General features: G+C 73.0%; 40 protein-coding genes and 1 pseudogene (1 of these 41 running past the window's edge). 15 read left to right on the forward strand and 26 right to left on the reverse strand.

The window, feature by feature from the left end; all coding sequences use genetic code 11:
* Positions 1-322 carry the 5' portion of a YfbM family protein gene (locus ACIA8L_RS13900; RefSeq protein WP_395904065.1) on the reverse strand. Its footprint begins 194 nt before the window's first position, so 322 of the gene's 516 nt are visible here — the first part of the coding sequence; the start codon lies at positions 320-322; its stop codon lies off the left edge, out of view.
* Positions 323-414: 92 nt separating this feature from the next.
* On the opposite strand from ACIA8L_RS13900, the gene ACIA8L_RS13905 reads away from it, so the two are divergent.
* On the forward strand, positions 415-996 hold the full coding sequence (locus tag ACIA8L_RS13905) for a class I SAM-dependent methyltransferase (protein ID WP_395904067.1): 582 nt from the start codon (positions 415-417) through the stop codon (positions 994-996).
* On the opposite strand, the gene ACIA8L_RS13910 is transcribed toward ACIA8L_RS13905, so the two are convergent.
* The 4 genes and pseudogenes from ACIA8L_RS13910 to ACIA8L_RS13925 all read right to left on the reverse strand — a co-directional run bounded on the left by ACIA8L_RS13910 (position 971) and on the right by ACIA8L_RS13925 (position 3,139).
* Positions 971-2,254: a hypothetical protein gene (locus tag ACIA8L_RS13910; protein WP_395904069.1), complete on the reverse strand. Its 1,284-nt coding sequence runs from the start codon at positions 2,252-2,254 to the stop codon at positions 971-973. The two genes, ACIA8L_RS13905 and ACIA8L_RS13910, sit on opposite strands and share 26 nt — an antisense overlap.
* Positions 2,238-2,597: an RNA polymerase sigma factor gene (locus tag ACIA8L_RS13915; RefSeq protein ID WP_395904071.1), complete on the reverse strand. Its 360-nt coding sequence runs from the start codon at positions 2,595-2,597 to the stop codon at positions 2,238-2,240. Before ACIA8L_RS13915 ends, ACIA8L_RS13910 begins: the two co-directional genes overlap by 17 nt.
* Positions 2,593-2,751, reverse strand: a pseudogene (locus tag ACIA8L_RS13920) (sigma factor); the annotation flags it as partial. The gene ACIA8L_RS13915 and the pseudogene ACIA8L_RS13920, both read right to left, overlap by 5 nt.
* A gap of 37 nt (positions 2,752-2,788) precedes the next feature.
* Complete coding sequence (locus ACIA8L_RS13925) at positions 2,789-3,139, reverse strand: MmcQ/YjbR family DNA-binding protein (RefSeq protein WP_395904073.1); 351 nt, start codon at positions 3,137-3,139, stop codon at positions 2,789-2,791.
* Between the two features lie 57 nt (positions 3,140-3,196).
* Here ACIA8L_RS13925 and ACIA8L_RS13930 point away from each other — a divergent pair, with 57 nt between their 5' ends.
* Entirely contained in the window at positions 3,197-3,778 is a 582-nt protein-coding gene (locus ACIA8L_RS13930) for an HD domain-containing protein (RefSeq protein WP_395904075.1), read from the forward strand.
* Positions 3,779-3,843: 65 nt separating this feature from the next.
* Here the strand turns inward: ACIA8L_RS13930 and ACIA8L_RS13935 are convergent, their stop codons facing one another.
* Together ACIA8L_RS13935 and ACIA8L_RS13940 are read right to left on the reverse strand one after the other, a co-directional pair.
* On the reverse strand, positions 3,844-4,653 hold the full coding sequence (locus tag ACIA8L_RS13935) for a hypothetical protein (RefSeq protein WP_395904077.1): 810 nt from the start codon (positions 4,651-4,653) through the stop codon (positions 3,844-3,846).
* A gap of 55 nt (positions 4,654-4,708) precedes the next feature.
* Positions 4,709-5,020, reverse strand: coding sequence for a DUF4240 domain-containing protein (locus ACIA8L_RS13940; protein WP_395904079.1), 312 nt, complete (start codon positions 5,018-5,020; stop codon positions 4,709-4,711).
* A 31-nt stretch (positions 5,021-5,051) separates the two neighbouring features.
* On the opposite strand from ACIA8L_RS13940, the gene ACIA8L_RS13945 reads away from it, so the two are divergent.
* Positions 5,052-6,350: an enolase C-terminal domain-like protein gene (locus ACIA8L_RS13945; RefSeq protein ID WP_395904081.1), complete on the forward strand. Its 1,299-nt coding sequence runs from the start codon at positions 5,052-5,054 to the stop codon at positions 6,348-6,350.
* Positions 6,347-7,180, forward strand: coding sequence for an NAD-dependent epimerase/dehydratase family protein (locus tag ACIA8L_RS13950; RefSeq protein WP_395904083.1), 834 nt, complete (start codon positions 6,347-6,349; stop codon positions 7,178-7,180). The genes ACIA8L_RS13945 and ACIA8L_RS13950 overlap by 4 nt, the downstream gene beginning before the upstream one ends.
* Positions 7,181-7,223: 43 nt before the next feature.
* On the opposite strand, the gene ACIA8L_RS13955 is transcribed toward ACIA8L_RS13950, so the two are convergent.
* The gene (locus tag ACIA8L_RS13955) at positions 7,224-8,993 is read right to left on the reverse strand and encodes a ricin-type beta-trefoil lectin domain protein (RefSeq protein ID WP_395904085.1); all 1,770 of its coding nucleotides are present in this window, start codon (positions 8,991-8,993) and stop codon (positions 7,224-7,226) included.
* A gap of 201 nt (positions 8,994-9,194) precedes the next feature.
* On the opposite strand from ACIA8L_RS13955, the gene ACIA8L_RS13960 reads away from it, so the two are divergent.
* Entirely contained in the window at positions 9,195-10,412 is a 1,218-nt protein-coding gene (locus ACIA8L_RS13960; RefSeq protein ID WP_395904087.1) for an MFS transporter, read from the forward strand.
* Here the strand turns inward: ACIA8L_RS13960 and ACIA8L_RS13965 are convergent.
* Complete coding sequence (locus tag ACIA8L_RS13965; RefSeq protein WP_395904089.1) at positions 10,402-11,499, reverse strand: FAD-dependent oxidoreductase; 1,098 nt, start codon at positions 11,497-11,499, stop codon at positions 10,402-10,404. The genes ACIA8L_RS13960 and ACIA8L_RS13965 overlap by 11 nt on opposite strands.
* A gap of 177 nt (positions 11,500-11,676) precedes the next feature.
* Between ACIA8L_RS13965 and ACIA8L_RS13970 the strand changes: the two genes are divergently transcribed.
* Complete coding sequence (locus ACIA8L_RS13970) at positions 11,677-12,246, forward strand: TetR/AcrR family transcriptional regulator C-terminal domain-containing protein (RefSeq protein ID WP_395904091.1); 570 nt, start codon at positions 11,677-11,679, stop codon at positions 12,244-12,246.
* On the opposite strand, the gene ACIA8L_RS13975 is transcribed toward ACIA8L_RS13970, so the two are convergent.
* Positions 12,233-15,025, reverse strand: coding sequence for a BTAD domain-containing putative transcriptional regulator (locus ACIA8L_RS13975; RefSeq protein ID WP_395904093.1), 2,793 nt, complete (start codon positions 15,023-15,025; stop codon positions 12,233-12,235). The genes ACIA8L_RS13970 and ACIA8L_RS13975 overlap by 14 nt on opposite strands.
* 55 nt (positions 15,026-15,080) lie before the next feature.
* Positions 15,081-15,497: an MmcQ/YjbR family DNA-binding protein gene (locus ACIA8L_RS13980; protein WP_395904095.1), complete on the reverse strand. Its 417-nt coding sequence runs from the start codon at positions 15,495-15,497 to the stop codon at positions 15,081-15,083.
* Positions 15,498-15,550: 53 nt separating this feature from the next.
* On the opposite strand from ACIA8L_RS13980, the gene ACIA8L_RS13985 reads away from it, so the two are divergent.
* Genes ACIA8L_RS13985 through ACIA8L_RS13995 form a run of 3 tightly spaced genes read left to right on the forward strand, consistent with a single transcriptional unit; the run spans position 15,551 to position 18,108 of the window.
* Complete coding sequence (locus ACIA8L_RS13985; protein ID WP_395904223.1) at positions 15,551-16,336, forward strand: SAM-dependent methyltransferase; 786 nt, start codon at positions 15,551-15,553, stop codon at positions 16,334-16,336.
* 23 nt (positions 16,337-16,359) lie between these two features.
* On the forward strand, positions 16,360-17,319 hold the full coding sequence (locus ACIA8L_RS13990; RefSeq protein WP_395904097.1) for a DUF1152 domain-containing protein: 960 nt from the start codon (positions 16,360-16,362) through the stop codon (positions 17,317-17,319).
* Positions 17,320-17,352: 33 nt separating this feature from the next.
* Positions 17,353-18,108 (forward strand): esterase/lipase family protein, encoded by a 756-nt coding sequence (locus ACIA8L_RS13995; protein WP_395904099.1) that lies wholly within the window; start codon positions 17,353-17,355, stop codon positions 18,106-18,108.
* 105 nt (positions 18,109-18,213) lie between these two features.
* Here the strand turns inward: ACIA8L_RS13995 and ACIA8L_RS14000 are convergent, their stop codons facing one another.
* The 4 genes from ACIA8L_RS14000 to ACIA8L_RS14015 are packed head-to-tail and all read right to left on the reverse strand — an operon-like array spanning position 18,214 to position 22,059.
* Positions 18,214-19,029 carry an ABC transporter permease gene (locus tag ACIA8L_RS14000; RefSeq protein ID WP_395904101.1) on the reverse strand — a complete coding sequence of 272 codons (816 nt, stop codon included), beginning with the start codon at positions 19,027-19,029 and terminating at the stop codon, positions 18,214-18,216.
* A complete protein-coding gene (locus tag ACIA8L_RS14005; protein ID WP_395904103.1) occupies positions 19,026-19,931 on the reverse strand; it encodes an ABC transporter ATP-binding protein in 906 nt (301 codons plus the stop codon). The genes ACIA8L_RS14000 and ACIA8L_RS14005 overlap by 4 nt, the downstream gene beginning before the upstream one ends.
* On the reverse strand, positions 19,928-20,980 hold the full coding sequence (locus tag ACIA8L_RS14010; RefSeq protein WP_395904105.1) for a hypothetical protein: 1,053 nt from the start codon (positions 20,978-20,980) through the stop codon (positions 19,928-19,930). The genes ACIA8L_RS14005 and ACIA8L_RS14010 overlap by 4 nt, the downstream gene beginning before the upstream one ends.
* A 5-nt stretch (positions 20,981-20,985) precedes the next feature.
* Entirely contained in the window at positions 20,986-22,059 is a 1,074-nt protein-coding gene (locus tag ACIA8L_RS14015) for a sensor histidine kinase (protein ID WP_395904107.1), read from the reverse strand.
* 192 nt (positions 22,060-22,251) lie between these two features.
* Here ACIA8L_RS14015 and ACIA8L_RS14020 point away from each other — a divergent pair, with 192 nt between their 5' ends.
* Entirely contained in the window at positions 22,252-22,677 is a 426-nt protein-coding gene (locus ACIA8L_RS14020) for a PPOX class F420-dependent oxidoreductase (protein WP_395904109.1), read from the forward strand.
* 8 nt (positions 22,678-22,685) lie between these two features.
* Here the strand turns inward: ACIA8L_RS14020 and ACIA8L_RS14025 are convergent, their stop codons facing one another.
* The 9 genes from ACIA8L_RS14025 to ACIA8L_RS14065 all read right to left on the reverse strand — a co-directional run bounded on the left by ACIA8L_RS14025 (position 22,686) and on the right by ACIA8L_RS14065 (position 34,065).
* Positions 22,686-24,359, reverse strand: a complete 1,674-nt coding sequence (locus tag ACIA8L_RS14025; protein ID WP_395904225.1) for a CHAT domain-containing protein — start codon at positions 24,357-24,359, stop codon at positions 22,686-22,688.
* A 253-nt stretch (positions 24,360-24,612) separates the two neighbouring features.
* Positions 24,613-26,241: a hypothetical protein gene (locus tag ACIA8L_RS14030; protein ID WP_395904111.1), complete on the reverse strand. Its 1,629-nt coding sequence runs from the start codon at positions 26,239-26,241 to the stop codon at positions 24,613-24,615.
* A 14-nt stretch (positions 26,242-26,255) separates the two neighbouring features.
* Positions 26,256-27,788 carry a hypothetical protein gene (locus ACIA8L_RS14035; protein ID WP_395904113.1) on the reverse strand — a complete coding sequence of 511 codons (1,533 nt, stop codon included), beginning with the start codon at positions 27,786-27,788 and terminating at the stop codon, positions 26,256-26,258.
* Positions 27,789-27,813: 25 nt separating this feature from the next.
* Positions 27,814-28,212 (reverse strand): hypothetical protein, encoded by a 399-nt coding sequence (locus ACIA8L_RS14040; RefSeq protein WP_395904115.1) that lies wholly within the window; start codon positions 28,210-28,212, stop codon positions 27,814-27,816.
* On the reverse strand, positions 28,209-29,195 hold the full coding sequence (locus ACIA8L_RS14045) for a pentapeptide repeat-containing protein (RefSeq protein ID WP_395904117.1): 987 nt from the start codon (positions 29,193-29,195) through the stop codon (positions 28,209-28,211). The genes ACIA8L_RS14040 and ACIA8L_RS14045 overlap by 4 nt, the downstream gene beginning before the upstream one ends.
* A gap of 13 nt (positions 29,196-29,208) precedes the next feature.
* Positions 29,209-30,420, reverse strand: coding sequence for an NAD(P)/FAD-dependent oxidoreductase (locus ACIA8L_RS14050; RefSeq protein WP_395904119.1), 1,212 nt, complete (start codon positions 30,418-30,420; stop codon positions 29,209-29,211).
* Positions 30,417-31,775 carry an NAD(P)/FAD-dependent oxidoreductase gene (locus tag ACIA8L_RS14055; protein WP_395904121.1) on the reverse strand — a complete coding sequence of 453 codons (1,359 nt, stop codon included), beginning with the start codon at positions 31,773-31,775 and terminating at the stop codon, positions 30,417-30,419. Before ACIA8L_RS14055 ends, ACIA8L_RS14050 begins: the two co-directional genes overlap by 4 nt.
* Positions 31,772-33,175 carry an FGGY family carbohydrate kinase gene (locus tag ACIA8L_RS14060; RefSeq protein WP_395904122.1) on the reverse strand — a complete coding sequence of 468 codons (1,404 nt, stop codon included), beginning with the start codon at positions 33,173-33,175 and terminating at the stop codon, positions 31,772-31,774. The genes ACIA8L_RS14055 and ACIA8L_RS14060 overlap by 4 nt, the downstream gene beginning before the upstream one ends.
* Positions 33,172-34,065: a M48 family metalloprotease gene (locus ACIA8L_RS14065; RefSeq protein WP_395904124.1), complete on the reverse strand. Its 894-nt coding sequence runs from the start codon at positions 34,063-34,065 to the stop codon at positions 33,172-33,174. The genes ACIA8L_RS14060 and ACIA8L_RS14065 overlap by 4 nt, the downstream gene beginning before the upstream one ends.
* Positions 34,066-34,096: 31 nt before the next feature.
* Here ACIA8L_RS14065 and ACIA8L_RS14070 point away from each other — a divergent pair, with 31 nt between their 5' ends.
* Complete coding sequence (locus tag ACIA8L_RS14070; RefSeq protein ID WP_395904126.1) at positions 34,097-34,471, forward strand: BlaI/MecI/CopY family transcriptional regulator; 375 nt, start codon at positions 34,097-34,099, stop codon at positions 34,469-34,471.
* Positions 34,472-34,509: 38 nt separating this feature from the next.
* Positions 34,510-35,028 (forward strand): hypothetical protein, encoded by a 519-nt coding sequence (locus ACIA8L_RS14075; protein ID WP_395904128.1) that lies wholly within the window; start codon positions 34,510-34,512, stop codon positions 35,026-35,028.
* Here ACIA8L_RS14075 and ACIA8L_RS14080 read toward each other — a convergent pair.
* The gene (locus ACIA8L_RS14080; protein WP_395904129.1) at positions 35,025-35,492 is read right to left on the reverse strand and encodes a TolB family protein; all 468 of its coding nucleotides are present in this window, start codon (positions 35,490-35,492) and stop codon (positions 35,025-35,027) included. The genes ACIA8L_RS14075 and ACIA8L_RS14080 overlap by 4 nt on opposite strands.
* Before the next feature lie 164 nt (positions 35,493-35,656).
* Here ACIA8L_RS14080 and ACIA8L_RS14085 point away from each other — a divergent pair, with 164 nt between their 5' ends.
* Together ACIA8L_RS14085 and ACIA8L_RS14090 are read left to right on the forward strand one after the other, a co-directional pair.
* A complete protein-coding gene (locus ACIA8L_RS14085) occupies positions 35,657-37,261 on the forward strand; it encodes a diguanylate cyclase (RefSeq protein ID WP_395904131.1) in 1,605 nt (534 codons plus the stop codon).
* A 26-nt stretch (positions 37,262-37,287) separates the two neighbouring features.
* Positions 37,288-37,920 (forward strand): class I SAM-dependent methyltransferase, encoded by a 633-nt coding sequence (locus tag ACIA8L_RS14090; protein ID WP_395904133.1) that lies wholly within the window; start codon positions 37,288-37,290, stop codon positions 37,918-37,920.
* 23 nt (positions 37,921-37,943) lie between these two features.
* On the opposite strand, the gene ACIA8L_RS14095 is transcribed toward ACIA8L_RS14090, so the two are convergent.
* The gene (locus ACIA8L_RS14095) at positions 37,944-40,253 is read right to left on the reverse strand and encodes a putative bifunctional diguanylate cyclase/phosphodiesterase (RefSeq protein ID WP_395904135.1); all 2,310 of its coding nucleotides are present in this window, start codon (positions 40,251-40,253) and stop codon (positions 37,944-37,946) included.
* A 175-nt stretch (positions 40,254-40,428) separates the two neighbouring features.
* Here ACIA8L_RS14095 and ACIA8L_RS14100 point away from each other — a divergent pair, with 175 nt between their 5' ends.
* Positions 40,429-41,292: a septum formation family protein gene (locus ACIA8L_RS14100; RefSeq protein WP_395904137.1), complete on the forward strand. Its 864-nt coding sequence runs from the start codon at positions 40,429-40,431 to the stop codon at positions 41,290-41,292.
* Positions 41,293-41,383: the final 91 nt, after the last annotated feature.

Below are 41,383 nucleotides of genomic sequence, written 5' to 3' on the forward strand. Positions count from 1 at the left end.
CCAGGAACTCGGCGGCGAGCTGGACCCGTTCGACGGTCAGCAGCCGGGCCGGTCCGTAGCCCCAGTCCGCCTCCGTGAACTCCTCCTCGCCGTAGACGATGCCGACCGGGCAGCCGGCCCGCTCCAGCAGGAACCGCAGCACGTCCCACAGCCGATCGGTGCGGTGCAGCCGCTCCACGGCGAGCTTGCCGTCGGGGCTGTCGGGCGCCTCGAGCTCGGCGTCCTCGAGATCGTCGGAGTACTCCATGGCCCAGTCCGGGTCCTTCCGGGCCCGCTCGATCTCCAACGGCGCGAGGCGCAGGTAGTTGCCGTTCATGCTCATGGCACTCAACGCTAACGGGTGCCGTGAGCGACGGCGGTACCGCGCCCGCGAAAGACCCCGGCCGAGTGCGCGGGCCCCGTTACGCTGCCACCGTGACGAACGAGTGGGATGCCGCGGCCGACACGTTCGACGACGAGCCGGATCATGGGCTGCGCTCGCCCGCCGTCCGGGCCGCGTGGTCGGCGCTGCTGGTGTCGGTGCTGCCGGCGGCGCCGGTGACGGTCGCCGACCTCGGCTGTGGCACTGGCAGCCTGACCGTCCTCGCGGCCGGGCTTGGCCACCGGGCTGTCGGCCTGGACTCGTCGGCGGGGATGCTCGACCGGGCCCGGCGGAAGGCCGCGGCGCACGGGGTGGTGGTGCCGCTGGTGCGGGGGGACGTCGAACGGCCACCGTTCGCGGGCGGCTCGTTCGACGTGGTGCTGGTTCGTCATGTCCTGTGGGCGGTGCGGCGGCCGGCCGCGGCCGTCGCGCGCTGGATCGACCTGCTCCGGGGCCCGCACGGCCTGCTCGTGCTCGTCGAGGGACGCTGGTCGACCGGGGCCGGGCTGAGCGCGGCCGAGTGTGCCGCGCTCGTCCCGGACGGCCGGGTGCGCCGCCTCGACGATCCCGCGCTGTGGGGCGGACCGATCGGCGACGAGCGCTACCTGGTCACGTCGCGAACCGCCACACCTTGACGCCGGTCGTCCCGATGCAGGCCAGGTGCGTGCGGCTGGTGGCACAGCCGGTGACCGTGCCGACGGTCCCCAGGGGCACCGGGTCGCCGTCGAGGGGGTTGAGGCCGAACAGGTCCGGGTCCTGGCCGCCGCCCGGCTTCGGGGTGTTGTGCGGGTCGGCGGTGAACAGCAGGGCCGACTGGCCGGTGACCCACATGACCTTCCCGGCTTGGGCGGGCGCCGGCAGGAGTTCGCGGCCCGAAGCGTCGACGATCGCGCTGTGCTCTTCGACGACGCTGACCGGGAGCCGGGCGAGGACCCGGTCGCCGACGGTCTGCACGGCGCTGACTGTGCCGTCCAGCTGCCAGACCACCTGCCGGCGGCGGGGGTCGAGGCCGATGAGCCGCCGCTCGTCGCCGTTGCCCTCGATGAAGCAGACCAGGGCCGGGCCGCACGCGACCAGGCCGGAGAGGCCGCTGCCGACCTTGGTCCGGTACGTGTCCGTGGTGCCGGTCGTATCGGTCAGGCTGGTGGCGCGGATCCGGTCGAGCGTCGTGTGGTCGATCGCGTAGAAGGTGCCGTCGACCGCGGCCGCGCTGATGATGCCCTCGGTTCCGGGTTTGTCGGCGCCCGGACGGCGGGCCTTCTCGACGCCGGTGGCCAGGTCCCGCAGGACGGCCGTGCCGTCGGCGGTGACCTGCACGAACTGGTCCGTCGCCAGCGGCACGGGGCCGAGCGCGGCGCGGTTCGGGGCGGCGGGGTTCATGCCGTTGTCGTCGCGGCTCATCACCAGCACGTAGCCCGGGTGGTAGTAGACCGCGCCGTAGTCGGCGGACGTGGCCAGTTCGATCGGGCCCCAGGCGGTGGCCCCGGTGGGCAGGTCGATCGCGGCGACCGTGGTCCGGCCCCCTTCGCCTTGCCAGCACAGGAACGCCCGGTCGCCGATGGTCGTGGCCGTGCCCGACATCGGCGGCGCCGCGGTGCCGTAGCTGATGTGGGTCGGCACGGGGGTCAGGGGCTGGAACTTCGGCGGCGGGTCACTCTCGGCCGGGGTCGGCGGCGGGGTGGCCGGGTCGGCGGGCGGGCCACCGCGGGGCAGGCCGAAGCCGAGGGCGAGCACCACGGCGGCGACGGCGGCGAACACGGTGGCGGTGGCGAGGACCGTGTTGCGGCGTCGGCGGCGGTCGGCCCGGTGGCGGACGGCGGCCGGGGGCGCGGCGGGCAGCGTGTCGGCGTCGTCGCGGAGGGCGACGAAGAGGGACTCAAACTCCGCGGACATGGGTACCCCCGGCATCGGTCGCGGTGTCCAGGGTGAGCAGCGTGGCCAGGGCCGTGCGGCCGCGGGTCAGGCGGGTCTTGACGGTGTTGAGGTTGGCGCCCGTCTCGGCGGCGATGTCGGCCAGCGAGCGGTCCAGCAGGTGGTACAGCACGACGGCCTGGCGCTGCTCGAACGGCAGCCTCCGCAGCGCGGCGACCAGCAGGACCGTCTCCTCCGACGGGGGGCGGGACGGGCGGCACGGGCGGGGCGCCGGCGGCGGCCGCCCGGCGGACCAGCAGCCGGCGCCAGCGGTCCTTGACCAGGCGGCTGATGACGAGGCGCAGCCAGGCCTCGATGTCCTCATACGCGCTGACCCGGCGCCAGTGCTGCCACGCCCGGGTGTATGCCTCCTGGACCAGGTCCTGGGCCTCACCCGCATCGCCGGTGAGCCCGAAGGCATATCGCGTCAGCCGCGGCACCGTGCCGCGGTAGAACGCGTCGAACATCTCGGCCGTCATCACACCAGGAAACACGCACCGGGTCGGCGGGAAGTTTCTACCGTCGATGCGTTTCCAGATAGGGCGTCCACACCTTCTTCGGCACGGTCATGATCCAGGCGTCGACGACCAGCTCCTCCAGCTCCTCGACGGTCAGCGCGGCCAGCCACGCGCACACCCACTGGTAGCGCAGGTCCCCGGCCGGCGGCAGGAAGAACTTGTCCGGTTCAGCGTCCACGAGCGCGGCCCGGGCCTCTTTCGGGTACCCGAAACCCATGCTTGTCTCGTCTCTGGACAGCGCGACGAACACGATCGCCCCGACCCGCCACTTGATGCGGTCGCGCACGACCACCTCATAGGCGCGGGGCAGCGTCGACGCGATCGCGCGGATGTCCTCGACCCCGACCATGCCGTTTCACCTCCCGAGGGCGATCCGCGGTGCGGTACCGACGCGGAGTCTAGCGGTGTGCAGCCGGACACTCCCGCGGTCGCCGCCGCGCTGACCGTGGCGGACCGCTACTACACCCCAGCCCTGCGCAACCATGTCCGGCGGACGTGCGAGTGGGCCGCCATGTACAGCACCGCGCACGCCATCCCGTGCGACGCCGAACTGCTGAGCGTCGCCGCGCTGCTGCACGATATCGCCCTGACCGAGCCGTTCGACAGCCACACCATGGCGTTCGAGACGGCCGGCGGCGAGCTGGCCCGCGTCTTCGCCCTGGCCGCCGGCTGGCCACGGCCCCGGGCCGCCCGCGCCGCCGAGATCATCGTGCTGCACATGCGGGCCGACGTGGCCGCGGCCGCGGACCCGGAGGCCCACGTCCTGCAGGTGGCCACGGCCTGGGAGATCACCGGGCGGCGGCCGGAGGAGTTCCCGCCGGACACGCGGGCCGCGACCCTGCGCCGCTACCCCCGGCTGGACTTCCCCACGGATTTTCTGGGGTACTTCGAGCAACAGGCGACCCGCAAGCCCGCCTGCGCCGCCGCGGCGTCGATCCGCAACGACCTCGCCACCCGCATCGCCGCCAACCCCCTGGACGCGGCCTGACCCGCCACCGCGGCGCGCGGTGACGGGCCAGCGAAACCAAAGACAATCCCGCCGAAATCCAGGAACTACGCGAACTGGGCCAGCAGGGCCGCCGGGGCCGGCTGGGTCTCGCTCTGGGCCGGCTTGGTGATGGTGACCGGCTTGCCGAAGTCGGAGAACGTCTGCGTCGTGGTGGTGGCCGGGACCTGGCCCGCGGCCGGCATCTTGATGGTCAGGCCGGTCAGGTAGCCGTCCGCGCCGACCGTCGCCTCGAACGGCACCGCCTTCGCGGCGTCGCCCATCGACTGCAGCACCTGGGTGCTGAACGCCGGCAGGTTGCGCTTGGTCGCGTCGATCGTGCCCTTGTACGCGCCCGGGCCGGTCTTCTCGACGGTCGCCAGCGTGTCGGCGAAGCCCTTGATGCCCGTCGGGTCGTCGGGGCTGCCGAGCCCGAGCTTGCTCAGCGTCGTCTTCGTGCCGTCGATGTACATCCACTTCTTCGGGTCGACGCCCGGCAGCGGCAGCGCCATCTTCAGGTAGACGTCGGTGTTCACGACGATGACCTCGGCGTTGATGGTCTGGCCGGCCGCGGTGAGGGTCATCGTGCCGCTGGTCGCCTTCTGGGCCGGGTCGGCCTTGCCGGTGAGCTTGGAGCCGCCCGCGCCGGCCGTGTCGGTCGTGGCCGTGTAGGTGATGCTGACGCCGGCGTTCTTCGTGAACGCGGCGGTCAGTTCGGCCTTCGCGTCCGCGGTCGGCGAGGGTGCCGCCGCGGTGGTGGCCGACGTCGCGGCCCCGGGCGCCGCGGTGCCCTCGTCCTTCTTGTCGCCGCAGGCCGCGGTGACGGCCAGTGCGCCGCTCAGCACGACGGCGAGAAGCGCACTTCTGCTGGACTTCATGTCGTTCCTCCCGTGAGCGACCTCGTGTCGCCCCCGGCGAGGATAGACAGTCGGGTCAATCCGGGAACATCGCGGTCAGCCGGGGCAGATCCCTCGGCTCACCGCGGGGTGGCGCGGGCGGCCGCGCGTACGGCGCCATCGCCGTGTCGAACGCGTCGACGTCGCCGGTGACCTGTCGGTATGCGGTCCGCGGGGCGTAGAGCAGGGCCTCGCAGCCGAGCCAGCCCGCGCCGTCGGCCATCCGCCGCACCACCGGCAGGTCGGCCAGGGAGTCCGCGTCGTCGACGGCGGCCGAGAACGCGGCCCGGCCCTGCAGCACGAGGCCGGCCCGGAAGTCGCGGATGTGCCACCACCGCGCGTTCTCCACGCCCGGCAGTGTACGAGCTACAGTGCCGAGCGTGACTACTCCGCACGACCCCAATGCGCTGCTGGACGCCGACGGTGGGCTGCCCGAGGCGCGGCCGCCGTGGCCGGCGCGGGACAAACTGCGCATCACCGCGGTCCGGCCCATCGTCACGGCGCCCGAGGGGCTGCCGCTGGTCGTGGTGAAGGTCGAGACGAGCGAGCCGGGGTTGTACGGGCTGGGGTGCGCCACGTTCACGCAGCGTTACGCGGCGGTGGCGGCGGCGGTCGCCGAGCACGTCGGGCCCCTCGCGGTCGGGCGGCATCCGGCCGACATCGAGGACATCACGCGGACCGTGCACTTCTCGTCGTACTGGCGCAACGGACCCGTGCTCAACAACGCTCTCTCGGGCCTGGACCAGGCGCTGTGGGACATCGCCGGCAAGCGCGCCGGGCTGCCCGTCTACGAGCTGCTGGGCGGACGGGTGCGCGGGGGCGTCGAGGTGTACACGCACGCATCAGGCAGTACCACCGAAGCAGTGTTGCTCGAAGCTGAACGGCTCATCGCGCAGGGCTATCGGTGCATCCGGCTGCAGCGGGCCGAGCCCGGCCTCGGGAGCTACGGCGCGGCCGGGACGGGCGGGCACTACCCCGGATCGCCCAACCCGGACGGCTGGGACCCGGAGCGATACCTGCGCGGCTGCCCGTCGCTGTTCGCGGCCGCGCGGGAGCGGTTCGGCTTCGAGCTCAACCTCATGCATGACGTGCACAGCCGGCTCACGCCCAAGCAGGCGATCGTGCTCGCCCGGTCACTGGAGCCCTACGGGCTGTCGTTCCTCGAGGACGTCATCCCGCCCGAGCACTACGACCGGCTCCCCGAGGTGCGGGCGGCGTCACCGGTGCCCCTCGCCGTCGGTGAGCAGCTCGGCTCGGTGCCGGACGCGGCCCGGCTCATCCGCGACGGTGGCGTCGACCTGATCCGCCTGCACACGTCCGCGATCGGCGGCCTCACCCCGACCCGGAAGCTGGCCGCCCTGGCCGAGCTCTGCGGCGTGCGCACCGCGTTCCACTCCCCCGCCGACGTCTCGCCGGTCGGGGTCGCGGCCAACCTCGCCGTCGATGTGTCGAGCCCGGCGTTCGGGTTTCAGGAGTCGCACGAGTACAACGAGGCCACCCACGAGGTCTTCCCCGGCTGCCCGGACGTCGTCAGCGGCTACATGAACCCCTCCGACCGACCGGGGCTCGGCGTCGACCTGGACGAGCGCGAGGCCGCGAAGTACCCCCCGACCAAGTTCCTCTTCGACCGCTGGGCCGCCGTGGTCCGCCGCCCCGACGGCGCGCTGGAGGCACCGTGAGAGTCCTCGTCACGGGCGCGAGCGGCAACATCGGCCGCGCCGTGTCCGCCCGGCTGGCGGTGGAAAAAGCGTCAATTGCCGCGTTGGTACTGACTGAGGCCGACGCGGCAACCGACCGGTTCACGGTCGTGGGCGATGCCGGCGACCCGGACGTCGTGCGCCGAGCGATCGGCGACGGCGTCGACGCCGTCGTCCACCTGGCGGCGATCCCCGCCCCGACGCTGGGCACCCCGATCGACGTCTTCGCCGGCAACACCCGCGCGACGTTCAACGTCCTGGAGGAGTGCGCCCGGGCCGGCGTCCGCCGCGCGGTCATCGCCAGCAGCTACTCGATCCTGGGCCTGCGCTTCGCGCCGCGGGTGCTGCACCCGGCGTACTACCCCATCGACGAGCAGACGCCGTTCCAGATCGAGGACCCGTACTCACTGTCCAAACAGGCCGACGAGGCCACCGCCGCCATGATGCACCGCCGCTACGGCATGGACATCGTCGCGCTGCGGTTCCCCTACACGGCCGGCGCCGACCAGCTCGCCCGGACCGCCGAGGCGACCCGCCGGGACCCGGCCGCAATGGCCCCCGACTCGTGGTCATACCTGCACGTGGACGACGCCGCCGAGGCGGTGTGGCGCGCGCTGACCCGCCCGCTGACCGGCTTCCACCCGCTCCTGCTGGCCGCCCCGCTCACCCTGGCCGACCAGTCCACAATGGACCTCATCCGGGCCCACCACCCGTCGTGCGAGATCCGCGCCGACATCCCCGGCCGCCAGACCCCGATCAACACCGCCGCCATCGAACGCCTGCTCGGCTTCCAGGCCCGCTGGACACTGTGACGTTCGATGGCCGCCCGGGTCGGGGGCGGCCATCCACCGGACGTCAGGTGAGCGCGAACTTCTGCGCGGCCGAGCCGTTGCAGTCCCAGATCTGCAGTCGCGTGCCGTTGCCGGTCGCCCCGTTCGGGGAGTCCAGGCAGCGGCCCGACTGCGGGTTGCGCAGCGAGCCGTCGGCCTGCTGGACCCAGGCCTGGCCGCCGACGCCGTTGCAGTCCCAGAGTTCGACCTGCGTCCCGTTCGCGGTGCCGTTGCCGATGATGTCCAGGCAGCGGTTCAGCGTGCGGAGCGAGGTGTTCGTGTTGTGGTACCACCGCTGGTCCACCGCACCGGACTGGCAGTCCCAGAGTTGTACGGCGGTGCCGTTGCTGCCGGTGTCGTCGCCGCTCACGTCGACGCACCTGCCGCCCGGGCCGTTGATGGTGCCGCCGCCGTTGACGGCGAACTTCTGGGCCGCGGAGCCGTTGCAGTCCCAGATCTGCAGTCGCGTGCCGTTGCCGGTCGCCCCGTTCGGCGAGTCGAGGCAGCGGCCGGACTGCGGGTTGCGCAGCGAGCCGTCGGCCTGCTGGATGAACTGCTGGCCGCCGACGCCGTTGCAGTCCCACAGCTCGACCTGGGTGCCGTTGGCGGTGCCGTTGCCGTTGATGTCGAGGCAGCGGCCGAGCGTCGACAGCGAGCCGTTCGCGTTGTGCGTCCAGCGCTGGTCGACGGCGCCGGACTGGCAGTCCCAGAGTTGCACCGCGGTGCCGTTGCCGCCGGTGTCGTCGCCGCTCACGTCGACGCACTTGCCGCCCGGGCCGGTTATCGTCGCGCCGCCGGCCGGTGCGCTGCCGCCGCCGGTGATGAGGAACCGGTTGTTGGCGGTGTTCCAGTGCGTGGCCAGGTATGAGCCGGCCGGCGGGCTGGTGTTGAAGTAGTCGTCCTTGTTGCAGTCCAGGCGGTTGTCCTGCGCCTGGTCACCGCAGACGATGCGCATGACGGTGCCGGGACCGTCGTTGTAACACATGATGTCGTAGTCGTCCGTGCAGTGCCCGTACGCGGTGTGGTTCGGCGAGCTGCTCATCACCGCGCCCATCGCGTGCGTGAGCTCGTGCGCCGCCGGCCCGGAGCCCCAGCACCCGGAGTCGACCCGGCTGAAGCTGGCACCGGAGTTGTTGGCGTTGTCCTGCCCCGGCCGGTCATCGAGCGTCACGTACGCGACGCCGCACAACGCCGTCGCGTCGACGTACATGAGATATTTACGATCGGCCCGGTTGTACCCCTGTGCCTTGATCGCGTTCACCGAGTTGCCGAAGTCGCTCAGCGACCCGTTGTCGATGGCCACGTCGGTGACGGAGATGTTGCAGCCACCGTCGGTCACGAACCGGATGTGCCGGGAGCCCCCGGTCTGGGCCGCGCTGGCGCTGTAGATGTCGTCCACGCCTTGGGTCCAGGTCCGGATGGAGCCGAGATATTGGGTGTACCGGTCCGCGTTGCCCGATCCATGGACGTACAGGACCTGCACGCGGTTGCCGGACTGCCCGTCGCCGTCGCAGACCACGCTCAGGGGTGCGGCCGCGAGTGCACCGAGCGGTGCGACGGACTTGGCGACATCGGTCCCGGCGAATGACGCGTCGGGCCCGTGCGTGCAGGCCCCGGGGACGTTCTTGACCTCGAACAGGCCCTTGCAGCGCCCGGTGCCGACCTTGAACCCGTCGTACACGAGTCCACGCGCGCTGTCATTGGCCGGAATCGTCGGGTCCGGCGGCCCTTGGCGCTGCTGCTGGGCCCAGGCGGGCACGGTGCCGATGCCGACGACGAGCAGGGCCCCCGCCACGATGGCGAGCACCTTCCTCCGGGGCCTGAACTGGAATCGAAACATGAGCGTCTCCCGCTGGCGGACGGGTCAGGAAGGCCCAGTGTGTCCCAGCTCAAAGCCATCGAACAATGTCCAACAGTGAATTGTTTAACTTTGTTGACTGATCGCACCGCGGTAAATGGTGGGCGCCGACCGCCCGGCGTGTGATCGGCTCAGGGCGTGACCCGGGACTTCAACCTGCTCTGGATCGGGCAGTCCACCAGCGCCGTCGGCTCGGCGATGACGTCGGTCGCGCTGCCGCTGGTGGCCATCCTGACCCTGCACGCCGGCCCCGCCCTGGTCGCCCTGCTCACCGCGGCGACCTGGCTGCCGTGGCTGCTGATCGGGCTGCCGGCCGGGGTCTGGGTCGACCGCTGGCCGCGCCGCCGCACGCTGCTGATCGCCGATCTCGCCTCGGCCGCGGTGCTCACCGTCATCCCGGTCGCGGCCTGGACCGGCGTCCTCACGATGCCCATGCTGGTCGCGGCCGCCCTGCTCGCCGGGGCCGCCGGGGTCTTCACCAGCGTGGCGTTCAACGCGTTCCTGCCGCACCTCGTCGGCGCCGCCGACCTCATGGAAGGCAACGCGAAGCTGCAGACCAGCAGCTCCATCGCCCTGGTGGCCGGCCCGGGCGTGGGCGGCCTGCTGGCCCAGGCGGCCGGCCCGGTCAGCGGCATTCTCATCGACGCCGTCACGTTCCTGGTGTCCGCGGCCTGCCTGCTGCGCCTGCGGCCGGCGCCGGAGCCGCGCCCCGTCCCCGGCGACCGGCCCGGCATGCCCGGCCAGATCGCCGCCGGGCTCCGGTTCATCTGGCAGGGCCGCCTGCTGCAGGCGATGCTGGTCGTGGCCACCGTGACCAACTTCGCGATGCTGGGCCTCACCGCCCTGCGCGTCGTGTTTCTCGTGCGGGCCGAGGGGGTCGCACCCGGTACCGCCGGCATCGTCATCGGCGTGGGCAGTGTCGGCGCCATCCTCGGTGCCACCGTCGCCACGCGCGCGTCCCGGCGCTTCGGCAGCGCCCGCACCTATCTCCTCGCGAGCATCGCGACGGCCCCGTTCGTGCTGCTGCTGCCGCTCGGCGGCCCGGGCTGGCGCCTGGCCCTGTTCGCGGCCGGCTCCTTCGTGACGCTGGCCGGGGCGACCCTCGCCGGCGTGATGACGGTGACGTTCCGCGGCACCTTCGTCCCCGCCCACCTGCTCGGCCGGGTCACCGCCGCCTCCCGGATCTTCGTCTTCGGCAGCGTCCCGCTGGGCGCGGCCACCGCCGGCTTCCTGGCCTCGACCCTCGGCCTGCGCGCGGCGATGTGGACGCTCGCCGCCGTCTACGTGGCCGCCCCGCTGCCGCTCCTCGCCACGGAGGCCCGCACGCGACGCGACTTCCCGGCCCTCACCCCGTGAAGAACCGGATGATGTCGTCGGCCGCCGTCGGGGACAGCATCATCGCTTGTACTCGGGCCGACATCGCGGCGATCGGGTGGATCCTGGCGAACATGGCCTCCTCATAGGCCCGCAGCGCCGCATCGGGATCGGCGCGGTTCGCGACGATGGCCGCGGCGAGCTCGGCGCCGTCGAGCATGGCCTGGTTCGCGCCCTCGCCGACGGGTGGCATCAGGTGCGCGGCGTCGCCGATGAGGGTGACGCCGGCCCGGTGCTCCCAGCGGGTATCGGCCGGCATCGCCTCGATCCGCCGCACGACGGGCGCTCCGGCACCGGCCTCGAGGAGCGCGGTGAGCCGCGGGTCCCAGCCGTCGAACAGCTCCAGCAGCGCCCGCCGGCTGCGGTACGCCTCGATGTCGTGACCGTCCGCCGGCAGCGACACCCCGACCCGGACCCGCCCGCCGCCCTGCCGCTGCGCGGCCAGGATCCGCCTCGAACCGAGGCACCACAGGTTGCCCGGGCCGACCAGGTCGGCCAGCTCCGGGTGGCGGCGCTCGACGTCGTCGAGGGTGTACTCGGCCAGGATGCCGACCGGGGCCAGCGCCGCCGCCGTCAGCAGCGGCCGGACCACCGACCGCGCCCCGTCCGCGCCGATGAGCACGTCGCAGCCGACGCTGTAGCCGTTCTCGAACGCCAGCCCGAACCCGCCGCCGGCCCGCGGCGTCACGGCGACGATCCGCTGCCCCCACACGACCGTGCCACCGGGCAGCGAGTCGAGCAGCAGGTCGCGCAGCACGCTGCGGTCGATCTCGGGGCGCCCGGCGAACGACCCCGGCTCCGGCCGGTGATGCAGGAGGGTCCGCCCGGCCGGGTCGAGTATCCGCAGCTCCTCACCCTCCGGCCGGGCCTCGGACCGGAACTCGGCGGTGAGCCCGGCCGCCTCCAGGGCCCGCTGCCCGGACTCCGGATGCAGGTCGATCAGGCCGCCCTGCGAGCGCGCGGACCGCCCGTCCTCCCGCTCGTAGACGACCGCGCCGATCCCGTGCCGATGCAGGACCCGGGCCAGCGTCAACCCGCCGAGGCCACCCCCGGCGATCGCGACTCGCATCTTCGCCTCCGTTACCGTACACTGTATTTTGTGGATACGCCGTACGGTAGCGCACCGCTGCCCGTCTGGGAACGCCCTGAACCGCAGTCGCGCGCGGCACCGGTACCACTGAATCGGTCGAAAATCGCGGCCACGGCCATCCGGCTGGCCGATGCCGACGGCCTGGAGGCTTTGTCGGTGCGTAAGCTCGCCAAGGAGCTGGGCATCGCCCCGATGCGCCTCTACGACTACGTCACCAACCGCTCGGAGCTGCTCGACCTGATGGTCGACGCGGTGTACGCCCAGATCGCCGAGGCCGCGCTCGGCCCTGATTGGCGCGCGACGGTACTGTCCATCGCCCACCGCACCCGCGAAGCCGCCCTGGCCCACGAATGGTTCGCCGACCTCCTCGGCGCCCGACCGCACCTGGGCCCCAACGCCCTGGCGGTCGGTGAGGCCACCGCGGCCGCCCTCAGCCGCTCCCCCGCCATCGGCGGCATCGACGAGCTCCAGCGGGCCCTGGGCGCCCTCAACGCTTTCCTGGTCGGCGCCCTCCGCCGGGAGATCACCGAACGCCGCACCGCCCGCACGACCGGCACCGACGAGTCAGCGTGGCAGGCCGCCCTGGGCCCATATCTGACCCGCATGCTCGAAACGGGCCGCTACCCGACCATGGCCCGCCTCGTGCACGAAGGCGCCCACCTCAGCGCCGAGGACACGTTCCACCACAACCTGACCACGATCCTGGACGGCCTCAACCTCCGATGAGCACGAGCTTCGCGCGTATCGCCGCGGCGTCGGGGTGGCCCAGGCTCTCCAGGATGGACAGGGCCCGGTGCCAGGCGCGCCCGGCCTCGTCCGGGTCGCCGCTCGCGTGCAGGGTTTCGCCGAGCCGGCCCAGCAGATCGGCCTCGTTGTAGCGGTCGCCTAGATCCCGCCACACCGCGAGGCCCTGTTCGTAGCAGTGCACGGCTTCGGCGTAGTCGCCGGTGTGGTGGTGGGTGTAGCCCAGGCTGTCCCAGGTGTCGGCCTCGCCCTGCCGGTTGCCGAGCTCGACGTGCATCGGCAGGGCCGCCGTGCAGCACGCGAGCGCCGGCGGATACTCGCCCCGCTCGGCGTGCAGCCAGCCGACCATGCTGAGCGCGTCGGCCTCGCCCTTGCGGGAGCCGATGGCGCGAAACAGTGCGAGGGCCCGGCCGGCGTGGTCGAACGACTCGGTGAGCCGGCCCTGGCTGTCGAGCAGGATGCCCAGGTTGTGGTGCGTCTGGGCCTGGCCGCCGGGATCGCCGGCGCGGCCGAACAGCTCCAGCGCCCGCGTCAGGTGGGTGTGCGCCTCGGCGTAGCGACCCAGCCGCGTGTGCGCGCCGGCCAGCTGGCGAAGCGTCTGGGCCTGGGCGCCGGGATCGCCGAGGCGGCCGGCCGCGGCCAGCGCGGTCTGCTGCGCCTCGGCCCAGTCGTGCCAGTGCCCGCGCAGATCGAGGAAGGCGGACAGGCAGTAGGCCAGCCGCCAGGCGTGCTCGTCGAACCCGGTGCGGGCCGCGTGGCCGATCGCGGCCAGCAGCACCGGATGCTCGGCGGCGAACCAGGACAGCGCCTGCCGATCGTCCGGGAGCCGCTGCGGGCGGCTGCCGGGCCGGGCCGGGCCGAGCGAGATCGAGAGCCGGCGAAACAGCAGTCCCGAGGCCGCGTGCGCGGTGTGCAGGTAGTGGTCGAGGAGGCGATGCTGGGCCGCGCGCCGGTCGTCGTCCGGGTCGGCGGCGTGCGCCAGCTCGGCGGCGTACTCGCGCACGAGGTCGTGCAGGCTGTACCGGTCGGCGGCGGGTTCGGCGACGAGGTTGGCCCGGCTCAGCTCGGCCAGCAGGGCCCGGGTCCGGGCCACGGGCAGCCCGGCCAGCCCGGCCGCCGCCGAGACGGCGACATCAGGGCCGGGATGCAGGCCGAGGAGCCGGAACAGCCGCTGCGCCGGGGCGGTCAGCGCGCCGTACGAACAGGCGAACACGGCGCGTATGTCGCTGCGCGGGTCGTCGGTGCTCAGCACGTCGAGCCGGTCCTCCGCGGCGCGCAATTGCCGCACGAGCGCGGCCAGCGGCAGGTGCGGCCGGGTGGCGGCCCGGGCGGCGACAATGGCCAGGGCCAGCGGCAGCCGGGCACACCGGGCGATGATCTCGTCGACGGCCCGGGGTTCGCTCGCCACCCGCTCGGCGCCGAGCCGCCGGGCCAGCAGGTCCCGGGCCTCGTCGGGCGTCAACAGGTCGAGCGCGACCGGATGCGCACCGGCGGCGGCGAGCCCGGTGAGCGGGCCCCGGCCGGTGACCAGGACCAGGGTGCCGGGCCCGCCGGGCAGCACCGGCCGGACCTGGGCCGTGTCGCGGACGTTGTCGAGCAGCACGAGCATGCGCCGGCCGCTCATCTCGCCGCGCCACTGGGCGGCCTGGGCGTCGGGGTCGGGCGCGATCCGGGATGCGGCCACCCCGACGGCGGTGAGCAGCTGCCGCAGCACCTCCGCGGACGTCATGGGCGGACTGTCCGGGTCGAAGCCGCGCAGGTTCAGGTAGAGCTGCCCGTCGGGGAACCGGTCCGCGACCCGGTGCGCCCAGTACACGGCGAGGGTGGTCTTGCCGACGCCGGCCATGCCGGAGACCGCGGAGATCACCACCGCCGTCGTGTCCATCGCGGCCAGCAGCCCGTCGAGCTCGGCGAGCACACCGCTCCGGCCGGCGAACATCGGCAGCGCGGGCGGCAGTTGCGCCGGCACCGGCGGCGGCGTCACACCGAGGGCGGGATCCCGGCGGAGGATCGCGGTCTCCAGGTCCTGTATCGCCGGCCCGGGATCGAGGCCCAGCTCGTCGGCGAGGGCCGCCCGCAGGCGCCGCCCCACGGCCAGCGCGTCGCCCGGTCGGCCGCCGCGGTAGAGCGCGAGCATGAGCAGGGCGTGGAGTCGCTCGTCGAACGGATACTCGGCGGCGAGCCGGGCCAGCTCGGGCCGGGCGTCGTCGTGCTCCCCGACCGCCAACCGGCACTCCAGCAACAGGCGGGTGGCGTGCAGCCGCAGCTGCTCCAGCCGCTCGGCCTCCTCGCTCAGCCCCGGCCGCTCGGCGACGTCGGCGAGCGGCCGGCCGCGCCACAGCGCGAGCGCGTCACGCAGATACCCCGCCCGGCGACTCGGGTCGGCCTGAGCCTCGGCCAGGGCGACCAGACGCTGCGCGGCCTCCGCGTCGGTGATCTCGCCGCCGGTGGCCTCGCCGTCCGTGGCCTCGCCGCCGGTGACCGCACCGGTGCGGACGAGCAGGTAGCCGGGGGCGCGCGCGACGATCGCGTCCCGGTGGCCCAGCACCTGGCGCAGGTACGAGACGTGGCGCTGCAACGTGTTCAGTGCCGTCGACGGCGGTTGGTCACCCCACACCGCGTCGATGAGCCGGTCCGTGCTGACGACCTCCCCGGCCCGCAGCGCGAGCACCGCGAGCACGGTCCGCCGCCGCACCCCCGGCAGCGGCGCCGGCCGCCCGTCGACCACCACGTCGATCGGACCGAGCAGCCTCACCAGCATCGAGCCGCCCCCTCCCGCCGCGAGCGACCCGAGACTATCGGCTCCCAGAGCGTCTTCAGCGGCGGCCAGGCAGCGGGAGGCGGGCGGCCAGGAACTTGGGGGCCTGTTCGCGGTAGCTGTCGGTTACCAGTTCGGCGATTTCGGTCCAGTCGGTGTGGTCGCCGAGGACGGCCGCGGCCACGTTGTGGCCCCAGGGGGCGTGGAAGTACGGGTGGCCGCCGGCGGTCAGGCCTTGCAGGTCGTCGACGGGCACTCGGAACGTCAGCACCGTGGGCGGCTCGCCGTTGACGACGTGGTCGGAGTACACCGGGAAGCGCTTCGGATCCGGCACGTAAACGTGTGCGACCGTCTTCGTCCGCACCCGCCAGCGCAGGCCGTTCCAGGCCGGCTCCTCGTAGGCCTCGGGCAGTCGTCCACAGATCGGCCGGAGTCGCTCGAGCACCTCCGGCGGGACGTCGCCAGGACCGGACATATGGCGACACTACTCCCGGGCGTACATTGAGCGGCGTGGCGGATGCGCGGGAGATGGCGGGGCGGATCGATACGTCGGTGCCGCATCCGGCTCGGCGATACAACTACTGGCTCGGCGGCAAGGACAACTTCGCGGCTGACCGGGCGTCCGGGGATGCCGTGGTGCAGCTGTTTCCGTCGATCCGGACCGCGGCCATCGAGAATCGGCACTTCCTGCGGCGGGCGGTGACGTTGCTGGCCGGGGAGCTCGGGGTGCGGCAGTTCCTCGACATCGGGACGGGGCTGCCGACCGCCGACAACACGCACGAGGTCGCGCAGCGGCTGGCGCCCGCGTCGAGTGTCGTGTATGTCGACAACGATCCGCTGGTCATGGTGCACGCGCGGGCGTTGCTGACGGCCGCGCCCGGTGCCGGGCCGACGCACTACATCGAGGCCGACGTGCGCTCGCCGGAGCGGATCCTGCGGGAGGCGGCGACGGTCCTCGACTTCAGCCGGCCGATCGGGCTGATGCTGATCGCGGTCCTGCACTTCATCGCCGACGAGGAGGACCCGCACGGCATCGTGCGGCGGCTGGTGGAGGCGCTGCCGGCCGGCAGTTACCTGGTGTTGTCGCACTTCACCGGGGAGTTCCTGACGCCCGAGGCGGTGCAGGCGTTCCGGACCGGGGCGATCCCGGTCTACCTGCGCACGCACGCCGAGATCGCCGGGTTCTTCGACGGGCTCGAGGTGCTCGAGCCGGGCATCACGTCGATCTCGCACTGGCGCTCCGGGCCGGACCCGCAGCCGCGGCCGGACGAGTCGGAGACGGCCACCGACTGCGCGGTCGCGCGCATCCGATAGCCTCGCGAATGGAGGACCGAGCCATGGCCGACTCCCTCGCGATGCCACCATTGTTCGCCGCGCTGCGGCATTCCCGCCGTGTGCTCATCGCCGGTGCCGGTGGCGGATTTGACGTCTATGCGGGCCTGCCGTTGGCGTTCGCGTTGCGGGCGCGCGGCGTGGCGGTACACCTGGGCAATCTGTCGTTCACGGCTTTGCACCGGCTCGATCTCGATGCGTGGATCGATCCGGACGTGGCCGCGGTCGGACCGGAAACGAATGGGCCCGACGACTATTTCCCGGAGCGGACGCTGGCCCGCTGGCTGGCGAAGCACGACTGGGAAACAACCGTTTACGCGCTGCCGAAGGTCGGCGTGCAGCGGCTGCGGGAGGCCTACCAGACGCTGGTGGAACGGCTCGACCTCGACGCGATCGTGCTCGTCGACGGCGGCACCGACATCCTCATGCGCGGCGATGAGGCCGGCCTCGGCACGCCCGCCGAGGACATGACCAGCCTCGCCGCCGTCAATGGCATCGACATTGCGGTGAAGCTCGTGACCTGCCTCGGTTTCGGCATCGACGCATTCCACGGGGTCGTGCACACCCAGGTCCTGGAAAACCTGGCCGCCCTGGACCGCGACGGCGGTTACCTGGGCGCATTGTCGATTCCAAGCCGAAGCCAGGAGTCCCGGTTGTACTGCGAAGCCGTCGCCGACGCCCAGAACGCCACTCCGTCCTGGCCGAGCATCGTCAACGGCCAGATAGCCGCGGCGATGCGGGGCGAGTCCGGCGACGTGCGATTCACCGACCGCACCAATGGCAGCACCCTGTTCGTGAACCCGCTCATGGCCGTGTACTTCACCGTCGACCTCGGTGCGCTCGCCGCCCGCAACCTGTATCTCGACCGGATCGAGCACACGAAGACCATGCTCCAGGTCGAGCACGAGATCGCCGCGTTCCGCACCGGGATCACCCCGCGGGTCCCCCGGCCGTTCCCGCACTGAACCGGGCCCGGCCGGGCGAGGTACACATGGTGGATGAGTCCCCGCCGCCGCCTGATGTTCGCGGTCCTGGCCGCGATCGTCGTGCTGGTCGCGGCCGGCTTCGGCGTGCGCGCGCTCCTGCGGACCGACCCGGTGCGCATCCCCGACCAGAGCGACCCGGGTGCCGTCCTGCTCGTCCCCGGCTACGGCGGCGGCACCGACAGCCTCGACAAGCTGGCCGCCGCCGTCCGGGCGACCGGCCGCACCGCCACGATCGTCGACCTGCCCGACGGCGGCACCGGCGACCTGTCCGCCCAGGCCGACACCCTGGACGCGGCCGCCACCGAGGCGCTGCGCCGAAGCCGGTCCGTCGACGTGATCGGCTACTCGGCCGGCGGTGTCGTCGCCCGGCTGTGGGTGCAGCGTCACGACGGGGCACACAAGGCGCGCCGGGTCGTCACGCTCGGCTCACCCCATCAGGGGGCCCGCCTGGCCGCCGCCGGGGCCGCAGGTCTTCCGGGCGCCTGCCCGGCCGCGTGCCAGCAGCTGGCCCCCGGCAGCACCCTCCTGGAGCAGCTGAAGTCCCCGGTCCCGACCCCGCCGCAGTGGCTCAGCATCTGGACCGAGCAGGACCAGACCGTGCAGCCCCCCGACTCCGCCCGCCTCGACGGCGCCACCGATGTCGACATCCAGCAGGCGTGCCCGGGCCGCTCGGTCAGCCACGGCGAGCTCCCCACCGACGACTACGTGACCGGCCTGGTCCTCGACGCCATCGGCCAGGCCCCGATCGGCCCCGCACCACCCTGCTGAAGCGTCAGGCCCCGGGTTACTCCGCGAATCGGCCTGAAGACACGTTGTCGACGAACGGCCCGGCTGGTGCGCGTCGAGATCGGCCGCTGACCGGGTCGGCCGGCACTATGACGTGACGTCCTTGGTGGCGAAGTTGGCCCAGGCCAGGCCCAGGAAGACGGCGACGTAGACGGCCTGGATGCCGAGGCCCCGCTCGATGTCGCGCCACAGGATCGGTTCGCGGAAGAAGTCGATCCAGGCCAGCCAGTATCGCGTCGGCAGGTAGGGGCGGATCGCGGCGGCGGCGTCCAATGCGGTGAACAGCTGGCTCGCGACCAGGGCGGCCAGTGCGCCGAGGGTGGCGCCCAGGGACGAGTCGCTCACCGTGGACAGGAACAGGGCGATCGCGCCCACGCCCAGCATCGACAGCGCGACGTACAGCATGGCGGCGCCGATGCGGAGGGTCACCTGCTGCGGGGTCAGGGCCGGGCCGGACACCGACGTGACGACCTCGGCGCCGGGCTGGGCCGGGAACAGCGTCAGGCCGACGACGTAGCCGGTCAGCACGACGGCTACGACGGCGCCCAGGACGTACACCACGATCGAGATCAGCTTGGCGACGAGCAGGCGGGTCCGGCCCACCGGGCGGGCGATGAGGTAGCGGAGCATGCCGGTGCTCGCCTCGCCGGCCACCGCGTCGCCGCCGACGATCGCCACCGCGACCGGCAGGAACAGCGGCAGGACTATGGCCAGGGCGGCGGCTGGGAAGAGCGAGCCGTTGTTCAGTACCGCGGCCAGGAATGCTGGTCCTTGACCGGCGGCCGTGCCGATCCGAGTGGTGACGAGGAGGATCGCGACCGTCAGCGGCAGGCCGCACAGCAGGGCGAGACTGACCAGCGTGCGGGGCCGACGGTACAGTTTGCGCAGCTCGACGAGGATCAACGACGCTCCATCCGGTCCGTCCCGGAGCCGGTGGCCCGCAGGACGACCTGTTCCAGAGTCTGGCGTTCGGCGGCCAGCTCGGCGACCCGCAGGCCGGCCGCCACCAGCTGGGCGTTGAGCGCGGCCGGGTCCGGGTGGGTGACGGACAGGCGGTCGCCGTCGCGGTCCACGACCCGGCCGTCCAGCAGCGCCACCACCCCGTCGGCGTCGGGGCTGCGCAGCACCACCCGGCCGGTCTCGGCGCGGAACGTCGCCAGCTCGTCCTGGGCGACGAGGCGGCCGCGGTCCATGATCCCGACCCAGGTGCACAGCTGCTCGATCTCGGCCAGGAGGTGGCTGGAGAGCAGCAGCGTGGTCCCGGCCCGGTTGACCTCCAGGAGCAGCTCGCGGATCTCGTGGATGCCCTGCGGGTCGAGGCCGTTGGTCGGCTCGTCGAGGATGAGCAGCCGCGGGGTGCGCAGCAGGGCGGCGGCCAGGCCGAGGCGCTGGCGCATGCCGAGGGAGTAGGTGCGCACCGGGCGGCCGTCGACGCCGCCGAGGCCGACGCGCTCCAGGGCCTCCTCGATCCGCGTGCGGCGGGTCGCCCGCACCGATCGTCCGGCGCCGTCGAGGAGGCGCAGGTTGGCCCGGCCGGACAGGTGCCCGTAGGCGGCGGGGCCCTCGACCAGCGCGCCGACGTCGGGCAGGATCTCGGCTAATCGGCGCGGGACGGGCCGGCCCAGGATGGTGATCTCGCCGCTGGTCGCGAAGACCAGCCCGAGCAGCATCCGGATGAGGGTGGTCTTGCCGGAGCCGTTGGGGCCGAGCAGGCCGTAGCGGGCGCCCTCGGGGACGCTCACGTCGACGCCGTCGACCGCCGTCACCCGCCCGTAGCGTTTGACCAGCCCGGTCGTCTCGATCATCGCAGCTCCCCGGCCGCGGCCGTGAGCAGCGCGGGCGTGACGAACCCGGCCACCAGGTAGGTCCGCCGCCCGGACTGGGTGACGGCCAGGTTGAGCACCGACGACCGGATCAGGTAGCCCCCCGTGATCGGCTCGCCGCCGGCGTCGCGCAGCGCGTTGAACGTGCGCTGGCCGAGGCGCCCCGGCACCGCGACGACGACGAACCGCGAGAGCCCGCGGCCGTACGCCGCGATCGCGCTCACCGGCCCCGGCACGCGCGCCCGGCCCGCCAGGGAGCCGGGCAGGTTGGCCCGGGCGACGCTGTTCAGCGACGAGGTGATCTCCGACTGGGTGCTGGAGGCGAACCCGGACGACCCGGCCGCCCGTGGCTGCAGGACGTCGTCGCCGGGAGTGTCGGTGCTGACGTCCAGGAACCGGGTCGTGAACGCGCCCGGCACGTCGACCAGCAGCGGCAGTCCGCTGCGCGGGTCGGCCCAGACGTCGATCGCCGCGATCGTGGTGTCCTGATCCTTCGGTGTCACCCGCAGGCCCGCCGCCGCCACCCCGGCCACGCGCTGCGGCGGCAGGGGCTGGACGGTCGCGTCCGGTCCGGCGTCCCGCAGGAGCCGGTGGGCGAGCTCCGGCGGCGTCAGGTCCGATGCCTGCGGCGCCCGCACGGCCGGGTCGCCGACCGTCTCGGTCCACAGATTTCGGCCGTAGTCCCAGGTGAACAGCGCGGATGAGGTCCGGAACAGATCCTTCTCGCCGACCGGGTCGAGCACCGCCACCCGCCACGCCACCGCGTCTTTGTGCCAGACCCGCATGCTAGTGGTACCCCCGAAAAGCCCGACCAGTTCGCCGAGCTGCGGAAGATCCGGCAGAACCACCGACCCTCGCGTCTCGACATAGCCCTGATATGGGCTCCGGGTCGCCGCGAGGATCTGGTCCCGGGTCACCGCATCCGCCCTGACCGGCGCGAACGCCACCACGAGCGGGATCGCGACGAGCGCGGCGACGAGCACCGCGACCACGGACCACCGCCGCCGCGCCTCCCGCCGGACAACACTCACCCCGCCTACGGTACGTCGGCCTCCGGCTCCCGCAGCGGCAACTCGGCCGCGGTCAGCCAGCCACCCTCCGGCGTCCTCCCGGCCGCGAACTCCCCGCCGAGCAGGTGCACCCGCTCACGCAGCCCGATGAGCCCGAACCCGCTGGTCTTCGCCGCGGCCGGCCGCCCGTCGTCGCTCACCTCGACCCGGATCAGCCCGTCGCCGGTCCGCACCTTCGCGTCGATCCGCCGCGCCCCGGCCGCGTGCCGGCGGGCGTTGGCGACGGACTCCCGCACCAACCGCAGCACGGTGGTGCTGACCGCGGCCGGCACCGGCTCCTCGAGCTCCACTTCCAACATCACGGGGGTACCGCCGCCCTGCGTGACACCCTTGAGGTCGGCGACGAGATCGGCGCCGGCCCGCACCCGCTGCGCCTCCCCCGAGTCCCCGCCCCGCAGCGTCGCGGCCAGGCACCGCAGCGCCGCCTGGGCCTCCGCGTCGCCGGCCGGGGTGTGCCGGGCGACGACCTCGTGCAGCTCCCGGGCCAGCCCGAGCCGCTCCCGCTCCCGCGCGGCGATGACGGCGGCCCGGGTCGCGCGGGCCCGCTCGGCGTCCCGGTTGCGCAGGAACCGTCCGGCCATCACACACACGCACAGCAACAGCGCCGCCGACAGCAGGCGATCGTGGATCGGTGCCCCGGCCGACGGCTCGACCCGCAGCCACTGCGCCGCCACGCCCCCGACGAGCAGCGACGAGACGGCCGCACTGGCCACAACCGCACTTTCCCGGCGTACCGCCACGACAATGAGCACCGCGACCGCACCGACCTCGACCGCCAGCAGGGTCCCCAACTCGGGCACGACCTGCGCCCCGGCCAGCCGCAGCACGCTGGACCACCCGACCAGCAGCACCCCGCCGACCACCCCGGCGCCGACGGGCCAGCGCGCGGCCGCGAGCGCGAGGGCACACAGCGCGATCGCTCCGGGCCAGACCCACCACTGCCCGGGCACGTCCCGCCAGCGCACCGACACGACGTCCCCGACCAGCAGCACCACCAGCCCAACGGTCACCGGCCACTGCCGCACCGCCCACGCCCGCACCGTCGCACCCCCCAGTCTCGTGGAGCCGCCGAGCATAGCCGCCACCCGCGCGGTCGCATTGTCCAGGCTTAGGATGACATCGCCGAGAACCGCCCCCCGGGCGCGAAACGAACTGGCGAGTGGCTCGAACCTTGCGGACTTTGGCCGGAGCGGACAAATCGCCCGACCGCCGCCGCCGCTACGGTGGGTGCGGTGAGCATCCTGCCGCGCGAGCTGCGCGACCTGATCGAGTCCGGCCCGCTGGTCCACCTCAGCACGATCAACGCCGACGGCAGCCCGCAGGTGACCGTCGTCTGGGTCGGCCTGGACGGCGACGAGCTCGTCAGCGGCCACATGGCCCGCTACCGGAAGCTGCGCAACATCGACCGCGACCCACGCGTCGTGCTGTCCTTCACCGCGCCCCGCGACCCGGGCGTGTTCCTCAACCACTACGCCGTCCTGCCCGCCCGGGCCGCCGTCGAGGCCAGCGACGGCGCCTGGGACCTGCTCGACCGCCTGACGAAGGTCTACATGTCCCCGCAGACCGGCTTCCCGGCGCCGAAGGGCCCCGGCTACATCGTGCGGTACACCGTGGAACGCGTCGGCGGCGTCGGCCCGTGGGTGCCGGCCGCCCATTAGGAGCGCAATCAGACGCCGATGTGTATGAACGGCGTCCACACGCTGGGCTGATCGGCATAAGCGGCACGGACTCTTTGGACGGCACCATGCAAGGCCCGCGCTGCGCACGCCGAGTCGAATTGGCCGCCGGCCGTCAGCTGCTCGTAGGTCCATGCGGCCACGTCGGCGGCGACCGAGTCGTACACGGACCACAGCGTGGCGATGACATGGCGATACCCGGCGTAGTGCAGCGCGGCGGCCAGGGTGATCGTCTCGTTCAACAGGGTCACGCCCGCGGCCGCGGTCTTGCACGCCGACAGGAACGCGAACTCACCCTGCGGCTGCGCCGCGATGACCCCGGCGACCGTCAGGGAACCGTCGGCGAACAGCAGTCGGCTTTCGGACGGGGCGCGGACGACCAGCTCGCCGTGGCAGCTGAAATGGACCAGCCGGTGATCGGCAAGCGCATCGACAACGGCGCCCGTGGTCGCCGCGGCATCGCTGAGCACGGTGACGGTCGCTGGTGGGAACAACGCCAACAGATGGTCGCGCTCTCGGGCCGCATTGGGCAGCGGCGCCTGCCCGGGAGTGTTCGGCATAGCGACGACGAGCAGTCTCGGTTCGGGCCGGGCGATGGCTCGGGCCCGGTGTGCCGTCACGAGTGCCCGCAACGTTGGAGCGTAGGACGAAACCGCGATATCCGGCAGGTTCGCAGCCTGGTATCGCGGCCCGGCCTCGGCATCGCCCGACGTCCTGAAATCGGCGAGGGCGTCTGTCATCATCGCGACGGCGTCCCGCCGTCCCTGGATCGCCGCCAGATATCGATTGGCCCAAGCCAGGCAATCCGCCGACGTGAGTGCCGGCAGTGGCAGCGACTCGACGTCGCCTCCGCTGACCAGCAGCGCGTCGCATCGCCAGGCGCTGATGTTGACGATCACCGCGGTGCCCCCGGCGGTGGCCTGCCCGACCGCGGCCGGTGACGGCGGCCGCAGGAACTCCTCAAATCCGGGTATCGCCCGAATCCGCTCACGGATCTGCCGCCATTGCTCGCCGAGGGCCAGTCGCCGCTGCGCGACCCACGTCGGTGCCGGGATGTCCGCTCCGGCCCGAGGCTCGGTGAGGTCGATCGAACGCAGCTCGGCACTCACACGAACGAAGTCGGCGGCGAGTTCGGGTGCGTGCCGAGCGATCGCCTCGACGTCGATGTGCGTGTGCAGAGCCTCGGCCAGGAGCAGTCCGCGGCTCTGTTCCAGCAGTGCCATGGCCGCCCGCGGATGCCCGGCGGCGATGGCGGCGGCGGCCGCGTCGCACGGCAGCGCGCCGACCTCGTCGATGCCGTGTTCCCGGTCGGTCCAGGCGAGCGCTGAACCGGCCAATTCCACGAGCAGGTCGACGCCGTGGCGATACGCGAACTCAGCGCCGTCGAAGTCACCAAGACGCATGGCGGCTTCCGCCCAGCCGCGGCTGGCGGCGATCCTTCCACCGGCCGCGCCGCCGGGCAGAGACGCGGCCTGGGCCAGCACCTCCCGTGCCGCGGCCAGGGCGGCTGGATCCGATCCGGTCTGTCCTTGGTACATCAGCGCTTTGCCGAGATTGAACAAGTGCGTGAGCCGGTTAGGATGCGCATCCCCGCCGAGGCGCACCGCCTCCCTCGCAACACTGACGGCCTCCGCGGTGAGCTCGGCCACCGGATCGTGCTCCATGCAAGTGAGAAGGTTCGAGGACAGGCTCGCGAGCAGGTTCGCGCGGTGAGCCAGGTTGCCGCCGGCCGCGACAACCGACGCCCGGCTGAGATCAACGCTCTCGCGCAGCAGCTCCCGGTCGCCGGCCAGCCGCCAGTGGCTCAGCAGCAACGTAGCGAGGTTGCCGAGAAACAGACTCCTATTGGGGTAGCCTGCCGGCGCGGATGCGACGAGCAGCCGCCCGATGTCGATGGCTTCCGACAGCGCCGCAGGATCATGTGTGCGGCCATACAGCTCGGCCAGCGAACTGGCGAGCGAGTTGTAGGTCTCGAAGTTGCCGACCGGCTCGTCCGTGGCGCTCTCCCGCAGAAGGGTCGTCGCCCCCCCGCAGGAAGGCGAGAGCGCCGGTATGCTGGTACCGGCGACTGAGGACATCAGCGAGCACGCTGGTCGCCGCCCTGCGGCCACGGTGATCAGCCGTGATCGCGGCGAGGAATCCGCGCAGTAACGTCTCCGCAGCGTCGAGATCCGCGGGTCGCATGGCCCGCATCGAGGCCAGCATCACCCGCCAGGTCGAGTCCGGCGCTGGATCGCGGGACAGCTCCGTTTCGGCCAGGGCGATGCCACGGTCGAGAGCATCCTGCTCTCCGGTGAGCTCGTACAAGGACCGGAGCCCGTCGATGGTCGTGTTGCCCAGCTGCTCGCGCTCCGTATCGTCCAGTGCGGTGCGGCTCATGGCCTCGACGCCGATTTCGATCCCCGACCGAAGCACCTCCAGGCGGCCGGTCGTGCGGTGCAGGCGGAGACGAACGTTCATATGCTCGGCCAGGTGCGCCGAGTCGTTCCCGCCTTCGAGGACGGCCCGTTGACACACCTGATCCGCCTCTTCAAGCAAAGACGCGTCGCCGTTCTCCTCGGCCTTCCATCGCAAGAGCCGTGACGGGACCAGGGAACCGCGCCGTTCCGGGTCGTCCGGTCCCGGCATGCGATGCGCTCGACGTAGTGCGGCGATCCCCTCGTCGAGCCAGGCCTCGTCGTTGTCGCGCGCGAACAGCACCGAACAGTCGGAGCCGAGGTTCCGCAGCCGCGCCAGGAGCTGCGGGTCCGACGCTGCCGTGCAGTCGATCAGTTCGCGACCGCGCTCGACCGTGCGGGCGAGGCACGTCGGGTCTCCGGTTCTCGCATACAACTGATGCGTGGTGTGCGTGATGGTGACAAGCGCCTGGGTGCGGATCGATCCGTGGACGTGTTGGAGGACCGCTCCGAGAAGATGCTCGGCTTCCTGCAACGGCTCGACCGCGCCGGTCGCCTCGGCCAAGTGGTGCAGCGCCGACACGAGGACCATACGGGCACTAGCGTAGTGCCGGCTGCCGGGCGGCAGGGAGGGCAGCGCCTCTTGGCAGCGACTGAACACCTCACGCAGAAGCGCGACGTCGCCGCTGTGAAGATGCTCCGAGACGAGTGTCTGGGCGAGATTGGCGATATGCATTCCGCGACTGGGATGATCGACGGGAGTCAGTGCGACCCCGCGTTCGCCGATCTGTCGTGCTTCTCGGATCAGATCGAGGTCAGCGGTACGATCGCCGAGGGCGCGCAGCGCGGCACCAAGTACCGACAGCCGGCCCGGTAGATACTCCGCGTCGCCCGTGCCGCACCGAACAGCGCAACGGGCGGCGGCCACCGCCTCGATCAGGACGTCGTTGCCGCCATCCGCGAAAGCGGCGAGATATCCCAGAGCGATGGCGAGGTTGTTGCTGACCGCGGCGCTCTGTTCGGCATCGACGGCGTTGTGGGCCGACAGACGTAACTCCCGGACCGCAGCATGCAGCACCGACGGGTCGCCGGTGCGCTCGAACTGGTCGGTCAGCAGCGTGCCGTAGCCGTTGCGACGCACGGCTTCCACAAAGGCCCCCCGCTCTACCGCGGACGCCGCATCATGCTGGCGGAACTGTTCGGCAACGGCATCCGGAACGGCATCCGGCTCGACCAGATAGACGTTGTATAGCGCTTCAACGGCACCACTACAGGATCCAGCAGGACCTGCGGGTCCTTCGTGCGGCCGTAGTCGCGCAGCCGATCACCGAGGACAGCGAGGTCGGGACGGTCGGCGTCCGGGTCGACCCCGACCGCCTTCACTGTCAGCAGAGCGCCTTCGACCAGGTCGTCGACCGAGCCGCTGGCGTCGGCCCGCATGCGGAGCAGGACAGCGAGGTCAAGACAATGCCCACGGCTCCGCGGCTGGTCGGCGGCCAGCTCGCGCCGGATCTCGACGGCCGCGTTCAGCTGTGTCATGTCTCCCGTCAGGTGGAAATGGACGGTGAGCGCTTCGACCAGCCTGATCTTGAATTCCTCACGGGCATCGCCGTCAAGCAACTGTCGCAGGACCAGTTCGAGTTGCAGGACGTCGGACAGCAGGATGTCGGACGGAGCTCCGTCGTGAGCCGTACGCCGGGTCAGCACCGCCGCCAGGGACCGCAGCGCGAAGCCACGGCTGTAGTCATCGGCGGTGGCCACTGCCGAGTGGGCGAGGGCGATCCCTTCGTCGAGGGCCGCGGTCGGCGCGTCCGGCGGAACCTGGGCGAGCAGGGCCATAACGAGATGCGCCGCCGCCATGGATCGCTCAGGGTCGTCGGCGGCGAAGAGTTCCACGGCAATCCGGCCATGTTGCACTGCCCGGTCCAGATCGGTGGGCGCACCGCTCACGCCGTGCCGCTGCCGCAAGGCGATCGCGAGACCCGACTGCACCAGGGCGTTCGTCGGGTTCAACGCGGCGCCTTCGAGGCTGGCCGTGATCGCCGCATCAAGATCCGCGACGTCCCCCGTCCCAGCGAACCGCTCGCGGCGGATGAGCGCCAAGTTGGTCAGCAGAATCCACCGCTGCGGATCATCGGCCGGCAGCGCCGCCAACGCCTGCTCGGCCACAGCGACTGCCGCGGCGTGGTGGACCGGGCCCGGTGCCTCCACGGCTCGCCGGAACAGCGCGAAGGCCAATCCGGTCAATCCAAGCACCCGGGCCGGACCGAGGTCCGCGTGAATCACAATGGCGAGCACGCTCATGGCGTCGTCGAGGCTGTCGGGTCGCCCGTCGAGGAGGGTTTTCGCGTGTCGGAGCCAGGCAACGACGTCAGCGGAGCCGTCCGGGTCAATCGCGGCCAGCGGGCGAAGCGGCCGCATCGGGTCCTCAGGTGATCCCGGCGGGACCTGGCCGAGCAGCCGAATCGCCAGGCGCAGGTCAGTCACCCCGGCACCGGGAGCAGCGGCCGTGAAGCGGGCCCACCGGAACCGAGCCAGCGGCAGCGCAGCCTCGCTGCCGACGTCGAGCATCGCGGTCAACTGGTCGGCCTCGGCGACGGCGAACTCGTCGAACAGCTCGCCGACGTGGCCGCGGCCGGCCGCCGCGATCCGCCGCTCGATCGAGTCGAGCAGTTCCCGGAACAACGCGCTCCGCATGCCGCGGCCACCTCCAGCCGCAACCCTATGGGAACCTGGACCGGCGGCGGAGCAGGCGGCGGATCGTCGCGGTGAGGATCGCGGCGCCGGTCAGGGTGACGCCGAGGAACAGGGCGGCGTCGCCCGCGCCGAAGGGCGGCCAGGCCTGGTTGCCGGCCCACGGGAACATGACGGCGCGGGCGGTCACGTGCTGCTCGTGGATCGCGCGGATGGTCACCCAGCGGGGCGGGCCGCCGTCGTCCGGGATGAAGTCGCCGGCGCAGGTCGGGCCCTGGCGGCTCACCTTGGCGTCGCAGTAGGTCGTGGTCACGCTGCCGTGCTCGGCCACACCGGGGACGAAGGCGAGGAGCCACAGCAGGCCCAACGCGATCGCGACCGGGCCGACGAAGAAGCCCGCGACCAGGGCGGCGCGCTGACGGGTCACGCTCGGGCCGCGCGGAGGAGGTCGGTCAGGGCGGGGCCGCCGAGGTCGTCCGTGTCCCAGGTGGCGATGAAGCCGGTGCGCTGGGTGGGGCCGGAGTCCTTGCGGGCGTACTCCTCCCAGATCGTCGCCACCATGCGTACGTCGCCCTCCGGGAGCGGCCGGATCCGGGACCGCACCCGCTCCAGGTAGGCCGGCCAGTCCGGGATCGTCCAGTGTGCCTCGTCGTCGGGGAGGCGCAGGTCGACGGCGGAGGTGCCGAGGTTCACGCCGGTCAGCTCGAGGCCGCGGGGGCGGGCGGCGCGGAGGTCGACGCCGGTCAGCTGCCAGGTCTCGGGCTGGTCGCAAACCGGGCGGCGGCCGAGGTGCAGGCCGCGGACCACGCCGGCGAAGGTGCAGTCCACGAGGTCGCTCCAGTTGAAGTTCGTGCCGGTGAACCGGGCGTTGGCGAAGTCGACGGCGGTGAAGGTCACCTCGGCGGTGGTGCCGCGCAGGTCGGCCCGGGTGAGGTCGACGCGGGTCCAGGTGCTGCGGCGGGGCCAGAACTCGGCCGGTGCGCCGAGCTGGCCGTGGTGCAGGTTGGCGGCCCGCAGCGACGTGTCGACGATCGTGACGCCCCAGCAGCGCAGGCCCTGCAGCTCCGCGTCGTCCAGGACGCAGTGCTCCACCGTCAGGTCGAACCAGCCGAACTCGGACAGGTCGGCGCCGGTCAGGTCCAGGCCGCTCCAGCGCGGCGGCGGGGTGGCGGCCGCGGTCGCGTGGTCGTCCGCGCCGATCTGGCCCCGGCGCGGGCCGGACGACCCGCCGGTCGCCATCCTCGTCAGCGGGAAGCCGCGCAGGTCGGTGCGGCCGCCGACCGGCTCGAACGGGGCCGTGGCGACGGGGCGGCCGTGGAGGAGGTCGTCGGCGATGCCGCGCACGACGGTCCGGTCGACGCCGCTCCAGCGGTCCCGCCAATCGCGGATGAGGTCGGCTCGGCGTGCCAACGCGCCCCCCGAATCACAGTCGCAGGTGGACCGGGCCGCCGGCCGGGTCGGCCGCGCGGATCACCGAGTACGGTACCCGGAACATGCGGCCCGGGGCGGCCGGCCAGGGCAACCGGGCCGAGCCCACCACGCGGCCGTCCTGCACCGCGGTCACGAGCGGCAGGGACCGGCGCTCGGCCGTCCACAGCAGCAGCCGGCCCCGCGGCGGGGGCGGGCCGCCGGGGTGGATCAGCTGGGGCGTCACCCAGAGCAGCGGCGGGTCGGCGACGACCGCCAGGCCCGGGTCCGCCGGCACGGCACCGTCGGCCAGCCATTGCCGGACGGCCGTGGCGACGTGGCGGCCGTCGAGGGCGGCCACGTCGGCGGTGTCGACCGGGTGGAGCAGGTTGCCGGCCGCGAACACGCCCGGGCGGCTGGTGCGCAGGCCGGCGTCGACGCGCGGGCCCAGGGTGGCCGGGTCGAGGGTCAGGCCGGCGGAGCGGGCCAGTTCGTGGTCGGGGACCCAGTCACCGGTGAGCACGACGGTGTCGCAGGCGACCTCGCGGCGGCGGCCGGTGCGAAGGTCCTCCAGCTCCACGGTGGACACGCGGCCGGTGCCGTGGATGGCGGCCACGCGGGTCCGGGTGCGCACGGGCCGGATCGGCAGGCGCGGCTCGGGGCGGTCGAGCTCGGTGGTGAGCAGGACCGTGCGGCAGCCCGCGGCCCGCAGGGTCAGCACGGCCGACCAGCTGACCAGCTCGGCCCCGACGACGACGGCCCGGCGGCCGACCGGGCGGTGGTGCACGTGGACGAGCTGCTGGAGCTGGCCGGTGGTGTACACGCCGGCCGGGCGGTCGCCGGGGATCCAGCGGGCCGGCCGCGGGCGTTCCCGGGCCCCGGTCGCGAGGACGATCGCGTCGGCGGTCACGGTCCGGCGGCCACGCGGCGACGTGACCTCGAGGGCCCGCTCGCCGGCCCAGCCGGTGACCATCGCCTCGGTTTCGACGACCGCGCCGGCCGCCGTCGCGGCCGCGGCCAGCCGGCGGGCGTAGGACGGTCCGCTGAGGACCCGGTGCCGGTCCCGCAGGCCGTAGCCGCTGTGCTCACTGTGCCGCGGAATCCCACCGGCCGCGGCCTCGCGCTCCAGCACCAGGACGGGCCCGTCGACCCGCCCGGCCAGGGCGGCGGCCGCGGTGAGCCCGGCCGGTCCCCCGCCGACGACCGCCACCCGCACGTGCTCGTTCACGGCACGAACCCCGCGACCTCGGCCCCGCAGTAGAACCCCTGGCACCGGCCGTTCATCGCCCGGGTCCGGCGGCGCAGACCGTCCACTGTGGCCGGCGGGATCACCGACTCCAGCGCGTCGCGGAGCTCGCCCCGGGTGACCCTTTCGCAGAAGCAGACGATCCGGCCGTACTGACTGTCGGACGCGATGGCCGCCGCGTCCTGATAGGGCCGCGGGAACGCCTCCCCCAGGTTGGGCATCCGGGGCGGCGGCGGCAGATCGGCCCGCGGCGTGACGTCGAGGTGCGGGTCCATCAGGGACACGACGTGCTCGGCGATGGCCATCGACGCGGTCAGGCCGGTCGAGCGGATGCCCCCGACGAGCACGTATCGCCGCCGCGCGTCGACGTCGATCAGGTAGTCGTCGGCGTCGATCGCGGCCCGCAGCCCGGCGTAGGTGGCGGTGACCTCCTCCCGCAGCAGCGACGGCATCAGCGCCGCACCCTTCTCGCGCAGGAACCGCAGGCCGGCCTCGGACGTACCGGTGGCGGTGGGGTCGTCGAGGTCCTCGGCGGTCGGGCCGAGCATCACGTTGCCGTAGACGGTCGGGCTGATGAGCACGCCCTTGCCCACCTTGGACGGGACGGGCAGGACGATCACCGGGGCCTTGGCCCGGGCCAGCTTGTCGAAGACGATGAGCTCGCCGCGGCGCGGGGTGACGGTGAACCGTTCGTGGCCGAACAGCCGGTCGACCGCGTCGGCGCCGAGGCCGGCGGCGTTGACGACCCAGCGGGCGCCGATCTCGCCACGGCCGGTGCCGAGCCGCACGACGGTGCCGTCGTCGCGGACGGCGGTGACGCGGTGGCCGCGCAGCAGCGTCACGCCGCGGTTGACGGCGTCGGTGGCGAGGGCCAGGTTCGTCGTCCACGTGCAGGTGATGGCCTCGCCCGGGACGGTGAGACCACCGCGGGCGCCCGGGGCCAGGTCGGGCACGGTGGAGTACACCCGCGAGGCATCCACAATGGAGCAGGCCGGGTAACCGTTGCGCTCGGCCTTGTCCCGCAGCGATGGCAGGGATGCCAGCTCGTCGTCCGTCCAGGCGACCAGGATGGCGCCGGTGCGTTCGACCGGAATGCCGGTGGCCCGGGCGTAGTCGCCGAGGAGGTGGTAGCCGCGGGCGACCAGGCGGGCCTCGAGGGTGCCGGGCCGGGCGTCGAAGCCGGTGTGCAGGATCGCGGTGTTGGCCTTGCTGGTGCCGTCGCCGACGTCGTCGCGGCCCTCGAGCAGGATGGTGCTGAGCCCGGTGCCGCCGAGCAGGCGGGCGATCGCCGAGCCGACCAGGCCGGCGCCGATCACGGCCACGTCGAACGTCGTCATATCTGGGCCCGCCAGCGGGCGAGGTGCTCGGCGGCCCGGTCCGGCGGCCATTCGGGTTCGAACCTGGCCGCGGGCGCGAACTCCCCGACCGCGTCCACGATGGACAGCCCGGGGTGCAGGGCGAGCCGGGCGCAGGCGGCGGCGCCGAGGGCGGTGGCGTGCGGCGACGGGTAGACGTCGATCGGGAGCTGGGCCAGGTCGGCCTGGGCCTGCATGAGGACCCGGGAGCGGGTGAGGCCGCCGTCGGTGCGCAGCCGGGTCAGGGGTGTGCCGAGGTCGGCCCCGGCGACCTCGACGAGCGCGGCAACCTGGGCCGCGATGCCCTCCAGGACGGCCCGGACGAGGTGGCCGCGGCCGGTGTCGAGGGTCATCCCGGTCAGCGAGGCGGTCGCGGCCGGCCGCCACCAGGGCGCGGCCAGGCCGGCGAGGGCGGGCACGCACAGGACGCCGCCGTTGTCGGCGGCGGCGACGGTGTCGAGCTCGGCGGCGTCGCGGATGAGGCCGAGGTCGGCGAGCCAGCGCACGGCGGAGGCGGCGGTGTAAACCTGGCCGTCGGCGCAGTAGGCGGTGCTGTCGCGCAGCCGCCAGGCGACCGATGTGGACAGTCCGGCCCGGGACCTGGTCGCGGCCGGGCCGAGCTGGGCCAGGAGGAAGGCGCCGGTGCCGTAGGTGCACTTGGCGGTGCCGGGGTCGAGGCAGGCCTCGGCGAGCAGGGCGGCCTGCTGGTCGACGATCAGGCCGGTGACCGGGACCGCGCCGCCGAATGCCGCGGTGGTGCCGACGATCGTGTCGCTGGCGACGATCTCGGGCAGCGCCTCGGCACCGAGGCCGAAGAGGTCGAGCAGCTCGGCACTCCACGTCACGGTGTCGAGGTCGAGCAGCAGCGACCGGCTCGCCGTGGCGGCGTCTGTGACAAAGGCGCCGCACAGGCTGTACACCAGCCAAGTGTCTGTGGTTGTGATGACGCCGCCACCGTAGCCCTGGTCGCGCAGCCAGCGCATTTTCGGCGCCGAGAAGTAAGGGTCCAGGACGAGGCCGGTCAGCGTGGCGACGCGTTCGGCGGCGGCGGCGCGGGCGGTGCAGATCGGCTCGGCCCGGCGGTCCTGCCAGACGACCGCCGGGCTCAGCGGCTCGCCGGTCGCGCGGTCCCAGACGAGGACCGTCTCGCCCTGGTTCGCCAGGGCTACGGCACCGAGCGGCACGCCGGCCTCCGCGACCGCCCGCCGGCCCGCGGTGAGCACCGAGTCGAGCAGCGCGCGCGGGTCCTGCTCGACGCCGCCGCCGTCGAGGTATCGCGGCCGCAGCTCCTCCTCGGCCATGGCGAGCACCCGGCCCTGCTCGTCCGTGACCACCGCCTTCGTGCCGGAGGTCCCCTGGTCGATCGCCAGGATCCCGGTCAACGGGCGGCGGCCATGAACAGCTCGACCAGGTCGAGGGTGGCTTCGCCGGTCCACACCAGCGACGACAGCCCGACCAGGATCGGCACGGCGACCAGGATCTGCGGCAGCAATGCGGGGGCGGGGCGCAGCAGGTGGCTGACCCGGCGCGGCACGATCCCGCCGACGCTCGCCGCGTGCAGCCCCGACGGGTGCGGGGCGGTCCCGGCCAGGGCCGCGGCGCCGATCGCGTGCGCGACGGTCCGCCGGTCGCCGAGCCGCTCCGCGGCCCGCTCGTCGGCCGCCCGCTCGACCAGGTAGTCGACGTGCCGGCCGACCCACCACAGCGCCGGGTGGGCGGCGACGGCGAGCTCGGCGACGCGCACGAGGCGGTGGTGGTGCTCGGCGAGGTGGGCGTGCTCGTGCGCGAGGAGGGCCTCGAACTGCCGGTCGGTGAGCAGGTCCCGCATGCCGGTGGTGACCACGACGTGGCCGGGGCGGCCGGGGACGGCGAACGCGCCGGCGGCCGGGTCGGGGATCATGACCACGCCTTCCGCGCCGCTCGACGGCAGCAGGCGCAGGAGGCGGCGTTGCCGGAGCACGCGGTGCCACACGGAGATCGTGACCGCCACGAGCAGGGCGCTGCTGAGCCACGGGACCCACGGCTCCGACGCCACGTCGCGCGCGACGACGCTCGCCGACCAGCCCAGGAGCCGGTCCACGCCGGGCAGCTGGGCGATCGCGTGGGCCGCGAACAGCAGCAGGTTGACGGTGCTGCCGATGGCGGCCAGGGCGGCGGACCAGGCCACGGCCCGGGCGGCGGCGGACGGGGCGAGCCGGTCGGCCATGAGCCGGACCGCGATGACGAGCAGCGGCGGAACGACGAGGACGGACCAGACGAAATGGTCGAACATGGCCGCCACCCACCTCCGATACAGTCGTGCCGTGACCGACCCCCGACCGAGGCGCCGGCCCGGGCAGCTCGAGGCCGAGATCCTGACCGTACTCGGTGCGGCGGCCGGACCGTTAACGCCCCGCGAGGTCCGCGAACGCCTCGATCCGGACGGCGGGCTGTCCTACAGCGCGGTCGTCACCACCCTGACCCGGCTGCACGAGCGCGGCGCCGTGACCCGCGAGCGCGGCGGGCGAGCGTTCCGTTACGGCGCGCTCAGCGACCCCGCGGGGCTCGTCGCGGACCGGATCAGCCGGCTGCTGTCGGCTCAGGACGACCGCGCATCGGTACTGCGAAGATTCGTCAGCCGTCTCACCGAGCAGGACGAGCGCCTCCTGCGGGACCTGCTGAACGAGGATCAGGGCTGATAACTTCTACAGGGTTGTAGAAGTTCGCTGGGGGTCCGATGACGGTGGTGCTGGACGACGTCGTCCTCGTGCTGCTGGCCGAGGGCCCGAGCAGTGCGTATGAGCTGTGGCAGCACCATGCCGAGCTCTTCGGCGACGACCGGCGGGTCGACCTGAGCCGGGTCATGACCAGCGTCAACCGGCTCGAACGGGCCGGCCTGCTGCGGGTCGAGGCCCCGGCCAAGGCCCGCAAGGGCAGCGGCAACCGGCTGGCCTGCTGGCTCACCGCCGCGGGCCGGGAGCGGCAGGCGGCCTGGCTGTGCGCGGTCGGCCCGGACACCGGCGCCGACGACCTGTATGTCCGCGGGCTGCTCGCCGTGGAGGCGGCCGACCCGGCGACCTTCGACACGTTCCTGTCCCGCAGCCTGGCGGCGGCCCGGACCCGGATCACCCGGCTGGCGGCCAGCGGCGACTCCGGCGCCCGCACCGCGTTCGATCAAGAGGTGGCCCGCGCGCTCGCGCTGTGGCTCAATCAACTCCCCGAGCACCGCCGCCCACGGGCGGCGTCCGCTTCCTAGCCCATGATGAAGCCGACGAGCGGCGCGTCCTGGGTGACGCAGGCGCTCGGGGCGAGGACCTCGGAGGTGTCGCCGCCGTTGACGCCGGTGCGGAAGGTGCCGGGGGCGCCGGTGCAGGAGGTGGCGGTGTAGGTGATGCGCACGCCGCTGGCGTCCCAGGCGGGCTTGCTGCCGGCGCGGTCGCTGACCTGGTGCTGCTGGGTGCCGTCGAGGTTCATGACCCAGATGGTGTCGTTGTGGACGTAGGCGATCTGGGTGGCGTCCGGGGACAGCGTGGGCTGCTTGCTGACCTCGTCGGCGGTGAGGCGGGTCGTGTGGCCGGCCTGCTTGACGTAGACGGCGCCGTGGCTGGCGTACACGGTGGGGGCGGCGCTCGCGGACGCGGCGGTGGCGCCGGTGATCGCGGCGGCCGCGGCGGCGAACCCGGCGAAAACCAGCGCGCGCGTAACGAAGTTGCGGTTCATCCCTGCCCCCTGAGTTGCTGTCTCGTCCGTGTGACGCTGAGACCATCGGCGCAACCGACCGGCACCTGAGCGAAACCCCGCAGCAACCTGATGCGTCCCCGGGACCGGGCCGGGCGGTGGTCTACTGTTCCAGATCGCATACGTCTCCAACGCCGGAGCAGCGCATGTCGGACGGGTCCGCGGCAGCATCCACGGTGGTCAGCACGCCCGCCGCGGCGGTGGCCACCGCCCAGTTGATCCGGCAGAGCCGGGACCGGCTCGCCCGGTCCGACCCCGAGGGCGCCCGCGAGCTCGCCACCCGGGCCGCGGCCGACCCGGCCGCCCGGGCCGAGGCGCTCTCGATCATCGCCGTGTGCCACCGCGTCCGCGATGAGTACGCCGACGCCCTGACCGCCGCCCAGGAGGCCACCGAGCTGGCCCGGGCCGCCGGCGACCCGGCGGTCGAGGGGCGCGCCCGCAGTGAGCTGGCCCGGCTGGTCCTGGCCACCGGCGACACCGCGGAAGCGCTCGAGGAGAGCACGACCGCCCTGGCCCTGGCCGAGTCCAGCGGCGACCTGCACGCGGTCATCCCGGCCCTGGCCACCGTCGCCAACGTCTACCTGGTCATGCAGCAGTTCGACCTGGTGGTGCGGCTGTGCGAGCGCGGCGCCGAGATGGCCCGGCTGGTCGGGGACGAGGTCGCACACGGCGTCATGCTCGACACCGGCGCGTGCGGGGTGACCGCGCTCGCCTGGGCCGCCCGTGCGAACGGCGACGAGGAGGCCGCCGCCGCCCACGCCGCGGACGCCGCCGAGCGCTCCCGGGCCGCGATGCTCATCGCCCGCCGGCTCGGGCACCGCCGCAACGAGGCGGCGGCGATCGCCAACCTGGCCGAGGAGCTCGCCTTCGCCGGCCGGCCCGCGGACGCCCTGGAGCTGCTGGAGTCCTGGGACCTGGACCCGGAGCGGGACTCGACCTACACGGTCACCCACCATCACGACACGCGCGGGCTGATCCATCTGGCGCTCAACCAGCACGACGACGCCGTCACGATGTTCACCCGGGCCCTCGACCTCGCCGAGAGCACGAGCGCCGCCCTGACCGCGGCCGAGCACCTGGCCGAGGCCCACGAGCAGCGCGGTGACCTCGGTGCCGCGTTGACCGCCTACAAGCGGTTCCATCAGTTGTACTGCCTGGTCGCCTCCGAAACCGCGCAGCGGATCGCGCGGGTCACGGCGGTACGCATGGAGACGGAACTGGCGAAAGCGACCGCCGAGCAGGAACGCCGCCGCGCCGACGGCCTGCTGCGGATCAGCCTGGAAGACCCCCTGACCGGCCTGGCCAACCGCCGCCGCCTGGACGACGAGCTCGCCACCGGCGTCGACGGCCACACGATCGCCCTGATCGACGTCGACCACTTCAAACTCGTCAACGACCGCTACTCCCACCAGGTCGGCGACGAGGTCCTGCGCACCCTGGCCGCCCTCCTGCGGGCCGGCTGCCGCAGCGGCGACATCGCCGCCCGCTACGGCGGCGAGGAGTTCGCGCTGCTCTTCTTCGGCCGGCCCGACGCCGAGGCGATGGAGGCCGCCGATCGCATCCGCCGCCTGGTCGAGGAGCACTCCTGGTCGGCGGTCGCCCCGGGCCTGCGGATCACGGTCAGCATCGGCGTGGCCTCCGGCCCGGACCTGCTGGCCGTCGCCGACCTGCGCCTCTACCAGGCCAAACACGCCGGCCGCAACCGCGTGGTCGGCCCGCCCGCCCCGGCCCGCACCGACCGCGCCGCCTGACCCGCGCCCCGCGGCACACTGGTGCGATGACTGACGATGTCCTCGCGGAGCAGATCGGGTACTACCGGAGCCGGGCCGCCGAGTACGACGCGACCGCGTACGGGGAGATCGGGCCGGCCCGGGCGCGGATCGCCCGGATCGTCGGGCGGATGGCGCCGCGGGGGCGGGTGCTGGAGCTGGCGTGCGGGACCGGGCTGTGGACCGAGGCCATCGCGCCGGTCGCCGACTTCGTGCTCGCGGTCGACGCGGCGCCCGAGGCCATCGCCATCGCGCGGGAGCGGGTCGGCGGGGGCGCGGTCGAGTTCCGGGTGGCCGACGTGTTCGGATTCGCGCCCGCCGAGCGGTTCGACGTGGTGTTCTTCTCGGCCTGGCTGTCGCACGTGCCCGCGGACCGGTTCGACGGGTTCTGGGCCGGGCTGCGGGATCTGCTGGCCGACGGCGGGCGGGTCCTGTTCGTCGACGAGCCCGCGGACGTCAGCGCGAAGGAGGCGTTCGTCGGCGACGCGGTCGTCGAGCGGCGGCTCAACGACGGGCGGACGTATCGGATCGTGAAGTGGTTCATCGAGCCGGCGGCGCTGGTCGAACGGCTGCGGGGCCTCGGGTGGACGGCCACGGTCGAGCGGGACGGAGACGACTGGGTCCTCGGCGAGGCCCGATGACCACCTGGCTGGAGCCCGAAGGTCTAGACCGGCTGTTTGGCCGGCTCCAGGCGGGCCGCGAGCTCGTCCGGGGAGAGCGGCCGGGCGTAGAGGTAGCCCTGGCCGAGCTCGTAACCCTGCCCCTGCAGCAGCCGGGCCTGGTCCTCGGTCTCGATGCCCTCCGCGACCGCAGCCAAATCCAAAGTCTTCGCGATGTGGATGACGGCCTGCGCGACCGCCGCCGGGCGGCCCGCGGTCGTGATCTCCTCGACGAAGCTGCGGTCGAGCTTGAGCGTGGTCACTGGGCACGTCAGCAGCAGGCCCAGCGACGACGCGGCCGTCCCGAAGTCGTCGAGCGCGATGCGCACCCCGAGGGTCCGCAGCTCGTGCAGGGTGGCGATGGCCGGCCCGTCGCCGAGGACGGCCGTCTCCGTCACCTCGACCAGCAGCCGCTCCGGGGCCAGTTTGGCCGCCGCCAGCGCCGCGCGCACGTCGTCGACGAAACCGGGGTCCTGCAGCTGGCGCCCGGCGACGTTGACGGTGATGGATCGCAGCGCATTGTCACCGTACCGCCGCAGCCAGTCTGAAGCTTGTCGGCAGGCCTCCCGCAGCGCCCATCGGCCCAGGGGGACGATCAGGCCGGACTGCTCCGCGACCGGAATGAACTCGCCCGGTGACACCGGCCCGCGGGTCGGGTGCTCGAAGCGCATCAACGCCTCGGCGCCCACGATCCGGCTGTCGTCGAGGCGGACGATCGGCTGGTACCGCAGGTACAGCCGGTCGGTCCCGATGGCCTCGCGCAGGTCGGCCCCCAGCTCCGCATGCGCCTGGAGTCGCGCCGCCATGTCCGGTGTGTAGCCGACCGAGCTGCCCTTGCCGCGGTCCTTGGCGGCGTACATCGCGATGTCGGCCTTGCGCAGGAGCGTCCCGAGATCGTCACCGGGCCGCGCCGGCGCGACGCCGATGCTGGCGTGCACCAGCAGGTGGTGCCCGGCCGCGTTGACCGGCGGCACGAGCAGCGACAGGACCCGCTCGCCGGCCCGGTCGGCGTCGCTGCCGGGGGCGTGGCGCAGCAGGACCGCGAACTCGTCCCCGCCGAGCCGGGCCACGATGTCGCCGCCCCGCACCGCGGCCCGGAGGCGTTCGGCGACGGCGACGAGGACCGCGTCCCCGACGTCGTGCCCGAGCGTGTCGTTGACCTCTTTGAAATCGTCCAGGTCGATCAGCAGTACCGCCGCCTGCTCTTCCTGCCCCAGCGCGGCCTCGACGAGCGCGCCGAACCCGGCCCGGTTGGCCAGCCCGGTGAGCGCGTCGTGGGTCGCCTGGTGCTGCAGCTGCTGCTCGTGGCGGCTGACCGAGTCGAGCAGGTGCGCGTTGTCCCGCATCGCGAACAGCTGCCGGGCCACGACGATGCCGGTGATGACGATCGCGCCCAGGGCCACGGGCGCGATGTCGACGATCGTGTGGCTGGGTCCGGCCTGGAAGCTCTGCACCGCCAGCAGCAGCGAGGTCGCCCCGACCGCCACGTAGGGCAGCGTGGAGAACCGCCGCTGGTTCTTCGTGTGCTTCTGCAGGTCGGCGAGGCCGTCGCCGGTCCGCCGCTGCACGTGGGCGGCCCAGCACACGATCAGCATGTTGATGATGACGCTGATCGGCTGCAGCCCGACCCACCGCGGCTGGTTGGTGATCGGCGCCGCGGCCGAGGCCAGGACCCCGATGAGGATGGTCAGCGCGAGCAGCCGCAGCGAGCCCGCCGAGACCGGCCCGCTGCCGACCAGGATCACCTTCATCACCGCGACCAGCGCCAGCAGGCACAGCAGCGAGATCAGCAGGATGCCCAGGAACTTGGGCACGTCGGTGTGCCGCTCGACCAGCGGCCGCAGCACCAGGTGCCACAGGAACAGCGCCGCCCCGGCGGTCACGGTCGCCCCGTCGAGCGTCAGCCGGGTCCACTCGCTGCGCGAGCGCTGCCCGACCGGGATCCGCAGCAGCGCCCACATGACGATCAGCAGCGCCACCGACAACAGCGTCACCGCCGACCCGACGAACACCAGCGGCCGCTGCGACCAGTGCGCGAACGTCGCCACCGTCATCAGCGACGCCCCGACGAGCACCAGCCCCTCGACGACGGTGAGCTGCATCCAGAACCGCCGCGCGGCCGGGTGCATCCCGGGGGCGCGCGCCACCCGCAGCGTGGTGAACAGGGCGACCGCGCTCATACCGGGCACGGTGAGCCACATGAGCACTTTCGGCGCGGGCAGCCCGGCCGCGTAGAACACGGTCCACAGGCAGCCGAGTCCGAAGATCCCGAGGCAGGTGTACAGCAGCGGCCGCGTGTCCGCCCGCTCGTCCATCCGCCGCCCGCCTCCTCCAGGGTTCCGTCCCGCCGCCGCTCAGATCGGTCGCCGAGCCGGAATATGAAGGAAACCGGCGCCGGTCACTACGTGAAACGAGACGCGTGCGGAGAGTCTCTCCGTCTGTTACAAATGTCATCTTGCGCGCCGCCGCTGAAGATCGTCTTATGTGCCAATGTCCATCCGGGGGTACGGCACCGCGCTCGCGTTCGCCGCCTTGCTGCTCACGGCCGCCTGCTCGGCCGGTTCGTCCTCCGCTCCCGCGGCCGCACCGCCGCCGTCGCCGTCCCCGTCGGCCCCCGCCCCGGTGGTGCCACAGGTCGGGCAGTCCTACGACCGGCCGTTCGGCGGCGAGATCATGACGCCGGAGGCGGTCGACTGCGCCAAGGACCACCAGGTCGAGATCGCCCACGTCGGACAGCTGACCGGCGGCCGGCCGCTCGGCCCCGGCTCCGCCGACCTGGCCCCGGCCGACGCCGAGTGCCGCGCGAAGACCGCGGCCTACCTGGGCACGCCGCTCGGCCGCCGGGGCCTGACCTACGAGCTCGCACAGCCGGCCGCCGCCGACTGGGACCGGGGTCCACACTGGTTCGCGTGCGAGGTGGTCGCCGTCGACTTCACCCCCGGCGACCCGAAACTCGCGACCGTTCAGACCGCCTTCGCCGCCGGCCGGGGCACGCCCGCGCCGCGGTGCTTCACGCTGAGCGCGGCCCACGACCTGAACCCGGCCGACTGCGCCCAGCCCCACAGCGCCGAGTACGTCGGCGCGCCGAGCGCCGCCTACAACAGCCCGATGCCGAAGAACGGCGACGACCCGGCGATGACCCCGTTCCAGGTGGCGTGCCGCGACGAGATCGCCGCCGAGATGGGCGTCACCGCGAAGAAGCTCGACGACACCTGGGGCTACAACTTCTGGGTGGCCAAGAACCTGGCCCCGGCCGGCGCCAGCGTGGCGCAGTGCTACTTCGTCCTGTGGAGCGGCAAGACGATCACCGGCTCCATCTTCGCCACCAAGGGCAAGAACATCCCGAAGGGCTAGTGTCCCGAGTCGTTAATTCGCTGACAATATGCGGCGATGGTTTCGAGGATGTTGTCGGCGGATTTGTTCCACACGAACGGTTTGGGGTCGG

Source organism: Dactylosporangium sp. NPDC051541 (genome assembly GCF_044454505.1).
In the GTDB taxonomy this organism is placed as follows: domain Bacteria; phylum Actinomycetota; class Actinomycetes; order Mycobacteriales; family Micromonosporaceae; genus Dactylosporangium.

Bases quoted from the DNA above. Each gene is read 5' to 3' on its own strand.
- ACIA8L_RS13980 (WP_395904095.1), bottom strand. From the start codon at position 15,497: ATGTCCGGTCCTGGCGACGTCCCGCCGGAGGTGCTCGAGCGACTCCGG.
- ACIA8L_RS14065 (WP_395904124.1), bottom strand. From the start codon at position 34,065: ATGTTCGACCATTTCGTCTGGTCCGTCCTCGTCGTTCCGCCGCTGCTC.
- ACIA8L_RS14025 (WP_395904225.1), bottom strand. From the start codon at position 24,359: ATGGAGCACGATCCGGTGGCCGAGCTCACCGCGGAGGCCGTCAGTGTT.
- ACIA8L_RS13910 (WP_395904069.1), bottom strand. From the start codon at position 2,254: ATGTCCGCGGAGTTTGAGTCCCTCTTCGTCGCCCTCCGCGACGACGCC.
- ACIA8L_RS14075 (WP_395904128.1), top strand. From the start codon at position 34,510: ATGACGGTGGTGCTGGACGACGTCGTCCTCGTGCTGCTGGCCGAGGGC.
- ACIA8L_RS14005 (WP_395904103.1), bottom strand. From the start codon at position 19,931: ATGATCGAGACGACCGGGCTGGTCAAACGCTACGGGCGGGTGACGGCG.
- ACIA8L_RS13915 (WP_395904071.1), bottom strand. From the start codon at position 2,597: ATGAGGACATCGAGGCCTGGCTGCGCCTCGTCATCAGCCGCCTGGTCA.
- ACIA8L_RS14095 (WP_395904135.1), bottom strand. From the start codon at position 40,253: ATGGACGAGCGGGCGGACACGCGGCCGCTGCTGTACACCTGCCTCGGG.
- ACIA8L_RS13935 (WP_395904077.1), bottom strand. From the start codon at position 4,653: ATGAAGTCCAGCAGAAGTGCGCTTCTCGCCGTCGTGCTGAGCGGCGCA.
- ACIA8L_RS13965 (WP_395904089.1), bottom strand. From the start codon at position 11,499: ATGCGAGTCGCGATCGCCGGGGGTGGCCTCGGCGGGTTGACGCTGGCC.
- ACIA8L_RS13975 (WP_395904093.1), bottom strand. From the start codon at position 15,025: ATGCTGGTGAGGCTGCTCGGTCCGATCGACGTGGTGGTCGACGGGCGG.
- ACIA8L_RS13985 (WP_395904223.1), top strand. From the start codon at position 15,551: ATGGCGGGGCGGATCGATACGTCGGTGCCGCATCCGGCTCGGCGATAC.
- ACIA8L_RS13995 (WP_395904099.1), top strand. From the start codon at position 17,353: ATGAGTCCCCGCCGCCGCCTGATGTTCGCGGTCCTGGCCGCGATCGTC.
- ACIA8L_RS14055 (WP_395904121.1), bottom strand. From the start codon at position 31,775: ATGACGACGTTCGACGTGGCCGTGATCGGCGCCGGCCTGGTCGGCTCG.
- ACIA8L_RS14080 (WP_395904129.1), bottom strand. From the start codon at position 35,492: ATGAACCGCAACTTCGTTACGCGCGCGCTGGTTTTCGCCGGGTTCGCC.
- ACIA8L_RS14090 (WP_395904133.1), top strand. From the start codon at position 37,288: ATGACTGACGATGTCCTCGCGGAGCAGATCGGGTACTACCGGAGCCGG.
- ACIA8L_RS13925 (WP_395904073.1), bottom strand. From the start codon at position 3,139: ATGGTCGGGGTCGAGGACATCCGCGCGATCGCGTCGACGCTGCCCCGC.
- ACIA8L_RS14100 (WP_395904137.1), top strand. From the start codon at position 40,429: ATGTCCATCCGGGGGTACGGCACCGCGCTCGCGTTCGCCGCCTTGCTG.
- ACIA8L_RS14085 (WP_395904131.1), top strand. From the start codon at position 35,657: ATGTCGGACGGGTCCGCGGCAGCATCCACGGTGGTCAGCACGCCCGCC.
- ACIA8L_RS14035 (WP_395904113.1), bottom strand. From the start codon at position 27,788: ATGCGGAGCGCGTTGTTCCGGGAACTGCTCGACTCGATCGAGCGGCGG.
- ACIA8L_RS13990 (WP_395904097.1), top strand. From the start codon at position 16,360: ATGGCCGACTCCCTCGCGATGCCACCATTGTTCGCCGCGCTGCGGCAT.